We start from the raw sequence: 54936 nt of genomic DNA, 5'->3' as shown, positions 1-54936 counted from the left end.
CTTGCGCCTAGCGCAAGGAAGGGGGCCTTCATGTACTTGCCGTGAGGTCAGGCGTGAGGTCAGGCGTTCAGTTCGTTCAGCTCTTCCAGCGACGTGGGCACGTGGAACGGCGGCGTGCTGGTGCCCATGATGCGGTAGCGGTCCCACGGGTCCGGATCGGAGAGTTCGCCCTTCGCGCTGTACTCACCCGCGCGGATCTCGACGGCCTTCTTCTTGCCGTCGGCGGCCGTGGACACCTGCTCGTTGGTGGCGACGCGGCCGTACCAGCGGTAGTAGCCGTCGATCGGCTGGAAGTAGCCTCGAAGTTCGACGGTAGCGGCGATCTCCGCCCCGTCGATCACGAGGACCGCTTCGCCGGAGTAGCCGTCTTCGTCGTGCTCGCTCATTGTGCCTCCTGCTCTTGCCGCATCTGGACGACCTTGTTCTCTTCGAGCGGCAGGTTCGGGTCGATGACGATGCCCTGCTGTCGCGAGAGGCCGTCTATCGCGGCCCAGATGATCTGCGTCAGGTATTCGACGACGCTGTCGCGGCCCATCGAGCGCCGGTCCAGCCACCATTCGCCGGTGCTCTGCACCATCCCGACGATCCCGTGCGCCCACGGTTCAGCGGCGCCGGAGTCCATGTTGAACATCCGCATGTAGTCGCCGAGCAGCGCGGTCAGCGCGGTCGCGATGAGTTCCTTGTCCTCGGCTACGACGTCGGATTTGACGAGCACCTTCTCCTGCAGGCCGCCGCGCGCGAGCAAGCGGTAGAGGTTGGGGTGCTCCTCGATGACGCTGAAGAACGCGTCGAGCGCCATCCGGATCCGGGGGACCGGGGCGAGCTCGGAGTTGATGGCCGGGATCAGCCGCTGGAAGAGGATCTCCGTGCCGCGCTGCCCGAGGGCGACGTACAGGTCGGCCTTGTCGTCGAAGTGCCTGTACAGCACGGGTTTCGTGACGCCAGCTTCGGCGGCGACGTCCTCCATGCCGAGGTCCGGGCCGTGGGCGTCGAGCGCTCGGAGGGCGGCTTCGACGAACTCCGCGCGGCGGGCGATCCGGTGCTTGCGCCAGCGGTCGCGGCGGGCATCACCCGTGTCGGCCTCACCCGCCGTGGGGTGCCTGCTCGACTGCTTGCTGTTGCGCTTGACACGTTCGGTCACGGGGCCATGCTACCAGAAGTAACTGTTACTAGCGGTAACAGGTAGTTGCAACGTTTTGATCACCTTGGTTAACGCTTCTCCGGTTGTCTCCGACGTGGGTTAGGGCGTCTCCGGGTGTTGTCGATCATCCACGTCGGGGCGAGTATGGAACGACGGGACCGGAGGGGCTCCATGGACAAGCGAGTGCGTGCCTGGTTGGAAAAGCAGCGTGACGAGCTGATCAATATGTCGCGCACGAACCGCCTCCTCTACTTCAAGCATACGAAAACCGCGTCGCTCGAGGTGACGGCTCCTGGTCCTGAAGCTTTGCTCGAGAAGCTCAATCGCGGCAATTCCGGGCACTGGGACTTCTGCATGCCTGCCGAGGGAGAGACGGAGCCTCGGCCAAAGTCGAATGAGCTGATGATCGCGGACAAGCAGCGCCCGCAGATCCTTCGTGCTCTGCAACTGCTTGAGCGCAAGACGAAGCAAGAGTCTGACGACAAGGGCGTTTGGGTACTCCATCTGGGCTTGGGAATGCTGAACTGGACGGAGTCCGACGACGATGACGCCGTGGCGGAAGGCCCTCTCATCCTGGTCCCCGTCACGATAACCCGGGAAAATCTCCGTGAGACTTTCAAGCTGCGTCGCACAGCTGACGACCCGGTCATCAATCCGGCGCTCGCTGTCAAACTTCAAACCGACTTCGGAATCTTGCTACCCACGGTGGAGGACTTCGAAGAGGCCGGATTCACCGGGATCATGCGCGATGTCGAGCGGCTCGTCCAAGGGCGCCGCGGTTGGTCGGTAGCCGCTCGTGCGGTGCTCACGACCTTCACCTTTCACAAAGAAGCGATGTACCGCGACCTGCAGGTGAACGAGGATCTGCTGGTGGGTAACCCGATGATCCAGGTGCTCGCGCTGGGCCCGGACGCACCGAGCGCCGGGGACTTCGATTTCCCATCTATTCCCGAAGACCGCCTGGATCAGCACGTCGAACCGGAAACCCTCGTCAGTGTACTGGACGCGGACGCGAGTCAGCGGCGTTGCGTGATCGCGGCCCGCGACGGGCACAGTTTCGTCATGGACGGCCCGCCGGGCAGCGGGAAGAGCCAGACCATCACCAATATCATCACGGAATTGATCAATGCCGGAAAGACGGTGCTGTTCGTCAGTGAGAAGGCGGCGGCGCTGGACGTGGTGCACGACCGGTTGCGCAAGGCGAACCTTGCCGATTTCGCGCTGAAGCTGCACAGTCACGACGCGAACCGCAAGGCGGTGGCAGCGGAGTTGGGGCGCGCCATGGCCTTCCGGCCATCCGCCACCGGGTCGTTCTCCCCGTCCGATCGCGCGGATCTGCAGAGGCGACGGATGGAGCTGTCGTCTTACGCCCAGGCGATGAACGAAGTCCGGAAACCTCTCGGACGCTCATTGCATCAGATGCTCGGTGCCATCCTGCGCTTGTCCACCGCGCCTCAGGCACCCGTTCCCGCCGGATTTGACGCGTCGCTCTCGCCAGGTGAGTTCGCCCGATTGCTCGAAACCGCATCAACGCTCGGCCGGTCCTGGGGGCCGGTGATTCGCGGGGACGGATTTCTCTGGCGGGACTTGGCGGACACGAAGATGTCTGCTTCGCGGCAAAGTGAGATCGTCCGCATGCTTGGCGATGCGCAGCGGTCGCTCGGAGATCTCGAGAATCTGGTCGCCGCGGTCAATGACAGTCTCGGCCTCGGCTGGACGGCGGGTCCTCGTGACGGACAGCGCCTGGCAGGGCTGCTGGCCTTGATCGACGATCGTCCGGCCATCCCGGCCGGCTGGCTGAGCAGAACTGATCTCAAAGCGGTCAAGGTCCGGGTGGACGAGCTGGTACGGCTTACCGCCGACTACTCCGCTGCCAAGTCCTCACTGGCCACGCTTGTCGGCCAGGGTGCGGACCGGCTCGATCCGGATCAGTCGGCCGAACTCGACGGCGCGATCTCCGCGTTGGCCGAGTCCAAACCGCCTTGGGAGCTGGCGGATCATGCCGATGTCGAGCAGCTTCGCGGCGTAGTGCGGTTTCTTCGCGCCAGTTCCACGGAACTCGACGCCATCGGGACCGACGCCAGGAAGGTCGCGGAGGTTTTGGGGCTGCCGAAGGACGCGTTGACTCTTGACCGTGCCGCCGAACTCGCCGAACTCGGGTCCCTCGCGGACTCCCCGAACCGGCCGGAGGCCAGCTGGCTCAACCCCGCTGTTCAAGCCGCATTGACTCAGGCCGCGGACACGCTGAGCGAGCTGCACGGCGAATTCCACCGGCGCAGGGAGGACTTGCGGGGAGTCTTTCGTGACGAGGCCCTCGCGCTGGACCTGGTCGCGCTGGACGCCCGGTTCGCCAAGGTCCACCGAGGATTGCGCAAGCTGCGGCGCGCTTACCGTGAGGACAAGCAGGCTCTCGCGGAATGCACCGTTCTCGGCAAGGTCGATGCCGAGGTCAGGGCCCGGCTTGCCGACGCTGTCGGCTGGAAAGAGGCGGAGGGGCGCCTTGAGACGGCCGAGGCCAGGCACGCGTCGACCTTGGGCACGCACTATTATCAGCGCGCGGACGCGGACTTCACCCGGATCGCGAACGCGATCGAAGTCGCCCGGCAGGCTGTGGTGCTGGCCGGGGAGAAGCTCGGCGGGCAGCGGATGGTCAGTCAGTTGGCCAGGGACGGTGCGCCAGATCCGGGCCTCACCATCGCCGCTGGGCGATTGGCCGCGGCGACGAAGGGATGGCTGGACGAAGCGAGAGAGCTGACTGGGCCCAAGACCAAACAGCTGCGGCGAACTCCTGTCGATCACCTGCTGGACTGGGTGAGGGCGGTCGCGGACCAGCTCGACATCGTGACAAGGATCGTCGATGAGGTCGGCGATGCGGCCGGGCGCCCGGTTTCGGTGCCGTTCGCGGTCCGGGCGCTACGTCAGGTGGTCAAGGTTCACTCGCTACGCGAACAGATCGAGGCGCGGACGGCGGAAGACCGGAAGCTGCTGGGCGCTGGTTTCCAAGGCGTGGAGACGGATTGGGAGTCGATGCGTCAGGCGCTTTCCTGGACGGAGAGAGTCCGGGCGCAGCTCGGCGGTTCGGTGCGGCACAGCCTGGCTGAAGCAATTCTGGGCACATCGTTTACTTCGGCTGAGCTTCGCGTCAGACAGGAGAAGTGGTCCAAATGCGCCGACCGGATCGCCGGGGAGTTCATTGGTGAACAGGCCGCCATCGTCACTGAATCGTTGAACGACGACGAATTCGAATATATCGATGAATTTTTGGACGACCTGACAAATACGTCCCGTGACGTGGATGAATGGGCGGCTTACACGGTCGCGAAGACACGGTTGGTGAACGCCGGGCTGGAGCCGGTGGTGTCCTTCTGTATCGACCAGCGAGTCAACGCGGAACAGGTCAGGCCCATTGTCGAGCGCGCACTGTCCGAAGCATGGGCCGATGACGTGCTGAAAGCGGACTCCGCACGGCTTGGTGCGCTGCGAGCGGCAGATCGGGACGCTTTGGTCGAAGAGTTCGGGGCGCTCGATCGTGCTCAGATCGCGCACGCGTCGGCGACCGTGGTCAACGCGTGCGCTCGGCGGCGCCCGAATTCGAATCTCGGAGTCGCCGCCGTAATTCTGCGTGAGGCGCAGAAGCAGCGGCGGCATATGCCGATACGCGACCTGCTTGGCAAGGCCGGAACCGTGGCGCAGTTGCTGAAGCCGTGCTTCATGATGAGCCCGCTGGCGGTTTCCCAGTATCTGCCGTCCAGCTTACGGTTCGATGCCGTGGTCTTCGACGAGGCGTCGCAGGTGAGGCCGTCGGATGCGATCAACTGCGTCTACCGGGGTGAGCAGCTGGTCGTTGCAGGCGACCAGAAGCAGCTTCCGCCGTCGAGTTTCTTCGCCACCGCCGATCTGGCGGATGACGACTCCTATGACGAGGAGAAGGCCGACGAATTCGAGTCGTTACTTGATCTTTGCAAGGCGGCCGGTGGGCTCAAGTCACTTCCCTTGAGCTGGCATTATCGCAGCCAGCATGAGTCGTTGATCACCTATTCCAACTATCGATTCTATGATGGGAAGCTTCTGACTTTCCCCGGTGCGACGCAGGAAGCAGCCGATGTCGGAGTCGAACTTTTCAAGGTGGACGGTGTTTATCGGCGGGGCGGTGCGCGAGATAACCCTGTGGAGGCCAAGAAGGTCATCGAACGTATTCTCCATCATCGTCGGCATCATCCGGATCGAACCCTTGGCGTGGTCACGTTCTCGGGAACCCAGCAGGACGCGATTGAGCGTGAGCTCGAAGCTCAGGCGGACCGGTATCCAGAGTTAGCCCAGCTGCCCGGAGACGACCGGTTGCACGGGTTCTTCGTCAAGAGCTTGGAAAACGTTCAGGGCGATGAGCGTGACATCATCATTTTCAGTATCGGCTATGGTCCGGACGAGAATGGGAAGTTCACTCTCAATATGGGCCCGTTGAACAAAAAAGACGGTTGGCGAAGGCTGAACGTCGCCATTACGCGGGCTCAGCGGCGAGTCGAGATCGTCAGCTCGGTGCTGCCAGGGCAGTTCGTCGGCAATTCGTCGTCGGAGGGGGTGCGGCATTTGCGCGGCTACCTCGACTTTGCCCGGCGAGGCGTGGCCGCGCTGGCTTTGTCGCTCGATGACTCGGAAGGGGACGTGGAGAGTCCTTTCGAGGAGGAGGTGCTCGGCGTCATCCGAGGTTGGGGATATGGCGTGGTTCCTCAGGTCGGGGTAGCCGGTTACCGGATCGACCTGGGCGTCCGGGACAGCGGAACTGACGGTACCTATGTCCTGGGCGTGGAATGCGACGGAGCCATGTACCACTCGGCCAAGGTCGCTCGTGACCGGGACCGGTTGCGGCAGCACGTGCTCGAAGGACTCGGGTGGCGGATACATCGGATCTGGGGCACTGCCTGGTACCGGGATCGCCAAGGGCAGGAGGCACGGCTGCGGAATGCGATCGAGGGAGCACGATCTGGGGAGATGGACAGCGGCATGCCGGTCACGCCGGGGCCATCCGCGCTCGAAATCGAACACCGGGAAGTCGACTTCGATGCCCCGCCATCGTGGACGGAGCCGTATCGAGTCGTTGCCCTTGGCTCGGTTTCGTCGTACCGGGAGATGCACGAACCCGAAGCGCGCGGCCACCTTCGTGATCTGATCAGGGCAGTCGTTCGAGGAGAGGGGCCGGTGCATCAGGATCGCGTGCTCCGGACCATCCGGCGGGCGTGGGGTGTCGGACGATCGGGCTCGCGGATCAAGGAAGCCTTCGGGCTCGCGGTGAACGAAGTCGTCCGGGACGGTTTCAAGCTGGATCGGCACGGCTTCTTGAGCGTGCGGTCAAACCAATTGGTGAGCGTGCGGGTCCCGGGTGCGGATCCGGAAACCCATCGCGAGGTCAAGTACCTGCCACGTGAAGAGCTGCGCCTGGCCGTATCCAGCCTGATCGACGAGGTGTACCACGTATCCGATGACGAGCTGGTGACGAGCGTCGCCCGCTTGTTCGGCTGGCAACGCCTCGGTCTGGAAATCCGCGCGGCGCTTGAATCGGTCGTGGAGGAACTCGTTCGCGACGGCGTGGTGAACAGGAGTCATGACCACCTGGAGACCTTCCGGAACGCTTGACACGTTCGATCACCCCGGTCATGCTACCAGAGGTAACTGTTACCGCGAGTTACAGATAGGGGTGTGTCGGCAATGACGCGGGCGCTGAAGGAAACAGACCGGGAGAAGACAGCCGAGCGGCTGCTCAAGTCCTCCGCCAACAAGTTCTACGATCCCGACGTCGACGTCGACTGGAACGCTCCGCTGGTGGACGGGAAGCGCTACATTCCCGCCCATCGGTCCTCGCTGTATGGCACCAAGCTGTGGGACTCGCTGTCTGAAGAGCAGCGCATCGAACTCGGCAAGCACGAGGTCGCGAGCGTCGCCACCACCGGGCTGTGGTTCGAAATCCTCCTGATGCAGATGCTGCTCAAGGAGGTCTACGACGAAGACCCGACCAGCTCGCACGCGCAGTACGCGCTGACCGAAATCGCGGACGAATGCCGTCACTCGACGATGTTCGCGCGGATGGCGTCGCGGATCGGCTGCCCGGCGTACGGCCCGGTGCCGTGGCTGCGGCGCCTCGCGAAGCTGATGCCGTCGATCAGCTACGGTCCCGCCCGCTACGGCGCGATCCTCGTTGCCGAAGAGGTCCTCGACCGGCTTCAGCGCGAGCAGATGAACGACCCGGACATCCAGCCGCTGGTGCGCATGGTCAACCGGATCCACGTGCTCGAAGAAGCCCGTCACGTCACCTTCGCCCGCGAAGAGGTCACTCGCGGGATGGCGAAGCTGTCGAAGAAGGAAATCGTCTACCAGCAGTTCATCATCGCGCTCATTTCGTACTTCGTGACGCGGGCCTTCATCAACCCGCACGTCTACAAGGCCGTCGGAATCCGGCCGCGTGACGGCGTCGAAGCCGCGATGAACAATCCGAATTGGCAGGAGAGCGTGCGCTGGGCCGGCGAGAAGATCATGCCGTTCCTGCAGGAATCCGGTCTGGTCGGCAAGCCGGGGATGTACTTCTGGCGCAAGTCCTTCCTGCTGCCGGGGAAGCGATGAAGAGCGTCAAGCAGCGCGGCTTCGTCTCCTGGGATCCGTCGCTGGAACACCGGTTCGTCACCGGTGACGGCACCGCCCTGCACGTCGAGACGGGCGGCCCGGCCGACTCCGAACTCACGCTGGTGCTGGTACACGGCTGGACGCAGGACCATCGGACCTGGGACGGCGTGGTCGAGCGCCTCGGCGACTCCGTCCGTACCTTGCGCTACGACCTGCGTGGTCACGGCGGCTCCGCGCCGGCGAAACCGGGAACGGCCACGATCCCGACGCTCGCCGACGACCTCGCCGAGCTGATCGAAGACCGCGTCCCGAACGGCCCGATCGTGCTCGCGGGGCATTCCATGGGCGGGATGACGATCATGGAGCTGTCCCGCCGCCATCCCGAACTCGTGGCCCGGCGCGTCGCCGGTGTCGCGTTCGTCGCCACGTCGTCCGGTGAGATGGACCGGATCACCCTCGGCTTGCCGGGGATCGCGGGCAGCGGCGCGGCGAGGTTCGAACGACGGCTCGCGAAGCTGCTCGCGAAAAACCGCCGGGACGCCTTGCCGTTGCCGCTGTCGGTGGTGCGCCCGGGTGCGCGATTGCTCGTCTTCGGGCAGCGGCCGCGGCGGGCCGACGTGGACTCGGTCGCGGAGCAGTTGCTGTGCGCGCATCCGGCGAGCGTCGCCGGGTTCCAGGACGCGATCTCGCGGCACGACTGCCGGGTCACGCTGGCCGCGCTTCAGGGGAAACCGGTGGCCGTGCTGTCGGGGGAGCGGGACCGGCTCTGCCCGCCGCCGCACGCCAAGGTCATCGCCGACGCGCTGCCGGACGCCGAATTCGTGCGCTACCCGGGGGCCGGGCACATGCTCCCGCAGGAACGGGCCCAAGAGGTTTCGGACCGCATCGCGGCACTCGTCCGCCGCGCCGCGAGGGTCTGAAAAAGGAGCAAGGGACCTTTGCTGCTACTTTCCAAAAGAAAGTAGCAGCAAAGGTCCCTTGCTCTCTTTCTGCTGGTCAGGCGCCTTCCGCTGAAGCCAGATAGGCGAGCGCCATCTCGGTCGTCTCGGCCGCCCAGGTGCTCCAGGACAGGCCGTCGGACCAGAAGCGGCCGGTGGCGGCACGGTGCACGCATGAGCCGATGATGGTTCGAGCGGTCATCCGGACCGCCGCCGCTCCGTCCGGCCGGTGGATCTCCCCGGCGCAGGGGTGAGCGGCTTCGACGAAGGCATGCTGGATCGCCGCCAGTGCTTCCAGGCCACGTTCGCGCCCGTCGGCGCGTTGGCCGTCGAGCAGCTCCGGGAAGATCCGGTCGTGGCTCGCGAAGGTGCGTGCAAGCGCTTCGGTGAAGGCGCCGACGATCTCGCGAAGTCCGGGCGCTGACGTGCGGAGTGCTTCGGCGACGCTGGTCTCCAGTTGCCCGAGCAGCTGGTCTTTGACGGCGTACAACAGCTGTTCCTTGCCGTCGAACCGGCGATAGATCGCACCCACCGACATACCCGCCTGTCCGGCGACGGCCGCGAGGGTGAACTCCTCGAAGCCCCCATCGGCCAGCACGTGTTCGGCGGCGGCCAGCACTTTCCGGAGGGATGCCCGGCTGCGGGCTTGTTGCGGCGGGCGGAAGCCCTTCTCGGCGGACTGCTGACTCACCGGCCGCACGCTACCTCCCCTCGGTGAGGGTGCACGGGGCACACTCAGATGCGAATGATAACTTCCGTTCGCATTTGTGCGAAGGGGGGAACCATGGTGAGCATCGAGGTGCGGGGCGCCTACGTCGATTTCCCGATCTTCGACGCCAAGACGCGGTCGCTCAAGAAGCAGGTGCTCGGCAAAGTCGGCGGAAAGATCGGCACCGAAGCGAAAGTCCCGATCATCGAAGCACTGCAGGACATCACCCTGTCGCTGCGCGAGGGGGACCGTGTCGGCCTGGTCGGGCACAACGGTGCCGGCAAATCCACCCTCCTGCGCCTGCTGTCCGGCATCTACGAGCCGACGCGGGGCACTACCCGGGTCGCCGGGCGGATCGCGCCGGTTTTCGACCTCGGGGTGGGCCTTGATCCGGAAGTCTCCGGCCGCGAGAACATCCTGATCCGGGGACTGTTCCTCGGGATGAGCCGCAAACAGATGGAGAAGCGGGTCGACGACATCGCCGAGTTCACCGAACTCGGCGACTACCTGCACTTGCCCCTGCGCACTTACTCCGCAGGCATGCGGGTGAGGCTGGCGCTCGGCGTGGTGACCACCATCGACCCCGAGATCCTCATCCTCGACGAAGGTCTCGGCGCGATCGACTCGGCGTTCCTCGCCAAGGCACGCGAACGGCTCGTGGACCTCGCCCAGCGCTCCGGCGTACTGGTGTTCGCCTCGCACGCCGATGATCTGCTGAGGGAACTGTGCACCACCGCCCTCTGGATGGACGAGGGCCGGATACGCATGCGCGGCTCGTTGAACGAGGTCCTCGAGACCTACAAAGGCCGACCGGGGGTCAGAAGCGGGCGTAGCCGGTTTCCATGAGCCGGACGCCCATCGCCTGGTAGGCCTCGTCGTCGTCCGGTGCGATCGTGGCCAGCCCGTCGACGTAGCGGTTGAACATGCAGAATGCCGCCGCGATCAGCACCGTGTCGTGGATCTCGACGTCCGACGCGCCCTCAGTGTGGGCAGCGTCGACCAGGTCCTCGCCGACCGACTTCCCGCTTTCGCGGACGGCCAGCGCGACGTGCAGGAGCGCCTTCACCTTCGCTGAAACGGGCGCGCCGTCGACGTCCTTCCATGCCGCTTCGACGACCGGCATGCCGTCTTCGAGCGCTTCGGCGGCGACGGCGGCGTGACTGCGTGAACAGAACGTGCAGTCGTTGCCGCGCGAGACCACCGCGGCGATCAGTTCGCGTTCGCCCACGCTGAGGCTGCTCGGCCCACGCAGCAGGACTTCGGCGAGTTGCCCGAGCGGCGCCGCCGTTTCCGGCCGAAAGGCGAACAGCGCGGTGATACCGGGCAGGTTCTCGTCGAGCGCGATGTGGGGCATGGGGCGACTCCTCGCGGATCGGCAAAGCGGTCGTGGGATTCCTACCCGAATGCCCGCCGGCGGCGGTGCCGCTGGACGGTCCAAAAGTGATAGCAAAGGTCCCTTGCTATCACGAGGGGGCGCGATGATCGTCAGAGTCCGAGGTCGAGCGCTTCCCGATGGTGAGTACGTCGATCTCTACGCCGACGGTGACCGCTGGACGACTGATCCGGTCCCCGGCGCGGAGCTGGTCGCCGAGGGCTGGCTGCTGCCGGGACTGGTCGACAGCCATACGCATCCCGGCGCCGAAGCGCCCGGTGACCCGATGGACGAGGAGATCCTGCGCGCCGACCTGCACCGGCACGTCGACGCGGGGGTCACGATGATCCGGTCGCCCGGGCTTCCCGGCGAGCCGCCGGAGTGGTTCGGCGCCGATCCCGAGCTGCCCCGCGCGGTGCACGCCGGACCGTGGATCGCCCAGCACGGCCAGTTCTTCGACGGCTGGGGCCGCCGCGCCACCCACGCCGAGCTGCCCGTTCTCGCCGCGGCGCAGGCGCTGCGCACCGGCTGGGCCAAGATCATCGCGGACTGGTCGGTCGGGGACGAGGCCGTACCGCCGGACGTCATGACCGCGGTCGTCGAGGCGGTGCACGCGGTCGGCGGACGCGTCGCGGTGCATTCCCAGCACGCCGCCGGCGGGGACGCGGCGGTGGCCGCGGGCGTCGATTCCGTCGAGCACGGGATGTGGCTCGACGCCGGTCACCTGCCGGATATGGCCGCCCGCGGAACCGCGCTCACGCCGACGCTTTCGGTGTTCCAGTCCTCGTTGGCGGCAGCGCGCGAACGCGAGAACAGCCCGCGGAAACGATGGTTCGTCGGCGGCGCGGAGGCGCATCCCGCACTGGTCGTCGCGGCCGCCGAGGCCGGGGTGACGATCCTCGCCGGTACGGATTCCCGGCCGCATGGCGGAATCAGTGCCGAGATCCGCGCTTTGGCGGGGACGGGGCTGCGGCCTCACGACGCACTCGCCGCAGGCTCGTGGGCCGCGCGCGAGTACTTGGGGCTGCCGGGACTCGTGCCGGGCGCGCCCGCCGACGCCGTCGTCTACGCGGAGGACCCGCGTACGGACCTGACACAGCTGGAGCACCCGGTCGCGGTGATTCTGCGGGGCGCCCGCGTCAGATAAAAGTGATAGCAAAGGTCCCTTGCTCCCCCCGCTGCCCGTCCGTAGCCGAATGCGCGTGAAGGCCCCCTTCCCTCGGATCAGTCGAGGGAAGGGGGCCTTCACGCGCGAATCGCCGCGAATCGCCGCGAATCGCCGGGGTCAGTGCTGCAGCGGGAAGCCACCACCGATGCCCCGCCAGGCGAGGTTGGCGGTGAGGGCGACGGCCTCTTCCTTGCTCATCGACTTGTGGTGCGCCAGCCAGAACCGCGCGCTGACCTGCGAGAGACCCACGAGGCCGACGGCGAGCAGCCGTGCCTTGTCCTCGTCGAGGCCCGCGTCGGCGGTGATGGTGTCGGTGATCGCGTCGACGCTGGCCGACGTCGCCCGGTCCACTGCCTCCTGCACCGCGGGCTCGCCGCGAAGGTCGGACTCGAAGACCATGCGGAACGCGCCGGCGTCGTTGTTGACGAAGTCGAAGAACGCGCCGACCGTCGCCGGGACACGCTGCTTGTTGTCCGTCGTGGAGTCGAGCGCTTCCTTGACCCGCCGCACCAGTTCGTCGACGTGGCTTTCCAGCAGCGCGATGTAGAGGTCGAGCTTGCCGGGGAAGTGCTGGTAGAGGACCGGCTTGCTGACGCCGGCCTCTTCGGCGATCTCGTCCATCGCGGCGGCGTGGTAGCCGTTCGCGGCGAACACCCGCTGCGCGGCGGCCAGCAGCTGGGCGCGGCGTTCCGTCCTTGGCAGGCGGACGCCTCGCGCCTGCAGTCGCGCCATTTCGGTCATGCTTCCTCCAGTTCGAGGCACTCGTCTCCGCCGAGAACGCGTCAGCGCATTCGAACGGGCTCCGCGGGCGGGGTCACCGCCGCGTGAAGTGAACTCGAGATTACTCGCCGGTACGGCCGGACCGCCAAGGGTCGGGCATCCTTGATGCTGTGTCTACTCCAGTTTCCCGCGCCGCCGGGACCCGCCCGCCACTGACCCATGTGCCGCTCTCGCGCAGGTCACTGCCGTCGCTGGACCCGGCCCCGGCGCCATGGCCCGGGGAAACAATAGGTGTCGGCGGGGTGAAATTGCACATCCGCCGGACTCCGGGCGGGTCAGAAACGGCGATCTACGTCCACGGACTCGGCGGTTCGTCCACGAACTGGACCGACCTAGCCGCGCTTCTGGCGCCCCAGGCGAGCGGGACTTCGGTCGATTTGCCCGGTTTCGGCAACTCCGAGCCGCCCGCGGCATTCAGTTTCAGCCTCGACGCGCACGCCGAAGTCGTCGTGAACCACATCGAGAGCCTCGACGCGGGGCCGGTGCACCTGCTCGGCAACTCGATGGGCGGGGCGGTCGCGCTGCTCGTCGCGGCCCGGCGTCCGGAGCTGGTGAAGACGCTGACGCTGATCTCGCCCGCGATGCCGGACCTCCGTCTCAGTATGAAGCGGCTGTCCGACCCGCGGATGGCGTTCGCGTACCTGCCGCTCGTCGGCCCTCGGGTACGTCGTCAGCTGGCCGCGCTCGGCCCGCGCGAGCGCGCGATGCAGGTCATCAAGCTCTGCTTCGCCGACCCGAGCCGCTTCGCCGAGAGCAGGCTGGACGAGCTGGAGGAGGAGCACAGCGCCCGCGCGGGCTTCGCCTGGGCCGCGCCCGCCCTCGCCCGCAGCACGTTCGGCATCTTCCGGACGTGGTCCGCACGCGGACCCGCGTCGTTGTGGGCCGTCGCGCCGACGGTCACCACGCCGACACTCGTGGTCTGGGGGCAGCACGACCGAGTGATATCCGTCCGGCGCGCCGAACGTACCGCTCGGCTGCTTCCGCACGCGCGGTTGCTCGTTCTCCCCCGTACCGGCCACGTGGCGCAGATGGAACGCCCGATTGTCGTAGCGAAGGCCGTCTTGGGGATGTGGGAATCGGTCGAATCGGGCACCTGGTAGCTCATCCGGGTGGGGGAGACACGCCGCGCGATGCGCCGGTCACTCACAACATCACAGTTCGGTTATGGCACCCTGGTGCCCGTGGATCGGGTGAAGCAAGGCGCGCAGGGCGAAGGACGGCGGTCTCAGTACTCCGCTTCCGCCCGTCGTTCGGCGCGTCCGCAGCCCCGGACCACCGACGCACCGCGCACCGGCCAGTACCGGCCGAGCCCGCCGCCGTCGCAGCGGCTCGACGAGGATCGCTACCGTCCCGGCTCCCGCCGGACCAGCGCCCAGCCGCTCAGCGCGTCCTGGAAGCCGCACGAGCCCGGCGGCACCCGGCCCAAATCCGCCAAAAGCAAGGGCGGCAGCGGTGTCGGCCGGTTCGCGAAGGCCTACGGCTGGCGGGTGTACGCGTTGCCGATCCTGGTGGTGATCACCGCCCTGGTCGTGTTCAACACCGCCACCGGCCCGGCCGAGCCGATCGCCTCCGACGGGCAGTCCCTTGCCTCGTCCGACAGTTCCGGTGGTGACGGCGGGGAGACCGGCGGCGGCGTCGACGGCAGCGGCGAGACCCTCCCGGAGAATCCGGCCAAACCGGTCGATCTCAAGATCCCGACCGCCGACCTGCCCAAGGGCGGTGCCTTCACCGAGTCCGGTAAGGGCACCTATCACGTCGTACCGGGTACGAGCCCGAAGGTGGGCACAGGCCAGCTGTACACCTACACGGTCGAGGTCGAGGACGGCATCGATTCGGCCAGCTACGCGGGGGACGACGGCTTCGCCAACACGGTGATGGAAACCCTGGCCAGTCCCCAGGGCTGGACGTGGGACGGGAAGAAGGCGCTGCAGCGCGTCGACGCGAGCTTCCCGAATCCCAGTTTCCGCGTGAGCCTCACCACACCGAACACGACGCACCGCGCGGATGTCTGCATGTTCCAGATCACTTACGAAACCTCGTGCTACCGCTCGAGCTTCGACAAGCGCGTGGTGATCAATCTCGCCCGCTGGGTGCGCGGGGCGATGGCGTTCCAGGCCGACATGGCCGGATATCGCCAGTACGCGATCAACCACGAAGTCGGCCACGCGCTGGGCGGGAAGCACGTCGGCTGCCCGACCGACGGCGGGATCGCGCCGGTCATGATGCAGCAGACCTTCGGCGTCTCCAACAACTTCGTCGCGCAACTGAACGACCTGCCGGGCGGTGACCGCGGCAAGGTGCCTGCCGACGGCAAGGTCTGCAAACCGGGTTCCTGGCCGAATCCCACCCCCTAGCAGCTCCTCGTCCCACCTGGTGGACGGTCCCAAAATATGGACGTAGGGAAGACCCTTCGGCCTGGGGGCGTTGTGGATACTGGGATGCGACCCGCGATCCACGCGAGATGGAGGACCCGATGTCAGGCACTCTGCCGCCGCTCGTAGAGCCGGCCGCCGAGCTCACCAAGGAAGAGGTGGCCCGGTACAGCCGTCACCTGATCATCCCGGACGTCGGGATGACCGGGCAGAAGCGGCTGAAGAACGCCAAGGTGCTGGTCATCGGTGCCGGCGGCCTCGGCAGCCCGGCGCTGCTGTACCTGGCCGCGGCCGGTGTCGGCACGCTCGGCATCGTCGACTTCGACGAGGTCGACGAATCGAATCTGCACCGCCAGGTCATTCACGGCCAGTCCGATATCGGCAAGCTCAAGGCCGCGTCGGCGCAGGAGTCGATCGCCGAGATCAACCCGTTCGTCAAGGTGCACCTGCACACCGATCGGCTGGAGTCGTCGAACGCGCTCGAGCTGTTCGAGCAGTACGACCTGATCCTCGACGGCACCGACAACTTCGCCACGCGCTACCTGGTCAACGACGCCGCCGTGCTCACCGGCAAGCCCTACGTGTGGGGCTCGATCTACCGGTTCGAGGGCCAGGCGAGTGTGTTCTGGGAGAACGCGCCGAACGGCAAGGGCCTCAACTACCGCGACCTCTACCCCGAGCCGCCGCCGCCCGGCATGGTCCCGTCGTGCGCCGAGGGCGGCGTGCTGGGTGTGCTGTGCGCGTCGATCGGCTCGATCATGGTCAACGAGGCGATCAAGCTGATCACCGGCATCGGTGAGCCGCTGCTCGGCAGGCTCGTCACCTACGACGCGCTCGAGATGAAGTACCGCGAGGTCAAGATCCGGAAGGACCCGGAGACCCCGCAGATCACCGAGCTCATCGACTACGAAGCGTTCTGCGGTGTCGTGTCCGACGAAGCGGCTTCGGCCGCGACAGGGCACACGATCACTCCGGCGGAGCTCAAGGCCAAGTTCGACAACGGCGACAACTTCGCCCTCATCGACGTCCGCGAGCCGCACGAGTACGAGATCGTGAACATCAAGGGCGCGACGCTGATCCCGAAGGACAAGATCCTCTCGGGCGAGGCGCTGTCGGAACTGCCGCAGGACAAGCCGATCGTGCTGCACTGCAAGTCGGGTGCCCGCTCGGCCGAGGCTCTCGCCGCCCTCCACAAGGCAGGCTTCAAGGACGCGACCCACCTCGGTGGCGGTGTCCTGGCGTGGGCGCGGCAGGTCGACCAGAGTCTGCCGACCTACTGATGGTTTCTCCGCGCTGACCTGCGGAAAGTAGCAAGGGACCTTTGCTATCGCCCCCGCCGGGCGATAGCAAAGGTCCCTTGCTGTCACCAGCGCGTCTTCTCGTTCGTGACGGCGAAGACGGGGTAACGTCCCGACCCGTGCGTGCCACCCTGGAAAGCCCTCCGGAACACGTCTCCGCGGCGTTCGGCGGACGGACCGGTGACGTGGAGCCGTTGCCCGGCACCACCGCCTGGCGTTACGGCGATCTCGTGCTGAAGCCGGTCGTGGACAAGTCGCGGACCCTGTGGACGGCCAGGGCGCTGGAGGCCGTCGACGAGCCCGGTCTGCGGGTCGCGAAGCCGATCCGGTCCAGTGACGGCCGGTGGGTGGTCGGCGGCTGGTCGGCGAACCGGTTCGTGTCCGGTACGCCCGAGCATCGTTACGACGACGTCGTGCACGCGGCGGTCAAACTGCACCGCGCGACGGCGGGTCTGCCGCGGCCGGATTTTCTGGGGCGCCGCACGGACATCGAGGCACTGGCCGACAAACTCGCCTGGGGCGAAGCGGACATGTCCCTCGACGAGAACAAGGGCGGCCGCTGGTTCGAGGTACTGGCGGGCTCACGAAGACCGGTCAAACTGCCGGATCAGGTCGTCCACGGTGAGCTTCTCGCCGGTGTGCTGTTCGACGGCGACGAGGCACCCGGCATCGTCGATTTCGTGCCGTACTACCGGCCAGGTGAATGGGGCGCCGCGATCGTCGCGGTCGACGCGCTGGCCTGGGGCGGCGCCACCATCGATCTCCTCGAACGCTGGGCGCATCTCCCGCAGTGGCCTCAGCTTCTCCTGCGGGCTGTTCTCTTCCGCCTGGCAGCCAACGCCCTCGACCCGAGGTCGACGCGAGCGGCCCACGACGGACTCCGCGCCGCCGCCCGCGACGTCAGCGCCGTCTTGTAAGTACCTGAAGGTGTGCTCAGGGACGGAACTCGCGTGCTTGAAGGCGCGACTCGCGTGCTTGAAGGCGCGACTCGCGTGCTTGGAGGCGCGACTCGCGTGCTTGAAGGCGGAACTCGCGTGCTTGAAGGGGGATCTCGCGTGCTTGAAGGGGGAACTCGCGTGCTCAGACCTCGCACACGTGAGTGCGGGGTCTGAGCACGCGAGATCCGCGGCTCACTCGGTGCGCAGGTTCTCCGCTCGCGCGGCCGAGCGTACGGTCGGCAGCGTGGACGCGGTCACCAGCAGCACCACCACGGCCGAGGAGACGGCGAGCACGCCCACCGCCGCCCAGTCGATGACCAGCGAGATGGACAGCAGGCGGGTCGCCATCGCGGCGATGCCGATCCCGGTCACGATCGCGGTCCCGACGCCGAGCAGCAGCGGGATCCCGTTCTGCCAGATCAGGGACCGCATCACGACCCGCACGGGAACGCCCGCCGCGGACAGCGCGCCGATGGCCCGTCGCCGTTCGCGCACCTGTTCCTGTGCGAGCACCAGGAGACTCACCCCCGCCAGCAGCAGGATGAACAGCGCGCCGGTGAAGAGGATGTCCCGGACGTCGCTGAACATCCGGGCCTCGTCCGTCAGCTTCTTCCCGTCGACGGTGTTCACCTGGGTGCGCCAGCCGAACGGCGCGACCGCGTTGCGCACCCGTTCCACGAAGTCCGGATCCGTCGCCGACGGCCGCACGGTCCCGGCGGCACTGGCTTCGGAGAGATCGATGCCTGCCAACGCGCCGGGGGTCGCCAGCACTTGCGCACCGGCGTAGTAGGCGACTTCCCCGCGCGTGAATTCGACGGGACGCGGATCCACGGGGTAAGTCCAGCGCTGCTCCCGCTTCCCGTCGTCGAGCAGGGTCACCGTCTGTCCTTTATGGAGCGACAGGGCTCGTTCTTCCTTGAAGGAGAAGACATCCCCGTCGGCGCACGACGTCGCCGCGGTGACGGCCGTGATCGTGGCGCAGTCGGCGATGCCCAGGTAAACACCCGAGTCGCTGACGAGCAGGGTGCGGATGGAGCGGACGTCTTCGGCGCCGGGAACGGCTCGCACGGCGGGCACCGCGCCCTCGGCGGCCTTGCCGCCCACGGCGGTGAATTGGATCAGATCGGACGAAAACTGCTGGCGCGACGTCGGGAGCCAGGAGTAGAAAGCGGCCTGCCCGGCCAGCAGGGACTGCAGGGCGATCGCTCCCGCGATGACGACGCAGAGACCCGCGACGACACGTGAAGGCGTTCCGCTGTCGCTCTGCAGCCGCCGGATGGCGAGCTGGAAGGCCGGTGGGCCACCACGGATCCGGGCGACCACGCGTTCCAGTAGCCAGGGGAGCATCGCCGGAATGCCGATCAGCAGGAGCAAGGCCCCCGCCATCAGCATTTTCCTGGCGAGATCGCTGCCGGACGGGTAGCCCGGCATCAGCAGGGCGATGCCCGCGACGACTAGCAGCAGCCGCCACCACAGCCGCCGCCGGACCGGGGAGGCCTCGCGGACCACGCCGAGCGGTTCGATGATCGTGTGGCGTTGCGCGACCAGCGTGGTCACCACGGTCAGCGCCGGGACGACGAGCGCGATCAGCACCACCAGCGGCCATGACGGGGTCAGGTCGCTCGGGAACAGGCCGAAGCGGAACACTTGCAGGTTCGCGACCTGGCTGCGGAACAGCAGGAACAGCCCGGCGCCGGCGAGCAGCCCGGTCGCCGCGCTCACCAGGGTCTCGCCCGCGGCCACCCGGCGGACCTGCCAGGACGACGCCCCCGCCAGCCGGAGCGCGGCGAGCCGCCGGTCGCGGTTGGCGCCGCCGATCCGCGAGGTCGTGCCGATGAAGATGAACACCGGCGTGAGCAGGGCGACGATCCCGATCAGCAGTACCAGGAGCACGGTCGGAGCGAGCGGACGGTCCGGTCCCGGGTGGCCGAAACCGTAGATCGGGTAGCCGGCCAACGACGCGTCGACACCGATGTAGGCGCTCAAATCCCGGGGGTTCTGCAGTGCCTCGGTTTTGACGATCCCGACCCGCGTACCGGCGAGGCGGGGCCGCAGGAGTTCGCCGGCGTCCGAGGCGAGGAGTTCGTTCAGGCGAGGCGAGACGACGACTTCGCCCGGTGACGGCACGCGGTCCAGCCCCGGCGGCACCGGCGAGTTCGGCCCGATCGCGTGCACGTATTCGAGCCGGATCGGTTCGCCGCGGAACTCGGCCGTCCGCTCCGTGTACAGCAACGGGTCGCCACCGCGCGCGGCGTCGAAGTTCACCAGGGAGGCGTTCTCCCGCTGCTGCCTGCTTTCGTTGGCGTTGCCCGCCGACGCGCCGAGCAGCAGGACCGCGACCGCCAGCCCGATCCCGATGGTGGCCAGCACCAGCCGGACCGCGGTACCCCGGCCGCCCCCGACGGCCAGCCGGAATCCCAGCGTCAGATCTTCCCAGCTGCTCATCGGGTCACCGCCGGTTCACGCGTCCGGCCGTCGCGCACGACGACCTCGCGGTCGGAGTACGCGGCCACGCGGGGTTCGTGCGTGACCAGGACGACGGCGGCGTTGGTCTGCTTCGCGGTCTCCGAAAGGAGCCGCATCATCCCCTCGCCGCTGAGCGAGTCCAGCGCGCCGGTCGGTTCGTCCGCGAAGATCACCGACGGTTCGGTGATCAGCGCCCTGGCCATGGCGACCCGCTGGCTCTGCCCGCCGGAGACGCGGCCGGGTGTGCTGCCCGCGACGTCGGCGACCTGCAGCCTGTCGAGCCAGGTCGCGGCGAGCCGTTCCGCCGGACGGCGTTTCATCCCGCCGAGCCGCAACGGCAGCGCGACGTTCTCCAGGCAGGTCAGCTCGGGGACGAGCTGCCCGAACTGGAAGACAAAGCCGAATTCGGTACGCCGCAAGGCACTGCGTTCGCTGTCGGACATCGACGGCAGGGCGCGCCCGCGGAACAGCACCTGACCCTTCTCGGGGCGGACGATGCCCGACAGGCAGTGCAGAAGCGTCGACTTCCCGGACCCCGACGGGCCCATGACCGCGACGATCTCGCCGGCGCCGATCTCAAGCCCGGCACCGGCCAGCGCCTGGTTCGGGCCGAAGGCCTTGTGCAGGCCGAGCCCTTGTAACAACGGTGTTTCCACTTTGTGGTCCCCAGGTTCAGCGAGTCAGTTGGCGCGCGAGTTCGTCGAGGCGGGCGGCCGTGAGCTCCAGCCAGCGCAGATCTGCTTCGAGGTGGAACAACGCGTGATCGCAGATGAGCTGGTCGGCGAGGTCGCCGGTGGTCTTGCGGGCGGTCAGCTCGCGCATGGCACGCAGGTGAGAACCGCGCTGGGCGTCGAGGAGATCCTGTGCGCCGCGGCCGGAAAGCAGGGCGAGGACGACCTTGGTGTACAGCGTGTTCTGCAGGTACACCGAGGGGTTTTCCGGGCTTTTCAGCCATTCCTCGACGTTGGTGACGCCGCTGTCGGTGATCGCGTACCGCTTCCGGTCCGGTCCGCCACCCGCTTCGACGCCGTTCTCCTCGACGAGACCGTTCTTCAGTAGCCGGTTCAGCGTCGAATAGACCTGCCCGTAGTGCAGTGGCCGGTCTTGGCGGAACTGCCTGTCGTAGAGCTGTTTGAGGTCGTAACCGTGCTTGGGGCCGCCTTCGAGCAGGCCGAGCAGGGTGTTCCCGATGGACATGGCGGCGACTATACACAGTGTGTATACGCATCGTCTATACACACGGTTCATAGCTCCCGTGACCTCACGGTGTGACCCGCGTCGAAGGCAGGCAATGTCAAACGCCTGAAACATTCAGGAGTTCTCAGGTAACACGGCCTACCTACCTTCAAGCGCAATCGACGCCTGGAGGTGCTCCCGTGCCGCTCGCCGCCCCCGCCCGAACCGCGGTGGACACGCACTGCCCATACTGCGCCCTGCAGTGCGGGATGAGCCTCGACGGCACCCGCGTCACCCCGCGCGACTTCCCGGTCAACGCCGGTGGCCTGTGTCAGAAGGGGTGGACGTCGGGAGAACTCCTCACCTCGCCGTCCCGGCTGACGACGCCGCTCATCCGTGTCGACGGCGAACTCCGTCCCGCGACCTGGGAACAGGCACTCGATCTTGTCGCGCGGCGGCTCACCGAAATCCGGGTGGCCAGTGGAGCCGACTCGGTCGCCGTCTTCGGCGGCGGTGGGCTGACCAACGAAAAGGCTTATCTGCTGGGAAAGTTCGCGCGGGTCGCGCTGGGTACCGCACAGATCGACTACAACGGCCGCTTTTGTATGTCCTCGGCGGCAGCCGCCGGGATCAAGGCCTTCGGCGCCGACCGCGGGATGCCGTTCCCCGTGACGGATCTCGCCGACGCAGACGCAGTCCTCCTGATCGGCGCGAACCCGGCCGAGACGATGCCGCCGTTCATACAGCATTTGCGGGGTGCGGACCTGATCGTCGTCGATCCGCGCCGGACGCCGACCGCCGAACTCGCCGGGCTGCATCTCGCACCCGCGCCGGGGACCGATCTCGCTCTCGCGCTGGGGATCCTGCACGCCGTCGTCGCCGACGGCCTGCTCGATGAGTCCTATGTGGACAAGCGCACGAACGGCTTCGGCGAGCTGTGGCGCACGGTCGCGGCCTGGTGGCCGGAGCGCGCCGAGCAGGTCACCGGGGTTTCGGCGGCCGACCAGCGCCGGGCCGCCGCGAAGCTCGCCGCTGCCCGCAACGCCTACATCCTGACCGCGCGTGGCACCGAGCAGCACGCCAACGGCACCGCGATGGTGAACTCCTGGATCAATCTCGCACTCGCGCTCGGTCTTCCCGGACGCGAGGGCTCCGGGTTCGGTTGCCTGACCGGACAGGGAAACGGCCAAGGCGGACGCGAACACGGACAGAAGGCAGACCAGCTTCCCGGCTATCGCAAGATCGACGACTCCGCCGCCCGCGAGTACGTCGCCGGAGTCTGGGGTGTGCCACCGGAATCCCTGCCGGGGCCCGGCCGTTCGGCCGTCGAACTGTTGCAGGCACTCGGCACGGACGACGGGCCGAGTGCGCTCATGGTGTTCGGCAGCAACCCCGTCGTCTCCGCGCCGGGTGCCGGGAACATTCAGCGCAAAGTGTCCTCTTTGGACTTCCTGGTCGTCTCGGATCTCGTCCTTTCGGAGACCGCGGCGCTGGCCGACGTCGTTCTGCCGGTCACGCAGTGGGCGGAGGAAGACGGCACGATGACCAACCTGGAAGGCCGGATCCTCCTGCGCCGCAAGGCGATCGACCCGCCGTCCGGGGCGAAGACCGATCTGTACGTGCTCTCGGAACTGGCCCGGCGGCTCGGCCAGCCCGACGGCCGGTTCCCGGATGACGCCGAGACCGTCTTCACCGAACTGCGCCAGGCGTCCAAAGGCGGCGTCGCCGACTACTCCGGCATCACTTACGACAGGCTGCGCGCCGGTGAGGCCCTGTACTGGCCGGTCCCGGCGGAGACGCATCCCGGTACGCCTCGGATGTTTCTCGACGCCTTCGCGCATCCGGACGGCCGCGCGCGGTTCGTGCCGGTGGACCACGTCGGCCCGGCCGAACTCCCCGACGCCGAATTCCCCTTGCAGGCCACCACGGGCCGGGTCCTGCAGCACTACCAGTCCGGTGCGCAGACCCGGCTGGTCAAGGAGCTGAACGACGTCGTGGGGGAGGCTTTCGTGGAAGTTCATCCGGACACCGCCGCGCACGCGGGCCTGGCCGAGGGTGACCTCGCTGTCGTGCGGTCGCGGCGCGGGAAGACCCTCGCGCGGGTCCGGTACGTGCCGTCGCTGCGCCCGGATCTGGTGTTCCTGCCCTTCCACTTTCCCGGCGAGGGCCGCGCGAACCTGCTGACCAACCCGGCACTCGACCCGACCAGCCGGATGCCCGAGTTCAAGGTGTGCGCGGTCGCGCTCACCCCGGCCGAGGTCGTCGCATGAGCCCCCGGTCGGTGGTCATCGCCGGTTACGGGATGGCGGGCGCGCGGCTCGCGGACGAGATCCAGCGGCGTGACCCGGGCGGCGAGCGCGTCCGGCTCACCGTCGTCGGCGCCGAGGAGCACACCGCCTACAACCGGGTGCTGCTCTCGTCGGTGGTCGCCGGGACCATGCGGCCCGAAGCCGTCCGGCTCCACGACGACGACTGGCCGTCCCGCACCAGCGCGGACCTGCGCCGAGGGGTCGCCGCGACGTCGATCGACCGCGCCACGCGACGGATCCACCTCGACGACGGGTCCACTGTGGACTACGACGTACTTGTGCTCGCCACCGGCGCCAACCCGTGGATGCCACCCGTCGAAGGCCTCGAAACCGGCCCGGACGTCGTCGCGTTCCGCACTCTCGACGACTGCGCCCGCATCCTCGACGCCGCCAGACTGGGCGCGCCGGTCGCCGTCCTCGGCGGTGGCCTGCTCGGCCTCGAAGCCGCGCGAGGCCTTGCCGGACGGGGAAATCTCGTCACCGTCGTACATCCGATGCCGTACATCATGGAACGACAGCTGGACGCGGAAGCCGCGCGGGTGCTGACCAGGAAGCTCGAAGAACTCGGCGTCGGCTTCCGGCTCGGCGTCGGCGCCGCCCGCTATGTCAGCGGTGACGGGCTCAAACTCGACGACGGCACGCATATCCCCGCCGACCTTATCGTCGTCTCGACCGGCGTGCGGCCCGAGACGAAACTGGCCGTGGACGCCGGGCTGACCGTCGAGGGCGGCATCGTCGTCGACGATCTGCTGCGCACCAGCGACGGCCGCATTCACGCGATCGGTGACTGCGCCAGGCATCCCGGTGCGTTCGGCGGACTGGTGCAGCCCGCGTGGGAGCAAGCCGCGGTCGTCGCCGACCTCGTCACCGGGACCAAGGCGTCGTCCCGGTATCGCGGTACGCGACCGGTGACCCGGCTCAAAGCCCGCGGCATCGACCTCACCGCACTCGGTGAGACGATGACCGGTGCCGGCGACCCGGACGCCGAGGTGCTCACCTTCAGCGACCCGGCGGGCTGCCGCTACGGCAAGCTCGTCCTCCGCGAAAACCTGGTGACAGGCGCGATCCTGCTCGGCCTGCCTGACGCCGCCGCGACGATCACCCAGCTTTACGACCGGCGCACACCGGTGCCAGAAGACCGGCTCGCCGTCCTGCTCGGCCGCGCACTGCCTGCCGGGGCGCCGTCGGCGTCGAGCCCGGCCGACCTGCCGGCGTCGGCGGTCATCTGCCGCTGCAACGCGGTGACCAAGGGGCGGCTGGTCGACGCCTGGCGCGGCGGCGCCACCGACGTCCCCGCCCTCGCCGGGGCGACCCGGGCGACGACCGGCTGCGGCGGCTGCGAGGACGCCGTCGGCGGGGTCGCGAAGTGGCTGGCCGCGCAATGAACCCGAACGCATCCACCGAGGAGGACCTCATGTCGCCCAGGCCCAGTCAAAGCGGCAAGCGCTGGATCGAGCACTGGGATCCGGAGAACGAGCGGTTCTGGGAGGAGACCGGGAAGAAAATCGCCCGCCGCAACCTCTGGTTTTCCGTCCTGGCCGAGCACATCGGCTTCTCCGTCTGGACACTGTGGTCGGTGATGGTCCTGTTCATGGGGCCGCAGTATGGATTCTCACCCGCCGACAAGTTCCTGCTGGTCTCCACACCGACGTTGATCGGCGCGCTCATGCGGCCGTTGTACACCTTCGCCGTAGCGAGGTTCGGCGGCCGGAACTGGACGATCGTCAGCGCTTTGCTGCTGCTGGTGCCGACCGTCCTGGCGGCGATCGCGATGCAGCCGGGTACTCCGCTCGGCACGTTCCTGCTGATCGCCGCACTCGGCGGGGTCGGAGGCGGGAACTTCGCGTCGTCGATGACCAACATCAACGCCTTCTACCCGGAGAAGCACAAGGGCTGGGCGCTCGGGCTCAACGCGGGTGGCGGAAACCTCGGCGTGGCGGCGATCCAGCTGATCGGGCTGCTGGTCATCGGCACCGTCGGCGCGGCCGCGCCCCGGCTGGTGCTGGCGATCTACCTCCCGCTGATTGTGCTGGCCGCGACCTGCGCGTACTTCTTCATGGACAACCTCGCCTCGATGAAGGGCGACACCAAGGCGATGCGTGAGGTCGTCAAGGATCCACACACGTGGGTGATGTCGTTCCTCTACGTCGGCACGTTCGGCTCGTTCATCGGGTACAGCTTCGCCTTCGGGCTGGTGCTGCAGAACCAGTTCGGCCGCACCCCGCTGCAGGCGGCCGCCGTGACGTTCCTCGGGCCGCTGCTCGGTTCGTTCTCCCGTCCGGCGGGTGGCTGGCTGTCCGACCGGATCGGCGGCGGCAAGGTCACCTTCGCGACGTTCGTCGGGATGGCCGCGGCCACGGTGGTGCTGATCCTCGCTTCGACGTCGAACTCGCTGGCGTTGTTCACCGTCGCGTTCATCGTGTTGTTCGTCCTGACCGGGGTCGGCAACGGTTCGACGTACAAGATGATCCCCGCGATCTTTCGCGCCAAGGCGAAGGTCGCGATCAGCGAAGGTGCCGACGAGACACTGGAAATGTTGAAGGCACGCAAGCTTTCCGGCGCGCTGATCGGGCTGGCCGGGGCGATCGGCGCACTCGGCGGGCTGTTCATCAACCTCGCCTTCCGGCAGTCGTTCGCGGACACCAAGAGCGGGGTGCCGGCGTTCGTCGCCTTCCTGGTCTTCTACGGGTTGTGCTTCACCGTCACGTGGGCGGTGTACCTGCGCAAACAGCAGACGGAGGTGGCGAGCACCCGAGGTCTGGCGCTCGCCGGGGTGGAGGTCTGATGCGGAAACTCGTCGTCGCGGGACACGGGATGGTCGCGCACCGGCTCGTCGAAGCGGTGCGTGCGGAGGACAAGTCCGGCGAATGGCAGGTGGTGGTCCTCGCCGAGGAGACTCGGCCGGCCTACGACCGTGTCGCGCTGACGTCCTATGTAGACACCTGGGATCCGGAATCGCTTTCTTTGGACGGCGCGGACTACGCCGGGGACTCGCAGGTCGAACTGCGGCTCGGTGACGCGGTGGCTTCGGTGGACCGCTCGCGGAAGATCGTCGTCACCGAGTCCGGCCACGAGCAGCCGTACGACGCGCTCGTCCTCGCGACTGGTTCGCGGCCGTTCGTCCCGCCGGTGCCCGGTCACGATCTCCCGGGCTGCTTCGTCTACCGGACGATCGAGGATCTCGATGCCATCCGGGAAGCCGCTCAGCGACCCGGGCGCGGTCGGCGTTCGGCGGTCGTCATCGGCGGCGGACTTCTCGGCCTCGAAGCCGCGAAAGCGTTGCGGGATATGGGACTCTCACCGCATGTCGTCGAAATGGCGCCGCGTCTGATGCCACTGCAGGTCGACGAGGGTGGCGGTGGGCTGCTGCGGCGGCTGATCACCGAACTCGACGTGACCGTCCACACGGGAACGTCGACCGACGCCATCGAGCCGGACGGCGAGCGTTACCTCGCCCGGCTCGGAAACGGTACCGAACTCGACGTCGACCTGGTCGTGTTCTCCGCCGGGATCCGGCCGCGTGACGACCTCGCCCGCTCGTCCGGGCTGGAAGTCGGCGCACGGGGCGGCATCCTGGTCGACAAATCCTGCCGGACGTCCGATCCGGCGGTGTACGCGATCGGCGAATGCGCTGCCGTCGCGGGAAAGGTGTACGGCATCGTCGCGCCGGGGTATGCGATGGCGGAGGTCGTCGCGGCGCGGTTGACCGGTGGCGAGGGCACGTTCCCCGAACCCGACATGTCGACAAAGCTGAAGCTCATGGGGGTCGACGTCGCCAGTTTCGGCGACGCGCACGCGGCGACCGAGGGCGCGCTGGAGGTCGCGTTCAACGACGCCGTCGCCGGGACCTACAAGAAACTCGTGATCTCGGACGACTCGAAGACGTTACTCGGCGGCGTGCTGGTCGGCGACGCGAGTGAGTTCAACACGTTGCGTGCGATGGTCGGGCGGCCGTTGCCTGCCGAGCCCGGTGCGATCCTCGCTCCGGCGGGCGGTGGGGCGGCGGTCGGTGTCGACGCACTTCCCGACGCCGCGCAGATTTGTTCGTGCAACGCGGTTTCCAAGGGAGCCATCACGCACGCGATCACCGAAGAGGGCTGTGATTCGGTCGCGAAGATCAAGGGCCGCACCCGCGCCGGGACCGCGTGCGGATCATGCGTTCCGCTGCTGGGCAAGCTGCTGACGGCTTGCGGGGTGGAGCAGTCCAAGGCGCTGTGCGAGCACTTCCCGCAGTCGCGCGCGGAGTTGTTCCAGATCCTGCAAGCCACGCGGATCAGCACGTTCAGTGAGATGATCGACCGGTATGGCACCGGAACCGGTTGCGCCCTCTGCAAACCCGCGATCGCCTCGATCCTCGCGACGCTCGGCAACGGACATATCCTGGCAGGTGAGCAGGCGACCCTGCAGGACACCAACGACAAGTTCCTCGCGAACCTTCAGCGCAACGGGACCTACTCGGTGGTGCCGCGGATCCCCGGCGGCGAGATCACGCCGGAGAAGCTGATGGTGATCGCACAGGTGGCGATGGATTTCGGGCTGTACACCAAGATCACCGGCGGACAGCGGATCGACTTGTTCGGCGCCACCGTGGATCAGCTCCCGCTGATCTGGCGGCGCCTCGTCGACGCCGGGTTCGAATCGGGCCACGCGTACGGGAAGTCTTTGCGCACGGTGAAATCGTGTGTCGGCTCGACGTGGTGCCGGTACGGCGTGCAGGACAGTGTCGGGCTCGCCATCGAACTCGAACTGCGTTACCGGGGCCTGCGCTCACCGCATAAACTGAAGTCCGCGGTTTCGGGCTGTGCGCGGGAATGTGCCGAGGCACGCAGCAAGGACTTCGGCATCATCGCCACGGACAAGGGCTGGAACCTTTACGTCGGCGGCAACGGCGGTGCGACGCCGCGGCACGCGGACCTGCTGGTGTCCGAAGTGGACACCGAGACGCTGATCCGCACGATCGACCGGTTCCTGATGTTCTACGTCCGCACGGCCGACCGGTTGCAGCGTACCGCGCCGTGGGTCGAGGAGATGGACGGCGGGCTCGGCCACCTGCGCGCGGTGATCGTCGATGACAAACTCGGGATCTGCGAGGACCTCGACGCGGCGATGGCCAAGCACGTCGGGGATTACGCGGACGAGTGGCGTGGTGTGCTGGAGGATCCGGAGAAGCTGGCGAAGTTCACATCGTTTGTCAACGCGCCGGGCACGCCGGACCCGACGATCTCGTTCCGGACCGAACGCGAGCAGAAGGTGCCCGTACTGCTGGGCATTCCGGAGGTGAAGCGATGACGACGTCGATCGAGCGCACCTGGACCGCGATCTGCGTGGCGGGTGCGGTCCCCGAGTGGTCCGGCGTCGCCGCCCTGCTTGACGACGGCGGGCAGGTGGCGATCTTCCGGCTCCCCGGCGGCCGGTGGTACGCACTGTCCAATCTGGACCCGGTCAGCGGGGCGGCGGTGCTGTCGCGCGGGATCGTCGGCGACGCCGGTGGGGTGCCCGTGGTGGCCTCACCGGTGTACAAGGAACGGTTCGACCTGCGGACCGGCGAATGTCTCGACGCCGAGGGCGTCTCGGTCGAGGCGTACCGGGTGCGGGTCACCGGTGGCGTGGTGGAGGTGGAAGCTTCCCCGTGACAGAAGTGCCTCCCTTAGCGGGATTCGTCATCGGAATCACGGCGGCGCGACGAGCGGACGAGCTCGGCGCGCTGTTCGTGCGCAAGGGGGCGACCGTGCGTTACGGCCCGGCGATCCGGATCGTGCCACTCGCCGACGACACCGAACTCCGGGCGGCGACCACGCGGCTGCTGGAAGAGCGCGTGGACGCCGTCGTCGCGACGACCGGAATCGGCTTCCGCGGCTGGATCGAGGCCGCGGAAGGCTGGGGGCTGGGGGAGGAGCTGCTCGACAGGCTGGGAAAGTCGTCGCTGCACACGCGTGGCCCGAAGGCCAAAGGCGCCATCCGCGCTGTCGGGCTCTCGGAGGACTACTCGCCCGCGTCGGAGAGCAACGCCGAGGTGCTGCGGCATCTGCTGGAGTCCGGTGTGGACGGTCAGCGGATCGCGGTCCAGCTGCATGGCGAACCACTTCCGTACTTTGTGGACAGTCTGCGCGCCGCCGGTGCCGAGGTGATCGAGGTCCCGGTTTACCGCTGGGTCCGACCCGCCGATCCGGGACCGCTGGACAGGCTGCTGGACGCCGTACTCGACGGCGCGGTGGACGCGCTGCCGTTCACCAGCGCGCCGGCCGTCGCGTCGATGCTGGCGATGGCCAAGCGGACCGGGCGGCTGCCGGGAATCGTTCAGGCGCTGGAAAAGCGGGTCGTGGTGGCGTGCGTCGGGCCGATCACGGCCGGGCCGCTCGCGGCGCTCGGCGTCCCGACCGTGCAGCCCGCGCGGTCGCGGATCGGGGCGCTGGCGCGGACGGTGTCGGACGCGCTCGAAGCCCGCTCGCCCCGGCTGACCGCGGGTGGGCGGAGTATCGAACTCCGTGGTCAGGCCGCGTTGGTCGACGGGCAGTGGTGCGACGTCGCACCCGCGCCGATGGCCATGCTGAAGGCGCTCGCGGAGTCGCCGGGCCGGGTGGTCTCCCGGCGGGAGCTGATCTCGGCGCTGCCCGGCGGCGGCGAAGCACACGCCGTCGAGACGGCCATCGGGCGCCTCCGCAGCTCCCTGGGCGCCCCGAAACTCGTCCAGACGGTGGTGAAACGCGGGTACCGCCTGGCCGTGGACCCGTGACCCCCGCGTTGCGTCCTCCCCCCGCAATTAGTCCTCTAGTTGCGGTCCTTGCACGTGCAACTAGATGGCGGACCTCGCGTGCCTGAACCCGTCACACGCGTGCTTGAAGACGGAACTCGCGTGCTTGAAGGCGTAACTCGCGTGTGACGGGTTCAAGCACGTGTGCGGATGACGTAGGCAGGCGGGGCCACACCGCAACCAGAGGACTAATTGCGGATCGTGCCGCCGTCAGTTCCAGGAAACGCGGTGATCGGGGAACTCCCGTGCCGCGGCGACGCGGGCGGACTCCTCCTCGGCCGCCTTCCGCACGGCCGGGCGGACGGCGTCGAAGGAGGCGACGGTGAAGTCCAGCCGCTTCTTCCCGCTCGCCTTGGCCCGCCAGACCCCGGCGATCTCGCCGTCGGCCAGCAGGACACCGGGATTGCCGAGGATCTTCCACACTTCCTTCTGCCGTGCCTTGTCCGGCACCAGCACGGACCGGTCCCGTGCCTGGACGAACGGATCCAGCGGCGGCAGCAACCGGACCACGTCCGGCTCCGGTGGGTTCTCCAGCAACGACATCCGATCCTCCGGCAGGAACGCCTTCTTGCCGTCGACACGGACTTCCACGAGGTTCCCCGGCCACATCGCGTCGACGCCGGTGCGCGTCGTCCCGACGTAGGTGGCCGCGTCGCCGGGCGCGGCCGGACCGTTGATCCGCAGATAGCCCTCGATCACGCGGGTGGCGGCCTTGACGTCCGGCGAGGATTTCACGGCACCCCGCTTCTCCAAGGGCGCCAACGTCGCCGGCTTCGCGCCCGGCTCCAGCCGGACACCGGCGTGGATCGACGCGACCCGCATCAACTGTTCGTAGATGTGCACGACACCGCAGCCGCGACAGGCGTACGAGAGGCCGTCGGGGATCAGTTTCGTGACCGCGCCGCTCGCCGTGCCCTTGGTCTGCACGCCCGTGACGACCTTGCGGATCGCGTTCGCGGCGGTGAACAGGGCGTCCATGGCGGACATTCCGGCGTCCTCGACCTGCTTGCGCTGCCAGAGGATCCGGGCCATCGCGTCCTTCTCGTCGAGTGGTACGAGAGCGGCCCTGATCGCGTCCAGTTCCACGCGGCGGTGGAAGTGCGGTGCGCCGCGGTGCGTCCAGGCGAGCACGAAGCGCGGGTCGTCCCAGACGGCGGGCCGGATCTCGCCGTCGACACGGGCGGCGAGCCCCAGCAGCGCGGTGTCGCGAACGGAATCCTGCAGGCCGAGGTCGAATACGGCCGCCGCGGTCGCGTCCGTCTCCTCGCGGTGCAGTCCGTGGGCCGCGATCCGGTACGCCAGCACCTGCTCGCGATCGACCTCAAGCACCCGTCCTCCTAGAGGGCGTATTCGAGCGTGTAGGACATCGTCGGCTCGCCGAGGGCGCCCGTGGTGGTGCCGGACCCGGTGATCCCGGCGAGTTCACCCGTTCCGGAGCCTTCGACGACAGTGAACGCCGACGAGATGCCTTTCGCGTCGAACCCGGTGTCGTGCTTGATCACGAAGCTTCCCTTGCGTCCGTCCACACTGCCCTCGATGCGTTCGAGCCCCGGGGCCGTCGTGCCGTTGCCGTCGTAGCCCTCACCCGCGTAGTACAGCAGATAGTCCACGATCGACTCGCCGTCGATCAGCCCGCTGTAGGCGAGCGTGGCATGGGCGTAGGCGACGCGTGGGCCGCCGTCGGTGCCGCTGACGATGCTTTCGTCCCAGTTCTTCATGGCGAAGGTGTTCATGGAAGTCACCCTGTCAGTGAAACCTGTCAGATCATGTCAGGTTTTTCGGCGATACTGGATTCATGCGTGCGAGCAGACTCCTGTCGGTCCTCCTCCTGTTGCAGAACCGCGGCCGGATGACAGCCGACGAACTGGCGACCGAACTGGAGGTGTCGGTCCGGACCGTCTACCGCGATGTCGAGGCGCTGTCGGCGGCCGGCGTCCCGGTGTACGCCGATCGCGGTCGCACGGGTGGATATCAGCTGGTCGACGGCTATCGGACGCGGCTGACCGGGCTCACCGAGGAGGAGGCGCAATCACTTTCGCTGGCCGGGTTGCCGGGTGCCGCGGCCGAACTCGGGCTGGGCACCGTCCTCGCCGCCGCGCAGCTCAAACTGCACGCGGCGATGCCTGCCGAACTGCGGGACGGGGCGAGCAAGGTCTCCGACCGGTTCTATCTGGACGTCCCGGGGTGGCATCGCGGGATCGAGAGCCTGCCGCGCTTGTCCGAACTGGCCGACGCGGTGTGGCACGCGCGGCGGATCAAGGTCCGGTACGAACGCTGGGGACAGAAGAAGGTGGAGCGCGTGCTCGACCCGCTGGGCCTGATCCTCAAGGCGGGGAACTGGTATCTCGCGGCGCGATGCGACGGGAACGACCGGACGTACCGCGTCTCCCGGATCGAGGAGCTCGATGATCTCGGCGAGACCTTCGAGCGGCCGTCCGACTTCGACCTCGCGCGCTACTGGCAGGAGTGGTCGGAACAGTTCGAGAAGCGGATGTATCCGCGGGTGGCGCGGGTCCGCCTGAACGAGTTCGCCCGCATACTCCTACCGTTCTATCTGGGCGCTGTCGGCGTACGGGCGTTGCGGGAAGCGGTCGAAGACGGCGCCGAGCCCGGCGAGGACGACTGGCTGGAGATGGAACTGCCGGTCGAACCGGGAGAACCGGCCGTCGGTGAACTGCTGCGGTTCGGCGGGAACCTCGAAGTGCTCGAACCGGCGGACCTGCGTGAGCGGCTGGCGGAGGAGATCAGGAAGATGGGCGCGCGTTATGGCTGACCTCAGCGGTATCACGATCGGGATCACCGCGGAGCGGCGGGCGGACGACTTCATCGCCGCCCTCGAACGGCACGGCGCGACCGTGCTGCACGCGCCCACCATTCGCATCGTCCCGCTGCCCGACGACACCGAGCTACGCATGGCGACGGACGCCGTCCTGGCCGAACCGGTCGGGTTCACCGCTGTCACCACCGGCGCAGGGCTCCGTGGCTGGCTCTCGGCGGCGGAGGGCTGGGGACTGCACGAGCCGCTGCTGGCGCGGCTGAAGGAGTCACGGATCTTCGTGCGTGGGCCGAAAGCGGCAGGCGCGGTGCGTGGCGCCGGTTTGCGTGAGGAGTTCTCCGCGCCGGAAGAGAGCAACGCCGAACTGTTCGAAGGTTTGCGTGACGCCGGTGTCCGCGGGGAGCGGGTCGCCGTCCAATTGCACGGCACTCTGCTGCCCGAACTTACCGGACTGCTGCGGGAGTCCGGCGCGGAAGTCGTCCAGGCACAGCCGTATCGCTGGCTTTCGCCTTCGGACGTCGCACCTGTGCACGATCTCGTCGAAAGTGTGCTCGCCGGGCGGGTGGCCGCGCTCGCGTGCACTTCCGCTCCGGCCGCGGCGAATCTTCTCGTGCTGGCGGGGTCGCGTCGCGAGGAATTCCTTGCGGCTTTACGAGGTCCGGTGCTGTGCGCGTGCGTTGGACCGGTGACAGCGGCGCCGCTGGAAGCCGCCGGGGTGCCGACCGTCCAGCCTGAACGGCAGCGCCTGGGCGCACTGGTGAAACTGCTCGTCTCAGAACTCGGTTGATGCGCATTCGGCCGTCTTGACGGGGCAAGTCCCCTTTGCCAGGCTCGACACACCGGACGCACGGAAGGGCGGCGGATGTCCGAGTCGCAATCGGTCACCTTCGTGCGCGCTATGTTGCGAAAGGGATCCTCGGTGCTGGGCGCGAGCCCGCCCGACGAAGCACCCGACCCCGATTCCGTTCCCGACTGGCGTTATCGGGAAGACTCCGCGGATTCCTTGTTGATGCGGGCGATCCGCTACTCCGCGCTCGGCCCGATCTTCTACCGCGTGGCCGCGTTCCCCAAGGTGTACATCGGTTTCCTCGTCGCGAACGGGTCGGCCGGGATCGTGCCGGTGCTGAGCACGACGATACTGGCGGTGCTGCTGAACGTCTTCGCGGTCTGGTGGGTGGTGCGGGGCCGCGGGATCCGGGCGAAGACGTCCGGACGGCTGATGTACGCCGATCTCGCGGTGGGCATGGTGTTCACGACGTTCGTCGCCATGACCGCGCCGACCGCGATCCAGCCGTTCGCCATCGACGTCGCGTGGACGTGGCTGGTGGGGACGATCGCGTTGTGGACGCTGTCGTTCGGGCTGCCCGCCGCGTTCGTGTTGCTGGCCGCGGCCTTCCCGTTCCGGGCGTTCCTGACCTTCGCCGGCGGCCTGCCGATCGACGAACCGCTCGCGGTGAGCCGTTCGGTTGGCTGCATGATCGCGCTGGTCGTGGCGATGGTGACCACGGCGGGGATCCTGATTCTGCTCGGCGTCGGCACCCGGTTCGCGCTCGGGATCGGGATGCGGCGCGGGCAACGGACCGAGCGTCTGCGCACTCAACGGGTCATGCACGACTCCGTGCTGCAAACACTGGAAGCGATGGGCCTCGAAGCGCCGGACGACGATTCCGCCGCCGCGCAACGGCTCGCCGAGATGCGCGCGACCGCGCGGGCGCAAGCCGCCGAACTGCGGCGCGAACTGATCGGCCCGGACTCACCGTCGGCCCGCGGGCTCGCCGCGGACCTCGCCGAGGTCGCCACCGAAATGGCGCGCGACGGCCTCCGCACCCAACTCGTCGCGGCCGAGACCGAAGAGGACTACCGGCTCTCCCACGCCCGCCGGACCGCCATCCGCGACGCCGTCCGCGAAGCGCTCCGAAACACCGTGAAGCACGCCGGGACGAAACAGGTCGTGCTTCGCGTCGAAGAGCGCGAAGGCGGCATCGCGGTCATCGCGCGGGACCAGGGGACCGGCTTCAGCATGCTGGACCGGCCGCCGGGCTTCGGGATCAGCCAGTCGATCATGGCGCGGCTGGCCGAGGTCGGCGGGCGGGGGACCATCGACTCGCATCCGGGGCGGGGGACCCGGGTGACGCTTTGGGTGCCGCACTGAGGCCCCGTTTGTGGCGTGGCTCTGTGGTCCTTGTGGGTTCTGTGGTCCTGTTGGGTCCTGTCGGGACCGTAGGCCTGAGTGAGAGGTCGGAGGGAGCAGTCCTGAGGGGGCAGGCCCGAAAGTGATAGCAAAGGTCCCTTGCTCTCTTTTCGCAGATCAGGGGGCGGCGGGTCGGCCAGGTACGTCAGGAGGGGACCCCTTAGGACGAAAAGTGTCTTAAGGGGTCCCCTCCTGACATGCCTGACCCTGCCCCGTACGTGACGTCCCGCCCCTGCCGCGCCCCGAACCGGCCGCGCCCGCCCCCGCCGCGCCCCCAATCGGCCCCGCCCGCCCCTGCCGCGCCCCGAACCGGCCGCGCCCGCGCCCGCCCCCCGCCGCGCCCCCCAACTACATGAAGGCCCCCTTCCGTGCGCCTAGCGCAAGCAAGGGGGCCTTCATGTACCACCAGAAGACACCAGAAGACCTCAGTCCTCCTCGGCCGGAGCCTCGCCGCTCTCCGCCTGCCGCAGGGCTTCCCGCCCGGCGGCCTCTTCGCTCAGCCCCTGCCGCCAGTATCCGGTGAAACAAATGGCCCGCTTGTCGACCCCGCGCTCCCGCACGAGATGCCGCCGCGCCAGTTTCACCATGTTCGCCTCACCCGAGATCCACGCGTAAGGCGTCCCGCCCGGCAGGTCCGCTTTCCGGACGGCGTCCAGTACCGCCTCGCCGACGGGCAAGGAGCCCCGCACGACCCAGCGCAGCTCGACCGTCCCTTGCGTTTCGAACACCTGCCGGTCTTCGCGATCACTGATCTCGATGTAGATCGCTGCTCGCGTCCCGGTGGGCAGGGCCTCGACGATCGCGCCGATCGCGGGGATCGCGGTCTCGTCGCCGATCAGCAGTTGCCAGGTCGTTCCCTCGGGGACGTGGTAGAGCCCGTGCGGCCCGAGGAAAGCGACCTTGTCGCCCTCCGAAGCGCGCGAAGCCCATGAAGAGGCGGGGCCTTCGTCGCCGTGCAGTACGAAGTCGATGTCGACTTCCCGCGCAGACGGCCGCAGCGCGCGCACGGTGTAGGTCCGCATCGGCGGGCGGACGTCGTCCGGCATCGCGAGGTAGGTCTTGTACCAGGAGTACACCTCGCCGCCGGCCAGCGGCGCGGGCAGCACTGGCTCCGTCTGGCCGGGCTGCGGGAAGAATACCTTCAGGTACTGGTCAGGCGCCTGGTCTTCCAGTGTCGCCCCCGAGAAAGTCACCCTGCTCATATGTGGGGTGAGTCGCTGGACGCCGGCCACCTTCGCCTCGATGTAACTCATTAGGCGAGGCTAACCTAAAAGAGGCCGCCCGAGCCCGCGTCGTCACCGGGATCACGCTGCCACCGGTATTTCCGCAGGTCGACGCGCTGCCCGTCGCCCAAGACGCCCTCCGCGCGCAGGAGTTCCAGCTGTTCGTGGACCAGATGCGGCGCCGGGGTCCCGTCGGCGCGCAGAATACGGTGCCAAGGCAGGTCCTGGCCGTCCTCGCTGAGGATCCGGCCGATCAGCCGCGGCGACGGCGCCCCCGAAACCGACGCTATATCCCCATAAGTCGCGACCGACCCGGCGGGAACGCTCGCGATGACCTCGCGCACCCGCTCATGCAGTTCGTCATCCATGGGACCACTTTGCCGTGCCGCTGCGAGGTTGTGTCGGCGGGGCGTGGTTCCATCGTGGGCGTGAACGGGCGGCGAACAGCGGCAGGAACCGACGCGCGGCTGGTCCGCACGCCGGTCACCGGCACGCCGTCATTCCAATGGGACTCGGGTGCCCGCCGCCTCCTGGCCGCCCCGGACGGCTTCCGCCGGGTCCTCGGCGGCCCGGGGACGGGCAAGACGGCGCTGCTGGCGTCGGCGGCGTCGCGGCGCATCGCCGAGGGCGCGGATCCGGAGAGCGTGCTCATCCTGACCACCTCGCGCAAGGCGGCCGACGCCCTGCGTGCCGACATCACCCACCGGCTCACCACCGATCCGGAAGAGGATCCGCTGCCGCGCACCATCCGCGAGCCACTCGTGCGCACAGTGCATTCCTACGCGTACGCGCTGTTGCGGATGGAGGCACAGGCCGACGAACTCCCGCCGCCGCGGTTGCTGGCGGGGGCGGAGCAGGACGTCGTCGTCCGCGAGCTGCTCGCCGGCGACCTCGAAGAGGGCGCGCTCGACTGGCCGGAGCAGCTGCGGCCCGCGCTGAACGTCCCCGGTTTCGCCGAGGAGCTGCGCGACCTCCTGCTGCGCGCCGCCGAACGCGGGCTCGGCCCGGAGGACCTGGCCGAACTCGGCAGGCGGCGCGGCCGCGACGAGTGGATCGCGGCCGGGCATTTCTGGAGCCAGTACGAAGAGGTGACGTTGTTGCAGGGCGCGGGTGGCAACGCGCTCGGTGTCGCGAGCGCGCCCGCGCTGGACGCCGCCGAGCTGGTCACTTCCGCGCTGCTGGCCCTGGAAGACGACCCGGAGCTGCGTGAACGTGAGCAGCGTCGCGTCCGGCACCTGTTCGTCGACGACGCCCAGCACCTCGATCCGTTGCAGACCCAGCTCATCCGCCTCATCGGGTACGCGGCCGACGAGTTCGTCGTCGCGGGTGATCCCGATCAGTCCGTGTTCTCCTTCCGTGGCGCGGATCCCCGGCTGTTCGCCGACGCGGACCCCGACGGTGAGCGCACCGTGCTGCTGACCACCGCGCACCGGCTCGCCCCGGTGATCCGCACGGCCGTCACGAAACTCGGGTCCGTGCTTTCCGGTTCGTCGGCGCACCGCAAGCTCGTCGACGCGCCGGACGCCGAGGGTGGGGCCGTCCGCGTCCGCCTGATGCCGACCCCGGCGTCCGAGGCGAGCTGGATCGCCGATCAGCTCCGCCGCGCGCACCTCGTCGATGGCGTGCCGTGGTCAGAGATGGCGGTGCTCGTCCGGTCGCCCGCACGCACTTTCCTTGTCCTGCAACGTGCTTTGCGCGCTGCCGGAGTACCGATCGGTTCGGCCACCGAGGAACTGCCGCTCGCGAAACAGCCTGCCGTCCGGCCGTTGCTGGCGATGCTGCGGCTCGCCGCCGATCCGGAACTCCTCGACGTCGACCTCGCCGAGATGCTGCTGTCTTCGGCCTTGGGTGGCGCGGATCCGCTCGCCCTGCGGCGGCTCCGGCGTGGTCTGCGACGACTGGAACTCGCGGGTGGCGGTCAGCGCTCCAGCGACGAGTTGCTGGTGGAAGCCTTGCGCGCCAACGACGTGCTCGCCGGTCTGGCGGACGCCGAGTCGCTGCCGATGCGCCGCGTCGGCGGCCTGCTGCACGCCGCGCACCAGGCCGTGGTGCGTGGTGACGGCGTCGAGCAGGTGTTGTGGGAGCTGTGGCAGGCCAGCGGTCTCGAACAACGGATGACCCGGCTGGTCGATCGCGGCGGTTCCCTTGGCTCGCAAGCGGATCGGGACCTCGACGCGATCGTCGCGCTCTTCCACGCGGCCGGTCGCTATGTCGACAGATTGCCGCGGGCGAGTGTCGCGTCCTTCGCGGATTACCTGTCCTCGCAGAACATCGCGGGGGACACGCTGGCACCCGCGGCCATGAAGAGCGAGGGTGTTTCACTGCTGACGGCGCACGCGGCCGCCGGTCGCGAGTGGACGGTCGTGTCGATCGCGGGCGTCCAGGAGGGCAGCTGGCCCGACCTGCGGCTGCGGGGTTCCGTACTCGGCGTCGAGCGCCTGGTCGACCTCATGTCCGGCGTCGACGACGAAAAGGTGTCCGCCACCGCACCGATCCTCGCCGAAGAACGGCGCCTGTTCTACCTTGCCGCGAGCCGTGCGCGGAAGACATTGCTGGTCAGCGCGGTCGCGGGGGAGGACGAGCAGCCCTCGCGGTTCATCGACGACCTGGAGGAGAACGGCGCGGACGACGGCGGCCTCGATTCGCGGATGAAGCCGGCTGGACGGTCGCTGGTGCTCGCCGAACTCGTCGGCGAACTGCGCGAGGTCGTCTGCGACGAGGAGTGCGAACCGGAAAGGCGGCAGCGGGCGTCGCGTCAGCTCGCCAAACTGGCGGCCGCCGGCGTGCCGGGCGCGCATCCGAGCACCTGGTACGGCCTCCTCGAACCCTCCACCGACGAGCCCGTGCACCGGCCTGGCGACCTCATCAAGATTTCACCGTCCACTGTGGAGGTTCTGGTCAAATGCCCGCTGCGGTGGCTGATCGAACGCCACGGCGGCAGTGATCCGGCGCAGCTGGCCGCCGTCACCGGGACCCTTGTCCACGGGCTCGCGCAGGCCGTCGCGGGTGGCAGCAGCGACGAGCAGATCCGGGCGGCGCTCGACGACGCGTGGGTGCGGGTCGACGCGGGTGCGCCGTGGTTCTCGCGCCGCGAGCGTTCGCGGGTCGAGCAGATGCTGCGGAATTTCGTCACCTGGCTGGAATCCAGTCGCAAGGAACTGATCGAAGCCGGGGTCGAGCAGGACATCGAAGTCGAGTTGCCGATGGGCGATGACGACGTCCGTGTGCTGCTGCGTGGCCGCGTCGACCGGGTCGAGATGGACAAGGACGGCCGTCCGGTCGTCATCGACATCAAAACCGGCAAGGTCCCGATCTCCGCCTCCGACGCCGAACAGCATCCGCAGCTGGCCGCGTACCAGCTGGCCGTGCTGCTCGGCGCGATCGAGGGCGGCTCGAAACCCGGTGGCGCGCGGCTGGTCTATGTCGCGAAGTCCAACAACAAGACCGGCTCCACCCAGCGTGAGCAGGCGCCGCTGGATTCCGACGGCGGCAAGCAGTGGCTCGAACTGGTGCGCTCGGCCGCCGGTTCGGCCACCGGGCCGGAGTACCAGGTCACCGAGAACCCGGACTGCGATCGGTGCCCGGCAAGGGGTTGCTGCCCACTGCGGCCCGAGGGCAGGCAGGTGACCGGCCCGTGATCTCCGAGCTCCAGCGGCGCCAGGTCGAACCGGCCGAGATCGCCCGCGCGCTCGGCCTGCACAGCCCGACCGACGAGCAGGCCGAGGTCATCGCCGCACCCGTCGAACCGTCGCTCGTGGTCGCGGGCGCCGGCGCCGGCAAGACCGAGACGATGGCCGCACGCGTGGTGTGGCTGGTGGCCAACAGCATCGTGCCGCCGGAGCGGATCCTCGGCCTCACCTTCACCCGCAAGGCGGCCCGTCAGCTCGGTGAGCGCGTCCGGACACGCCTGCGCCGCCTCGTCGGATCGGGGCTGCTGGACAAGATAGACCCGACCGGCGACCTGCGCATGACCGTGACCGCCGGGGAACCGACGGTGCTGACGTATCACGCGTACGCCGGGCGGCTGCTGTCCGAACACGGCCTGCGGCTCCCCGTCCAGCCCGGCGTCCGGCTGCTTTCGGAGACGTCGTCGTGGCAGCTCTCGCATCGCGTGGTGTCCACTTGGGACAATGATCTCGACACCGATCGCGTGCCATCCACGGTGACAGCGCAGTTGCTGGCGCTGGCCGGGGAACTCGGCGAGCATCTGGTCGAAACCGAACGGCTGGCGCAGTACACGTCCTGGCTGTGCGACGTCATCGAGAACGCCCCGAAAGCGAAGGGGCAGCGTGCTTCGTTGCCGCAGAAGCTGGCCGAAGTCATGGCGGCGCAACGGTTCCGGCTCGCCTTGCTGCCGTTGGTCGAGTCATATCACGCGCGGAAGCGGGCCGAGGGCGCACTCGACTTCGCCGATCAGATGTCGCTGGCCGCGCAGCTCGCCGCCAGTTATCCGGCGGTGGTCGACGGCGAGCGCGAACGGTACGGCGCGGTGCTGCTCGACGAGTACCAGGACACCGGCCATGCCCAGCGGATCCTGCTGCGGTCGCTGTTCGGCGGCGTCGAGCAGCCGCCGATGCCGGTGACCGCGGTGGGCGACCCGGCACAGGCCATCTACGGCTGGCGTGGGGCGAGTGCGGCGAACCTGCCGCGTTTCACCACGGACTTTCCACGCGACAACGGGGAACGGCTCGTCCCGGCGCTCGATTTCGGGCTGCTGACCAGTTTCCGGAACCCACCCGAGGTGCTGGAACTGGCCAACGCCATCTCACAGCCGTTGCGGGATCGCGGGCTCGGCGTCGCGCGCCTGCGGGCGCTGGAAGGCGCGGGGAGGGCCGACATCGCCTCCGCGTTGCTGCCCGACATTCGCGCCGAACGCGAGTGGGTGGCCGACGCGGTGGCGAAGCGCTGGTTCGAAACCTTGGAGGAGACGGGAAAGCCGCCCACGGCGGCGGTACTGGTGCGGCGACGGGCCGACATGGCGCCGATCGCGGCGGAAATGCGGGCCCGCGGGCTCCCGGTCGAGGTCGTCGGCCTCGGTGGGCTTCTCGACGAACCCGAGGTCGCGGACCTGGTCAGCACCTTGCGGGTGCTCGCCGATCCGCTCGCGGGCAGTGCCGCCGCGCGGCTGCTGACCGGCGCGCGCTGGCGGATCGCGGCGGCCGACCTCGCGGCACTTTGGCGGCGCGCGGGCGAACTTTCGTCACCGGTGCCGCCTTCGGGGAAGTCCGATGTGGACGAACCGGTACTGGTGACCGAACGGGTCGAGCAGGCGGGACTCGCCGACGCGATCGACGATCCCGGGACGTCGGAACGGTATTCGCCCGAGGGCTACCGGCGGATCCGGCGCGTCGGCAATGAGCTTTCGGCCTTGCGCCGGCGTCTCGACCAGTCGTTGCCCGAACTGGTCGCCGACGTGGAACGCACGATGCTGCTCGACGTCGAGTCGCTGGCGCGCCCCGGGCCTGCCGGGCGCGCGCATCTGGACGCTTTCGCCGACGTCGTCACGGACTTCGCCGAGACTTCGCCGACGGCCACCCTTTTGTCCTTTGTGGACTACTTGAATACGGCCGCGCACGCGGAAGACGGGCTCACCCCCGGCGAGGTGGAAGTCGTCCCGGACCGCGTGCAGGTGCTGACCGTGCATTCGGCCAAGGGACTGGAATGGCGCATCGTCGCGGTTCCGCATCTGGTCAAGGAGGTCTTCCCCGGCAGGCGGCGTTCGTCGTCCTGGCTGCGGACGTCGACTTCGCTCCCGGCGGCACTGCGTGGCGACTCGGAGGATCTGCCGGAACTCCGTGTCGCCGAAGGCTATGACCGCAAGGAAGTGCAGGAAGCGTTGGAGCTGCACGAAGAAGGCTTCGTCGCGCGGGAGGCGGACGAGGAGCGGCGGCTCTGCTACGTCGCGCTGACCCGTTCCGAGCATACGCTGCTGGTTTCCGGGCACTGGTGGAACGAGAGCAGTGCGCGGCCGAAGGGGCCGTCGGAGTTCCTGCTCGAAATCGGCGAGGTGATGCGGGAGGACTCGGTCGGCCGGATCGAGCACTGGGCCGACGAGCCGGAAGCCGACGGTGAGAACCCGCTGGTCGCCGATTCACGTAAGTCGCGGTGGCCGGTCGATCCACTGTGGCCGCGGCGCGAGGGGGTCACCAACGGCGTCGACATGGTGCTCGGTGCGATGGAAGAGAGCGAGGAAGGCTCCGAAGAGGACGCCGAGGAGGAAGACCCGGACGGCTGGATCTCCGACACCAAGGTGCTGCTGGAAGAGCGCGCGCGGGCGCGGAACCGCGTCCAGCAGGTCGTGCTGCCGCCACATCTTTCGGTGAGCCAGCTGGTGGAACTGTCGGCCGATCCTGCCGCACTGGCCAACCGGCTGCGGCGGCCGCTTCCGGTGCGCCCCAACACTTACGCGCGGCGGGGGACGGCGTTCCACGGTTGGCTGGAGCAGCGGTTCGGCGGCGAGCAGCTGCTGGAGATCGACGATCTGCCGGGTGCCGCGGACGTCGACGAGGCGCCGGACAGCGAGCTCGAAGCGCTGCAGACGGCGTTCGAGAAGAGCGAATGGGCGAACCGGGTGCCGCACGCGGTCGAGGTGCCGTTCTCGGCCGACATCGTGGGTGTGACGCTGCGAGGACGGATGGACGCGGTGTTCGCCGATCCCGACGGCGGCTGGACCGTTGTCGACTGGAAGACCGGCGCCGTCCCGGAGGCCGATCGGCTCGCGCCGCTGGCCGTGCAGCTGGCGGCGTACCGGCTGGCGTGGGCGGCGTTGCGGAAGGTGCCGGTAGAGAAGGTGCGGGCGGCGTTCCACTACGTGAAACACGACAAGACCGTCCGACCGGCGGACCTGCTGGACGCCGAAGGCCTGCGAGACCTGCTTCGGAGCGTCCCGACGATCTAGCGATTAGTCCTCTGGTTGCGGTACTTGCACGCGCAACTACCGCAACTAGAGGACTAAACGCGGCGGGGAGTCAGGCGCGGTCGCGGACCTTGAGGGCCCAGGTCACCAGCGGGATTTGAAGCGGCACGCGGGCCCAGAAAGCCGCGCGTACGGCCTTCGGGGCCTTCCTGCGGTCGGCGTCGGCGGCCATCTTGACGTTCCCCGGCAGGACCACGACGAACAGCAACGCGGCCGCGAGCCCGCCGAGCCGCCGCGTCTTCGGAGCGGCGACAGCGGCGGCGACGCCCAGTTCGGCGACACCCGAGCCATAGGTCCAGGCTCGCGGGGAGCCGGGGAGCTGCTTCGGGATGATGGCGTCGAAGGGTTTCGGCTGGACGAAGTGCAGGACACCGGCCGCGCCGAGCAGGCAGGCGAGGAAGTACGCGGGCCGCTGAGACCGCTGGGAATCCGAAGACATGCTTCTGAGCTTCGCATACCGCGCTGAACGTAAGGTTCTTCGGCTATCCTCCCGACCGTGAGTGACGCGGACCAGGCCGGAGCCTGTGCATGAGGGTTCTCAAGCGTTTCCCAGTCCGGTTGAGCGACCGCCCGGATCATGAGCTCGTCGGCGTCATCCGGATGCCGGAACTGACGGTCAGCCCGCTGCGAGCCATCTCCAGGCGGATCATCGGCGCGATGCTCGCCCTGCTCGCGACCGTCCTGATCGTCTACTTCGATCGAGACGGCTACCGCGACGCCAACGGCGACGGGCTCAGCTTCCTCGACAGCCTCTACTACGCGACGGTTTCGCTGTCGACCACGGGCTACGGTGACATCGCGCCCGCGACGTCGTCCGCGCGGCTGGTCAACGTCCTGGTGATCACGCCGTTGCGGGTCCTCTTCCTCATCGTCCTGGTCGGTACCACACTCGAAGTGCTCACCGAGCGCTCTCGCCAGGCATTCAAGATCCAAAAGTGGAGGACGAAGGTGCGTGACCACACGGTCGTCGTCGGATTCGGCACGAAGGGCCGGTCGGCGGTCAACGCGCTGCTCGGGGACGAGAACGTGGTACCCGACCACATCGTCGTCGTCGACACCGACCAGCAGGCCCTCGAAGCGGCCACCTCGCTCGGACTGGTGACCGTGCACGGTTCGGCCACCCGCGCCGACGTGCTGCGGGTCGCCGGCGTGCAGCGGGCCAAGGCGGTCGTCGTCGCCCCGAACCGGGACGACACCGCGGTGCTGGTGACGCTGACCGCTCGCGAGCTGGCACCGAAGGCGCACATCGTGGCGTCGGTGCGGGAGGCGGAGAACGTCCACCTGCTCAAGCAGTCGGGCGCGAACCAGGTCGTGGTGTCGAGCGAGACCGCCGGACGCCTGCTCGGCATGGCGACGTCGACGCCGCTCGTGGTCGACATGGTCGAGGACCTCCTGACCCCCGAGTCCGGTCTCGCGATCGCCGAGCGGCCGGTGGAACCGTCCGAAGAGGGCGGTTCGCCGCGGCACCTGTCCGACATCGTGCTCGGCGTCGTCCGTGACGGCGTCCTGTATCGCGTGGACGCTCCGCAGGCCGACGCGATCGAGCCGGGCGACAAGCTCCTTTACATCCGCAAGGTGACGGCGGCGGAGACCATCGAGCGGTGACCGGCGGCGGTAGCAAGGGACCTTTGCTATCACTTTTCCGCTCGGGAGGGCTCGCTGTGTTTTGCCGCCGGGTTCTGGAAGCATGGCGTTCGTGCGCAAGCGATCGGACCCCGCCAGAGGGCTCACCCCGGGATGGAACTCCCTGGCGGTGGCGGCCGGGGTCGGCCTGCTGGTGATCTTCCTGGCGTGGCTGGCCGGGCCAGGGCTGTTCGGTATCTCGAAAGACGCACAGGGGACGACCGTGCGGGCCGAGGTCGTCCAGCCCGCACCGTGCGCGGGCGGGGCCACCGAGACCGTCAAGTTCGAGTACGGAGGCAAACCCGTCGAGGGCTCGCTGGACGGCTGTGGCCACGGGAAGGGCGAACGGCTCGACGTCGTCGTCCCCAGTGGTGCTTCCGGCGACGTCATCGCGGTGCACGCGGGCAACGCGGCGGCGGGCGCGAGCGACGCGCGACGTCCGCTCGGACTGGCCTTGCTGGTGTTCAGTTGCTTCGCCGGCGGAATGTACGTCTTTCTCGTCCTGCGTGGACCGCGGCGGCTCGCGACAGCGTGACCGGACCGCGCCGCGTCACAGCGCGTTCTTCTTGCCCAGGCGTGCTCAGAGGCGTAACTCGCGTGCCTGGAGGCGCAACTCGCGTGCTTGGAGGCGTAACTCGCGTGCCTGGACACCGCACACGCGCGTAAGGCACGTGAGGGAGCGTCAGGAGACAGCGCTAGCCGGGGCCGAGAAGGTGTTGCAGTCGGCGATCCGGTTGTTGCTGGCGCCCGCCCTCCACCAGGACGCGTAGTGCGCGTTCGTCCCGTGGTCCTGGCTGCGTGACGTGTTGTCGCCCCGGGTCTCCTGGTCGTTCCAGGCCTTGTTGTACATGTCCCGGCTGACCGTGCCGCCCTGGTCGACATGCGCGCCAAGGAACATCCCGGAGAAGCACTGCGCCTGCAGTTCCTTGCGCCGCGACATCTCCAGCCCGGCCGGGCTGTTCTGGCCGGAGTCGTAGATCTTCTGCCAGGCCGCGTCCATCAGCCCGGCGACCTCCTGCACGTGGTGCCCGTACTCGTGCGCGAAAAGAGCGAGGTAGACGCCGGGGTTGTTGCCGTACTGGTCGGTCTGCAGCCCACGGAACGGCACGTAGAGGTTGTTCTCGCAGTAGTACGCCGCCGTCGCGATACCCACCTGGATCGTGCCGCATTCGGTGTCGAAGCTGGCGCCGGTCGGGAAGTGCAGGGCGGGCGGGGTGAACGGCAGGCGGTAGGCCTGCAAGAACGGGCCCCACGCGTCGTCGAGGCATTTGCCTGCCGCGGTGAAGAACGCTTCGGCGGCCTGCTGGCTGCTCTGCCACTGCGGCAGCGCGCAGACGCGGTTCTGGAGACCGGCGTTGGGATCCTGGAGGATCGGGTGGTCCCCGAGCTTGAGAACCTTCTGTGGCCCGCTCGAAGACGACGGCGCCCTGGACGACGACGTCGGGAACGGGTCCGGCGAAGACGAGGGGGATGACGACCCGCTCGGCGGCAGTGCCGCCGGGGAAGTCGGGTTCGGCAGGGTCTGGTAGCCCGCGTTCGCTACGTGATCGTTGTCGCCACGATTGAGTGAAATGATCGCGACCAGGCCGAGGACCAGCACGGCGACCGCGCCGAGGCAGATGCCGACGATCGCGCCGACGGACCGGCGCGGCGGCGTCGGGAACTGATGCGGCGCACCGTGCCACCGCGCCGGGGGCTGGCCGTGCACCGGCGGTGGCTGGACGGCGCCGCGTGGCGGCCACTGGCCGTGGGGCGGTTGCGTCATCAAGTCGGTCCCGGTGGTTCTAGGGGTGAGCCGGGGGTGCCCGGCCCGTAGGTTCAGCATAACGAGCTAACGGCGCACCTTCCCACTGCTCGGCTGCAGAGGGTATCCAGCGTGAGGCGAGCGGTCACCCATCAGTGTCGTCACCCCAGCTCTGGCTGGGTGTCGGACCCTCTGGAAGAGTGTGCGTACGCAACGCGAAGGGGTAAGGGGCTGTCGCATGACGGAAACCGGTGGACAGTCCGGGCCGGAAGGCACCGAGACACCGAAGCCGCAGGCGGAAACGCCTGCGCCGCAGCAAGGACAAGTGCCGCCGCCACCAGCGCCGGAGCCGCAATGGCAGTCCCCGTCGGGGGCGACACCGCCGCCGCTGCCGTCCTACCAGCCGTCGCAGCATCAGCAGCAGTATCCGGACTGGAAGGTCGGACTCGGCAGGCCGGGTGTCATCCCGCTGCGCCCGCTGAACCTGACCGACATCCTCGACGGCGCGGTCACGGCCATGCGCAAGTACTGGCGGATGGTCTTCGGCGCCGCCGCGGTGACCGCCGTGCTCACCGCGGCCCTCAATATGGTCGGGTTGCTGCTGGTCGACACCACCGGTGATCTCGCGGAGATCCGTGACCTCGGCCCGGCGGCCACCGACCGGGAACTGACGAACCAGATGCTCGGCCTCCTCGGCGGGACGCTGACGACGTCGTTCATCACGCTGGCCGCCACCCTGCTCGGGACGACCATCCTCACCGGCTTCCTGACCGTTTTGATGGGCAGGGCCGTGCTGGGCAAGCCGGTCACCTTCAAGGAGGCCATGGCGGAGGCGACGCCGCGGCTGCTGCCGCTGCTCGGGCTCACCGTGCTCTACACGCTGGCGATCCTCATCGGCGCGATCTTCTGCGTGATCCCCGCGATCATCCCGTACACCTTCTGGGCGCTGGCCAGTCCGGCGTTCATCCTCGAACGCGGCACCGTGATGGAGGCGTTCCGCCGGTCGGTGAGGCTGGTTTCGGGGATGTTCTGGCGGGTCTTCGGGATCCTGCTGCTGGCCTACGTGATCTCGTCGTTCCTGGCGTCGATCATCACGCTGCCGTTCAGCTTCAGCGCGTTCCTGTCCATTTTCGGCAATATGGGCAAGATATACATCCCCTCGACCGGCGACCTGATCCTGCAGTCGGTGGGCACGGTGATCGCGCAAACGATCGTCGGGCCGTTCACCGCGCTGGTCACCGTGATCCTCTACATCGATCAGCGGATGCGCCGCGAGGGGATGGACATCGAGCTGGCCCGCGCGGCCGGGATCGCGACGCCGCCCCCGCCGCAGGCATGGTGACGCGCCTCCTCACCGACGTCCCGGTCGACATCGACCGGGACACCGCCCGGCTGCGTGCCGCCGGAGAACTCTCGGGTCCGGCCTACCAGTCGGCGAAACCGGGCTGGCTGTCCGAGGCGTTCACCTGGGTGGTCGAAAAGCTGCTGCGGTTCCTCGAAACGGTCGACGGCGCCGTACCCGGCGGGATCTTCGCCGTGGTGCTGCTGGTCGTCGTGGTGATCGTGCTGGTGGTGGTGATCCGGCTGCGGTCCGGCCCGCTGGCGACGGCGGCCAAGGCCGGTCGCGCCGTATTCGCCGGGCAGCGGAAGACGTCCGGCGAACACCGCAAATCAGCCGATGACGCCGCGGCGCGAGGTGACTTCGACGACGCCGTCCGCGAGCGGTTCCGTGCGGTGGTGCGGTCTCTGGAGGAACGCGCGCTGCTCGACGAGAAGTCCGGCCGGACGGCCGACGAGGCCGCCGTCGAAGCCGGACGGCTGCTTCCGGAAGTCGCCGACCTTCTCCGCGCCGGCGCCCGGCTGTTCGACGACGTCCACTATGGAGGGATCCCGGCGACCGAAGCCGGCTATCGCTCACTGTCCGAATTGGACGATCGTTGCCGTCGCGCCCGGCCCGTCGCTTTGGTGGCCGGATGACCTCGGTTTCGCCCGACGCCCGCCGGATCTGGCGCGGGGTGCGGCTTCCGCTCGCGGTCGTCCTCCTGATCGTGCTGACCGGCACGCTGCTCGTCCTCTTCCGCGGCGAGCAGACCACCGGCGCGCTCGAACCCGGTTCGTACGAACCCGGTGGCAGCCGCGCGCTCGCGACCTTGCTGGAACGCGAAGGGGTCAAGATCACCACGGTGCGCACGGCCGCCGAGGCCAGGAACGTCGCGGGGGACGCGACCGTCCTGATCACCCAGCCCGGCTACGTGCCCAAGAGCACGTTCACCGAACTACGGCGCGACGCCCCGCACCTCGTGCTGGTGCGACCGACCGCGAGCACGGTCGACGAGGTACTCCCCGGCGTGCGGGTGAACGGCCAGCTCGAAACCGAGACGCGTGGCCCCGATTGCCAGGCGGTGGACCCCGTCGCGGCCGGGAGCGCGACCTTGGGCGGCCTGAAGTACACGGCCACCCAGCCGAGGGCGCAGGAATGCTACGGCGGCTCGTATCTCGAAGTGCCCGGTCCACAAGGGACGGTCACCGTACTCGGCGCTCCCGAACCGCTGTCCAACGAGTGGCTGGCCGAAGAGGGCAACGCGGCGCTGGCGATGCGGCTGCTCGGGAAGCACGATCGGCTGGTCTGGTATCTGCCGACGGCCGCCGATCCGTCGCTGGAGAACGAGAAGAAGCCGCTGTCCGAACTGATCCCGGCCGGCTGGTCCTACGCGGCACTGCAGGCCGGGTTCGCGGTGGTGCTGCTGGCGCTGTGGCGCTCCAGGAGACTCGGCCAGGTGGTGACCGAGCCGATCCCGGTCGTGGTGCGCGCCGCCGAGGCCACCGAGGGACGGGCCCGGTTGTATCGCAAGGCGAAGGCCGCCGCGCACGCCGGGGAGACCCTGCGTGAGGCGGCCCGCGCGCGGCTTCGGCCGTTGCTGGGGCTGACCCGCGACGCCGAACCCGCGGCATTGGTGGAATCCGTCGCCGTGCGGACCGGCCGGTCCCCGGCCGAGGCCGGCGCGCTGCTGTACGGGGACCCGCCCGCCGATGACGCCGCGCTGGTGCGGCTGGCGGACGGACTCGACGTCGTGGAACGAGAGGTGGAGCGGTCTTGAGTACCGAACAGGCCGGACAGGCCGGCGTGTCCAGTGTGGACAGTGCGGCCGAGGCGCGGGCGGCGTTGATCGCCCTGCGTACCGAGGTCGGGAAGGCCGTCGTCGGCAATGACGCGGCGATCACCGGGCTCATCATCGCGTTGCTGTGCCGGGGACACGTGCTGCTCGAAGGCGTTCCCGGGGTGGCGAAGACGTTGCTGGTGCGGGCGCTGGCCGCCGCGCTGGACCTGAAGATGACCCGGGTGCAGTTCACGCCGGACCTGATGCCCGGCGACGTCACCGGCTCGATCGTCTACGACGCGCACAGCGGCGAGTTCTCCTTCCGTGAGGGGCCGGTGTTCACGAACCTGTTGCTGGCCGACGAGATCAACCGCACGCCGCCGAAGACGCAGTCGTCGCTGCTGGAGGCGATGGAGGAGCGGCAGGTCTCCAGCGACGGCAAGACCCGGCCGCTGCCCGACCCGTTCATCGTCATCGCGACGCAGAACCCGGTCGAATACGAAGGCACGTACCCGCTGCCCGAGGCGCAACTGGACCGGTTCCTGCTGAAGCTGACCATGCCGACCCCGTCCCGCGAGGACGAATTCGGCATTCTTTCCCGGCACGCGCAGGGTTTCGACCCGCGGAACCTGGCCGCGGCCGGGATCAAACCGGTCGCCGGTGCCGCCGAACTCGACGCGGCGCGGCGGGCGGTCGCGGGGGTCACCGTGCGTCCGGAGGTGCTCGCCTACATCGTCGACGTCTGCCGGGCGACGCGGGCGCTGCCGTCCGTGCGCATCGGCGTTTCCCCGCGTGGTGCGACCGCGCTGCTCGCCGCGACACGCGCGTGGGCGTGGCTCGCGGGTCGTGACTACGCCACCCCGGACGACGTCAAAGCGTTGGCGCGGCCGTCTTTGCGGCACCGGCTCGACCTGCGTCCCGAGGCCGAACTCGAAGGCGCGACGGCCGACGGCGTGCTGGACCGGGTCCTCGCTTCCGTGCCCGTTCCACGCTGATGGCCGTCACCGGTCGGCTCGGGCTGCTGGCGCTTCTCGCGGCGCCGGTGGTCGGTCTCCTGCTGCCGTCGTGGGCCGGGATCGGGCTGGCCGCCGCGGTGCTGCTTTCGTTGGTGTTGCTGGATCTTCTGCTCGCAGGGAGCGTGCGGCGGCTGCGGTTCGCGCGGTCCGGTGCGACGTCCGTGCGGTTGGGGGAGGGCTGCGAGGTCACGCTGACCGTCGCCAACCCCGGTGGCCGCCCGGTGCGCGCGTGGCTGCGGGACGCCTGGCCGCCCAGCGCCGGTGCCGACGACAGGCACCGGTTGTCTTTGCCCGCGGGGGAACGCCGCATCGTGACGACCCGGCTCCTGCCGACCCGGCGCGGCGATCGGCGGGCGGCCAGAGTCACCGTCCGCTCGGCCGGACCGCTCGGATTGGCGGCACGGCAAGGTTCGCACGACGTGCCGTGGACCGTGCGGGTGCTGCCGCCGTTCCACAGCCGCAAGCATCTGCCTTCCCGGCTCGCGCGGCTGCAGCAGCTCGACGGCCGCAACGCGGTGCTGATCCGAGGCCAGGGCACGGAATTCGACTCGTTGCGCGAGTATGTGATCGGCGACGACGTCCGGTCGATCGACTGGCGTGCTTCGGCCCGCGCGTCCGACGTCATGGTGCGCACGTGGCGGCCCGAACGCGACCGGCAGGTGGTGCTGGTGCTCGACACCGGCCGGGTGTCCGCGGGCAGGGTGGGTGACGCGCCGCGCCTCGACGCGGCGATGGACGCGGCGCTTCTGCTGGCCGTGCTCGCTTCGCGTGCCGGTGACCATGTCGACCTCCTCGCTTACGACAGGCAAGTGCACGCCGCTGTCCAGGGTTCGGCGGATTTGCTGCCCGCCCTGGTGAACGCGATGGCGCCGCTCGAACCGTCACTGATCGAGACCGACGCGCGCGGGATGGTGGCGGAGGTGCTGCGGCGGACCCGGCGCCGGTCGCTGGTCGTCCTGCTGACCGGCCTCGACGCGGCGCCACTGGAAGAAGGACTGTTCCCGGTACTGTCCAAACTGACCGCGCGGCATCAGCTGGTGATCGCCTCGGTGGCGGATCCGCGGGTGGCCGAGATGGCGGCCGGTCGTGGCGACGCGGAGGCCGTCTACGACGCGGCCGCGGCCGAGCGGGTGCTGGCCGAACGACGTCAGGTCACCGCGCGGCTGGCGCGGTACGGGGTCGAGGTCGTCGACGCCGTCCCCGAAGACCTGCCGCCGCGGCTGGCCGACCGGTATCTCGCGTTGAAGGCGGCCGGACGGCTGTGATGCCTCTGATGCCTCTGATGTCGAAACTCCGCTAGCGGCACCGACCTCCTGCTGACTCGATCACAGGAGGACCGATGGATTTCGACCGGCAGTGCGCGGAGATCGTCACCCAGGCCGAACTGCTCGCGACCGATTTGGCGGACGCGGACCTGGCCACGCCCGTGCCGTCCTGCCCGGACTGGACGCTGGGCGCGCTGGTGCGGCATCTCGGCGGCGGGCACCGATGGGCGGAGGAGATCGTCCGTACCCGGGCGACGGCGCCGGTGCCCGACGACCAGGTGCGTCAGGTGGACGGTGACGATTCCGGTCCGCTGCCCGGGTCTTGGCTGGTCGACGGTGCTTCCCGGTTGGCGTCGGCGTTGCGGGACGCGGGTCCGGACGCCGAGGTCTGGGTGCCGCTCCACTTCCGGACCGCGGCCTTCTACGCGCGCCGGTTCACGCACGAGACGCTGGTCCACCGCGCCGATGCGACGTGCGCGGCGGGACGCGAGTTCCGCGCCGCGCCCGAGGTCGTGCTCGACGCGATCGACGAATGGATGGAACTCGAAGCACTGCCGCAGCACTTCGAATTCCGGCCGGAGAAGCGGGAGATCCTCGGTGCCGGGCGGTCGGTCGGTTTCGAAACGGCCGAGCACGCATGGTTTGTCGATCTCAGCGGTTCGGTGGTCACGTGGGAGCGGGACCGGCGTGGGGCGGCGGTGAGCGTGCGCGGGTCGCTGACGGAAGGTTGAACCCGATGACTTTCGGCTGGTCTCGGGCTTGTCTATGAAGGATTTGGGACACTCGACGTCCCAAATCCTTCATAGACAAGCCCGAGATCCCGGACTTCCCGGCTCAGGAGGACCTCGGCAGGTCAGCCCGCTTCGGGGCGGGAATCTCCGGCGTACCGCCAGTCGACGTCGCCCACTTCGCCGGCCTTCGCGGCCTTACGCCCGACGACGAACACGTAGAGCAAGAAGGCGACTTCGGCGACTACGCCGATCCCGATCCGCGCCCAGGTAGGCAGGCCCGACGGCGTCACGAAACCTTCGATCACGCCCGAGATCAGCAGCACGACGGTCAGCCCCAGCGCCATCACCACCACCGACCGGCCCTGTTCACCGAGCGCCGCCGTCCGGGAACGGCGCCCCGGGTCAACGACCGTCCAGCCGAGCTTCAGCCCTGTTCCGGCCGCGACGAACACGGCGGTCAGTTCCAGCAGGCCGTGCGGCAGGATCAGGCCGAAGAACACGTCCAGCCGTCCGGCCGACGACATCAGCGCCGCGCCGATCGCGAGGTTCAGCGAGTTCATCCAAAGCGCGTAGATCACCGGGACACCCAGCACGACGCCGAGGAACAGACAGGTCGCGGCCACCCACGCGTTGTTCGTCCATACCCGCGCGGCGAACGAGCCCGCCGGGTCCGACGAGTAGTACGTCTCGTATTTGCCGCCCGGCGCGGTCAGATCCTTGAACTCCTCCGGCGACGCCAGCGACGCGAGCACCTGCGGGTCGCCGGCGATCCACACCGCGGCGATCGCCATCACCGCGATCGACGCCGCGGCCGACGCCAGCCACCAGCGACGGCTCAGGTACAGCGCGGCGGGGAACCGCTGGGTGAAGAACAGGCCGACCTCGCGCCAGGCGGGGCTGTGCGAACCCGTGACCGCCGACCGGGCCTTCGCGACCAGGCCGGACAGGTGCGCGACGAGCGTGGGGTCGGGTGCGACCGACCGGATGATCGAAAGGTGCGTCGCGACGCGCTGGTACAGCGTCACCAGCTCATCGGCGTCGGGGCCGCTGAGCTTCCCGGCGCGGCCGACGAGGTCGCGTAGCCGATTCCATTCGGCCTGGTGCGCGGCGACGAACACGTCCACGTCCAACTCGGAGCCCTCCCGGCAATCGTCCTTGGTCGCCCAGCCTATTCGTCACTACGCTTGCCGGGTGGAACAAGAGTCCGAACTCGTCACCGGCGAGGCCGTCGTCCTGGATGTCCGCGCGGCGAAACTGGCCAGCCGCGGGCTCGCCATGATGCTCGACGTCGCCCTCCAACTGCTCGTGCTGTTCATGGCCATGCTTGTACTGAGCCAGGTCGCCGCGTTCGGCGACGAGGCGCTCGCGCTGACCTTGTTCCTGGTGACGCTCGTGCTGATCATGGTCGGCTACCCGGTGATCTTCGAGACGCTGAGCCGAGGGCGCACGCTCGGGAAAATTGCGCTGGGCCTGCGCGTGGTCCGCACCGACGGTGGACCGGTCCGGTTCCGGCACGCGCTGGTCCGCGGCCTCGCCGGGTTCTTCATCGACTTCTGGGCGCTGGGCCTGCTCGGCGTCGTGGCGGTGGTCACGTCGCTGCTGTCGCCCAACGGCCGCCGCGTCGGCGACTACCTCGCGGGCACCCTGGTCATTCGCGATCGCATGCCCGCCTCCCGGACGCCGTACGTCGGGATGCCGCCCCAGCTCGCGTACTGGGCTTCGCAGCTGGACCTGACCCGGTTGCCGAACGACCTCGCGCTGACCGTCCGCCAGTATCTGAGCCGCACGAGCGAGCTTCGCCCCGAAGCGGCCGAGTCGCTCGGGTACGGGCTCGCGCAGCAAGTCGCGGCGGCCATCGGGGCGCCGGTGCCGCCGGGAGTGCCGTCGTGGGCGTACCTGTCGGCGGTGCTGGCCGAGCGACGGCGGCGGGATCAGGCGAAGCTGCAGCCGCCGGTCCAGTACCCGGCGCAGCCTGAGTACGCGGCGCAGCCTGAGTACGCGGCGCCGGTGCCGTACGCGCAGCCGACGCAGGTTCAGTACGCGCAGCCGCAAGCGACGCAGGTGCCGCAGCCACAGCCGACGCAAGTGCAGTACGCGCAGCCGCAGCCGCAGCCGGGGGCGGCCGCGCCGATGACCGCGCCGGTTCCGGTGACGCAGCCGCCGCCGGAGACCTCGGCAGAACCGGCGCCGGAGAACCCCTTCGCGCCGCCAGGCTGACCAAGAAACACTCCCGTCAAGCGCGTGAAGGCCCCCTTCCCTCGGCTCAGCCGAGGGAAGGGGGCCAACACGCCCCCCGGCCGCTCGCCCCCCCCCCCCGACGCGC

Annotated in this window: 44 protein-coding genes; 29 read left to right on the top strand and 15 right to left on the bottom strand. The window is 68.7% G+C overall.

Annotation, left to right across the window (positions count from 1 at the left end; all coding sequences use genetic code 11):
- Window positions 1-59: 59 nt before the first annotated feature.
- Together AB0M65_RS17015 and AB0M65_RS17010 are read right to left on the bottom strand one after the other, a co-directional pair.
- Complete coding sequence (locus AB0M65_RS17015; RefSeq protein WP_364028153.1) at window positions 60-386, bottom strand: DUF4873 domain-containing protein; 327 nt, start codon at window positions 384-386, stop codon at window positions 60-62.
- Window positions 383-1141: a TetR/AcrR family transcriptional regulator gene (locus tag AB0M65_RS17010; RefSeq protein WP_364028151.1), complete on the bottom strand. Its 759-nt coding sequence runs from the start codon at window positions 1139-1141 to the stop codon at window positions 383-385. Before AB0M65_RS17010 ends, AB0M65_RS17015 begins: the two co-directional genes overlap by 4 nt.
- Before the next feature lie 171 nt (window positions 1142-1312).
- On the opposite strand from AB0M65_RS17010, the gene AB0M65_RS17005 reads away from it, so the two are divergent.
- From AB0M65_RS17005 to AB0M65_RS16995, 3 genes are all read left to right on the top strand, one after another.
- Complete coding sequence (locus AB0M65_RS17005; RefSeq protein WP_364028149.1) at window positions 1313-6772, top strand: DUF3320 domain-containing protein; 5460 nt, start codon at window positions 1313-1315, stop codon at window positions 6770-6772.
- Window positions 6773-6844: 72 nt separating this feature from the next.
- Window positions 6845-7753: a diiron oxygenase gene (locus tag AB0M65_RS17000; protein WP_364028147.1), complete on the top strand. Its 909-nt coding sequence runs from the start codon at window positions 6845-6847 to the stop codon at window positions 7751-7753.
- A complete protein-coding gene (locus AB0M65_RS16995) occupies window positions 7750-8673 on the top strand; it encodes an alpha/beta hydrolase (protein ID WP_364028145.1) in 924 nt (307 codons plus the stop codon). Before AB0M65_RS17000 ends, AB0M65_RS16995 begins: the two co-directional genes overlap by 4 nt.
- A 76-nt stretch (window positions 8674-8749) precedes the next feature.
- On the opposite strand, the gene AB0M65_RS16990 is transcribed toward AB0M65_RS16995, so the two are convergent.
- Complete coding sequence (locus tag AB0M65_RS16990) at window positions 8750-9382, bottom strand: TetR/AcrR family transcriptional regulator (protein ID WP_364028143.1); 633 nt, start codon at window positions 9380-9382, stop codon at window positions 8750-8752.
- A gap of 93 nt (window positions 9383-9475) precedes the next feature.
- Between AB0M65_RS16990 and AB0M65_RS16985 the strand changes: the two genes are divergently transcribed.
- Window positions 9476-10246, top strand: coding sequence for an ABC transporter ATP-binding protein (locus AB0M65_RS16985; protein WP_364028141.1), 771 nt, complete (start codon window positions 9476-9478; stop codon window positions 10244-10246).
- Here the strand turns inward: AB0M65_RS16985 and AB0M65_RS16980 are convergent.
- Window positions 10218-10754: a carboxymuconolactone decarboxylase family protein gene (locus tag AB0M65_RS16980; RefSeq protein ID WP_364028139.1), complete on the bottom strand. Its 537-nt coding sequence runs from the start codon at window positions 10752-10754 to the stop codon at window positions 10218-10220. The genes AB0M65_RS16985 and AB0M65_RS16980 overlap by 29 nt on opposite strands.
- A 124-nt stretch (window positions 10755-10878) precedes the next feature.
- Between AB0M65_RS16980 and AB0M65_RS16975 the strand changes: the two genes are divergently transcribed.
- Entirely contained in the window at window positions 10879-11919 is a 1041-nt protein-coding gene (locus AB0M65_RS16975; protein WP_364028137.1) for an amidohydrolase family protein, read from the top strand.
- 138 nt (window positions 11920-12057) lie between these two features.
- On the opposite strand, the gene AB0M65_RS16970 is transcribed toward AB0M65_RS16975, so the two are convergent.
- A complete protein-coding gene (locus AB0M65_RS16970) occupies window positions 12058-12681 on the bottom strand; it encodes a TetR/AcrR family transcriptional regulator (protein ID WP_364028135.1) in 624 nt (207 codons plus the stop codon).
- Window positions 12682-12962: 281 nt separating this feature from the next.
- On the opposite strand from AB0M65_RS16970, the gene AB0M65_RS16965 reads away from it, so the two are divergent.
- The 4 genes from AB0M65_RS16965 (at window position 12963) to AB0M65_RS16950 (ending at window position 17307) form a co-directional block, all read left to right on the top strand.
- A complete protein-coding gene (locus tag AB0M65_RS16965; protein ID WP_364028133.1) occupies window positions 12963-13820 on the top strand; it encodes an alpha/beta fold hydrolase in 858 nt (285 codons plus the stop codon).
- Between the two features lie 81 nt (window positions 13821-13901).
- Window positions 13902-15074 carry a DUF3152 domain-containing protein gene (locus AB0M65_RS16960; protein ID WP_364028131.1) on the top strand — a complete coding sequence of 391 codons (1173 nt, stop codon included), beginning with the start codon at window positions 13902-13904 and terminating at the stop codon, window positions 15072-15074.
- Window positions 15075-15193: 119 nt separating this feature from the next.
- Complete coding sequence (gene moeZ / locus AB0M65_RS16955; protein WP_364028129.1) at window positions 15194-16372, top strand: adenylyltransferase/sulfurtransferase MoeZ; 1179 nt, start codon at window positions 15194-15196, stop codon at window positions 16370-16372.
- A 137-nt stretch (window positions 16373-16509) separates the two neighbouring features.
- Complete coding sequence (locus AB0M65_RS16950; RefSeq protein ID WP_364028127.1) at window positions 16510-17307, top strand: TIGR02569 family protein; 798 nt, start codon at window positions 16510-16512, stop codon at window positions 17305-17307.
- 213 nt (window positions 17308-17520) lie between these two features.
- Here AB0M65_RS16950 and AB0M65_RS16945 read toward each other — a convergent pair whose 3' ends face one another.
- The 3 genes from AB0M65_RS16945 to AB0M65_RS16935 are packed head-to-tail and all read right to left on the bottom strand — an operon-like array spanning window position 17521 to window position 20991.
- On the bottom strand, window positions 17521-19773 hold the full coding sequence (locus tag AB0M65_RS16945; protein WP_364028125.1) for an FtsX-like permease family protein: 2253 nt from the start codon (window positions 19771-19773) through the stop codon (window positions 17521-17523).
- Entirely contained in the window at window positions 19770-20450 is a 681-nt protein-coding gene (locus AB0M65_RS16940) for an ABC transporter ATP-binding protein (protein ID WP_364028123.1), read from the bottom strand. Before AB0M65_RS16940 ends, AB0M65_RS16945 begins: the two co-directional genes overlap by 4 nt.
- A 16-nt stretch (window positions 20451-20466) precedes the next feature.
- Window positions 20467-20991 carry a PadR family transcriptional regulator gene (locus AB0M65_RS16935; protein ID WP_364028121.1) on the bottom strand — a complete coding sequence of 175 codons (525 nt, stop codon included), beginning with the start codon at window positions 20989-20991 and terminating at the stop codon, window positions 20467-20469.
- 179 nt (window positions 20992-21170) lie between these two features.
- Between AB0M65_RS16935 and AB0M65_RS16930 the strand changes: the two genes are divergently transcribed.
- Genes AB0M65_RS16930 through AB0M65_RS16905 form a run of 6 tightly spaced genes read left to right on the top strand, consistent with a single transcriptional unit; the run spans window position 21171 to window position 30012 of the window.
- On the top strand, window positions 21171-23240 hold the full coding sequence (locus tag AB0M65_RS16930; protein ID WP_364028120.1) for a molybdopterin oxidoreductase family protein: 2070 nt from the start codon (window positions 21171-21173) through the stop codon (window positions 23238-23240).
- Complete coding sequence (locus AB0M65_RS16925) at window positions 23237-24664, top strand: FAD-dependent oxidoreductase (protein ID WP_364028118.1); 1428 nt, start codon at window positions 23237-23239, stop codon at window positions 24662-24664. Before AB0M65_RS16930 ends, AB0M65_RS16925 begins: the two co-directional genes overlap by 4 nt.
- 29 nt (window positions 24665-24693) lie before the next feature.
- Window positions 24694-26064: a nitrate/nitrite transporter gene (locus AB0M65_RS16920; protein WP_364028116.1), complete on the top strand. Its 1371-nt coding sequence runs from the start codon at window positions 24694-24696 to the stop codon at window positions 26062-26064.
- Window positions 26064-28568 (top strand): nitrite reductase large subunit NirB, encoded by a 2505-nt coding sequence (nirB, locus tag AB0M65_RS16915; protein WP_364028114.1) that lies wholly within the window; start codon window positions 26064-26066, stop codon window positions 28566-28568. Before AB0M65_RS16920 ends, nirB begins: the two co-directional genes overlap by 1 nt.
- Window positions 28565-28912 carry a nitrite reductase small subunit NirD gene (gene nirD / locus AB0M65_RS16910; protein ID WP_364028112.1) on the top strand — a complete coding sequence of 116 codons (348 nt, stop codon included), beginning with the start codon at window positions 28565-28567 and terminating at the stop codon, window positions 28910-28912. Before nirB ends, nirD begins: the two co-directional genes overlap by 4 nt.
- Complete coding sequence (locus AB0M65_RS16905; RefSeq protein ID WP_364028110.1) at window positions 28909-30012, top strand: uroporphyrinogen-III synthase; 1104 nt, start codon at window positions 28909-28911, stop codon at window positions 30010-30012. The genes nirD and AB0M65_RS16905 overlap by 4 nt, the downstream gene beginning before the upstream one ends.
- A 228-nt stretch (window positions 30013-30240) precedes the next feature.
- On the opposite strand, the gene AB0M65_RS16900 is transcribed toward AB0M65_RS16905, so the two are convergent.
- Window positions 30241-31359, bottom strand: coding sequence for a crosslink repair DNA glycosylase YcaQ family protein (locus tag AB0M65_RS16900; RefSeq protein WP_364028108.1), 1119 nt, complete (start codon window positions 31357-31359; stop codon window positions 30241-30243).
- A gap of 8 nt (window positions 31360-31367) precedes the next feature.
- The gene (locus AB0M65_RS16895; protein ID WP_364028106.1) at window positions 31368-31763 is read right to left on the bottom strand and encodes a DUF3224 domain-containing protein; all 396 of its coding nucleotides are present in this window, start codon (window positions 31761-31763) and stop codon (window positions 31368-31370) included.
- A 62-nt stretch (window positions 31764-31825) separates the two neighbouring features.
- Here AB0M65_RS16895 and AB0M65_RS16890 point away from each other — a divergent pair, with 62 nt between their 5' ends.
- The 3 genes from AB0M65_RS16890 to AB0M65_RS16880 all read left to right on the top strand — a co-directional run bounded on the left by AB0M65_RS16890 (window position 31826) and on the right by AB0M65_RS16880 (window position 34958).
- Window positions 31826-32803 (top strand): YafY family protein, encoded by a 978-nt coding sequence (locus tag AB0M65_RS16890; protein WP_364028104.1) that lies wholly within the window; start codon window positions 31826-31828, stop codon window positions 32801-32803.
- Window positions 32796-33593 carry a uroporphyrinogen-III synthase gene (locus tag AB0M65_RS16885; protein ID WP_364028102.1) on the top strand — a complete coding sequence of 266 codons (798 nt, stop codon included), beginning with the start codon at window positions 32796-32798 and terminating at the stop codon, window positions 33591-33593. Before AB0M65_RS16890 ends, AB0M65_RS16885 begins: the two co-directional genes overlap by 8 nt.
- Before the next feature lie 75 nt (window positions 33594-33668).
- A complete protein-coding gene (locus AB0M65_RS16880) occupies window positions 33669-34958 on the top strand; it encodes an ATP-binding protein (protein ID WP_364028100.1) in 1290 nt (429 codons plus the stop codon).
- 464 nt (window positions 34959-35422) lie between these two features.
- On the opposite strand, the gene AB0M65_RS16875 is transcribed toward AB0M65_RS16880, so the two are convergent.
- Together AB0M65_RS16875 and AB0M65_RS16870 are read right to left on the bottom strand one after the other, a co-directional pair.
- Complete coding sequence (locus AB0M65_RS16875; RefSeq protein WP_364028098.1) at window positions 35423-36250, bottom strand: siderophore-interacting protein; 828 nt, start codon at window positions 36248-36250, stop codon at window positions 35423-35425.
- Between the two features lie 14 nt (window positions 36251-36264).
- The gene (locus tag AB0M65_RS16870; protein ID WP_364028096.1) at window positions 36265-36588 is read right to left on the bottom strand and encodes an MGMT family protein; all 324 of its coding nucleotides are present in this window, start codon (window positions 36586-36588) and stop codon (window positions 36265-36267) included.
- Between the two features lie 30 nt (window positions 36589-36618).
- Here AB0M65_RS16870 and AB0M65_RS16865 point away from each other — a divergent pair, with 30 nt between their 5' ends.
- Together AB0M65_RS16865 and AB0M65_RS16860 are read left to right on the top strand one after the other, a co-directional pair.
- Window positions 36619-39858: an ATP-dependent DNA helicase gene (locus tag AB0M65_RS16865; RefSeq protein WP_364028094.1), complete on the top strand. Its 3240-nt coding sequence runs from the start codon at window positions 36619-36621 to the stop codon at window positions 39856-39858.
- Window positions 39855-43118: a UvrD-helicase domain-containing protein gene (locus tag AB0M65_RS16860; protein ID WP_364028092.1), complete on the top strand. Its 3264-nt coding sequence runs from the start codon at window positions 39855-39857 to the stop codon at window positions 43116-43118. Before AB0M65_RS16865 ends, AB0M65_RS16860 begins: the two co-directional genes overlap by 4 nt.
- A gap of 70 nt (window positions 43119-43188) precedes the next feature.
- On the opposite strand, the gene AB0M65_RS16855 is transcribed toward AB0M65_RS16860, so the two are convergent.
- On the bottom strand, window positions 43189-43575 hold the full coding sequence (locus tag AB0M65_RS16855; protein WP_364028090.1) for a hypothetical protein: 387 nt from the start codon (window positions 43573-43575) through the stop codon (window positions 43189-43191).
- A gap of 89 nt (window positions 43576-43664) precedes the next feature.
- On the opposite strand from AB0M65_RS16855, the gene AB0M65_RS16850 reads away from it, so the two are divergent.
- Both AB0M65_RS16850 and AB0M65_RS16845 read left to right on the top strand, forming a co-directional pair.
- Entirely contained in the window at window positions 43665-44741 is a 1077-nt protein-coding gene (locus AB0M65_RS16850; protein WP_364028088.1) for a potassium channel family protein, read from the top strand.
- A gap of 148 nt (window positions 44742-44889) precedes the next feature.
- On the top strand, window positions 44890-45294 hold the full coding sequence (locus tag AB0M65_RS16845) for a hypothetical protein (RefSeq protein ID WP_364028157.1): 405 nt from the start codon (window positions 44890-44892) through the stop codon (window positions 45292-45294).
- A gap of 147 nt (window positions 45295-45441) precedes the next feature.
- On the opposite strand, the gene AB0M65_RS16840 is transcribed toward AB0M65_RS16845, so the two are convergent.
- On the bottom strand, window positions 45442-46524 hold the full coding sequence (locus AB0M65_RS16840) for a neutral zinc metallopeptidase (RefSeq protein ID WP_364028086.1): 1083 nt from the start codon (window positions 46522-46524) through the stop codon (window positions 45442-45444).
- A 217-nt stretch (window positions 46525-46741) separates the two neighbouring features.
- On the opposite strand from AB0M65_RS16840, the gene AB0M65_RS16835 reads away from it, so the two are divergent.
- The 6 genes from AB0M65_RS16835 (at window position 46742) to AB0M65_RS16810 (ending at window position 52613) form a co-directional block, all read left to right on the top strand.
- On the top strand, window positions 46742-47845 hold the full coding sequence (locus AB0M65_RS16835; protein WP_364028084.1) for a hypothetical protein: 1104 nt from the start codon (window positions 46742-46744) through the stop codon (window positions 47843-47845).
- The gene (locus AB0M65_RS16830; RefSeq protein WP_364028082.1) at window positions 47839-48480 is read left to right on the top strand and encodes a DUF4129 domain-containing protein; all 642 of its coding nucleotides are present in this window, start codon (window positions 47839-47841) and stop codon (window positions 48478-48480) included. Before AB0M65_RS16835 ends, AB0M65_RS16830 begins: the two co-directional genes overlap by 7 nt.
- Complete coding sequence (locus AB0M65_RS16825; protein WP_364028080.1) at window positions 48477-49601, top strand: DUF4350 domain-containing protein; 1125 nt, start codon at window positions 48477-48479, stop codon at window positions 49599-49601. The genes AB0M65_RS16830 and AB0M65_RS16825 overlap by 4 nt, the downstream gene beginning before the upstream one ends.
- 35 nt (window positions 49602-49636) lie before the next feature.
- A complete protein-coding gene (locus tag AB0M65_RS16820; RefSeq protein ID WP_364028155.1) occupies window positions 49637-50596 on the top strand; it encodes a MoxR family ATPase in 960 nt (319 codons plus the stop codon).
- Window positions 50596-51882, top strand: coding sequence for a DUF58 domain-containing protein (locus AB0M65_RS16815; protein WP_364028078.1), 1287 nt, complete (start codon window positions 50596-50598; stop codon window positions 51880-51882). The genes AB0M65_RS16820 and AB0M65_RS16815 overlap by 1 nt, the downstream gene beginning before the upstream one ends.
- Window positions 51883-51956: 74 nt before the next feature.
- Window positions 51957-52613 (top strand): maleylpyruvate isomerase family mycothiol-dependent enzyme, encoded by a 657-nt coding sequence (locus AB0M65_RS16810; protein ID WP_364028076.1) that lies wholly within the window; start codon window positions 51957-51959, stop codon window positions 52611-52613.
- 122 nt (window positions 52614-52735) lie between these two features.
- Here AB0M65_RS16810 and AB0M65_RS16805 read toward each other — a convergent pair whose 3' ends face one another.
- Window positions 52736-53743: a stage II sporulation protein M gene (locus tag AB0M65_RS16805; protein WP_364028074.1), complete on the bottom strand. Its 1008-nt coding sequence runs from the start codon at window positions 53741-53743 to the stop codon at window positions 52736-52738.
- 61 nt (window positions 53744-53804) lie between these two features.
- Here AB0M65_RS16805 and AB0M65_RS16800 point away from each other — a divergent pair, with 61 nt between their 5' ends.
- Complete coding sequence (locus tag AB0M65_RS16800) at window positions 53805-54830, top strand: RDD family protein (RefSeq protein WP_364028072.1); 1026 nt, start codon at window positions 53805-53807, stop codon at window positions 54828-54830.
- Window positions 54831-54936 lie beyond the last annotated feature (106 nt).

It is taken from the genome of Amycolatopsis sp. NPDC051071 (assembly GCF_040682875.1).
Classification (GTDB): Bacteria; Actinomycetota; Actinomycetes; order Mycobacteriales; family Pseudonocardiaceae; genus Amycolatopsis.
This window is presented reverse-complemented; position numbering and strand designations above follow the sequence as displayed.

Coding starts and splice junctions, on each gene's coding strand:
- AB0M65_RS16830 (WP_364028082.1), top strand. CDS start 47,839: ATGGTGACGCGCCTCCTCACCGACGTCCCGGTCGACATCGACCGGGAC.
- AB0M65_RS16970 (WP_364028135.1), bottom strand. CDS start 12,681: ATGACCGAAATGGCGCGACTGCAGGCGCGAGGCGTCCGCCTGCCAAGG.
- AB0M65_RS16870 (WP_364028096.1), bottom strand. CDS start 36,588: ATGGATGACGAACTGCATGAGCGGGTGCGCGAGGTCATCGCGAGCGTT.
- AB0M65_RS16880 (WP_364028100.1), top strand. CDS start 33,669: ATGTCCGAGTCGCAATCGGTCACCTTCGTGCGCGCTATGTTGCGAAAG.
- AB0M65_RS16810 (WP_364028076.1), top strand. CDS start 51,957: ATGGATTTCGACCGGCAGTGCGCGGAGATCGTCACCCAGGCCGAACTG.
- AB0M65_RS16885 (WP_364028102.1), top strand. CDS start 32,796: ATGGCTGACCTCAGCGGTATCACGATCGGGATCACCGCGGAGCGGCGG.
- AB0M65_RS16995 (WP_364028145.1), top strand. CDS start 7,750: ATGAAGAGCGTCAAGCAGCGCGGCTTCGTCTCCTGGGATCCGTCGCTG.
- AB0M65_RS16855 (WP_364028090.1), bottom strand. CDS start 43,575: ATGTCTTCGGATTCCCAGCGGTCTCAGCGGCCCGCGTACTTCCTCGCC.
- AB0M65_RS16890 (WP_364028104.1), top strand. CDS start 31,826: ATGCGTGCGAGCAGACTCCTGTCGGTCCTCCTCCTGTTGCAGAACCGC.
- AB0M65_RS16920 (WP_364028116.1), top strand. CDS start 24,694: ATGTCGCCCAGGCCCAGTCAAAGCGGCAAGCGCTGGATCGAGCACTGG.
- AB0M65_RS16980 (WP_364028139.1), bottom strand. CDS start 10,754: ATGCCCCACATCGCGCTCGACGAGAACCTGCCCGGTATCACCGCGCTG.
- AB0M65_RS16815 (WP_364028078.1), top strand. CDS start 50,596: ATGGCCGTCACCGGTCGGCTCGGGCTGCTGGCGCTTCTCGCGGCGCCG.
- AB0M65_RS16875 (WP_364028098.1), bottom strand. CDS start 36,250: ATGAGTTACATCGAGGCGAAGGTGGCCGGCGTCCAGCGACTCACCCCA.
- AB0M65_RS16840 (WP_364028086.1), bottom strand. CDS start 46,524: ATGACGCAACCGCCCCACGGCCAGTGGCCGCCACGCGGCGCCGTCCAG.
- AB0M65_RS16985 (WP_364028141.1), top strand. CDS start 9,476: ATGGTGAGCATCGAGGTGCGGGGCGCCTACGTCGATTTCCCGATCTTC.
- AB0M65_RS16975 (WP_364028137.1), top strand. CDS start 10,879: ATGATCGTCAGAGTCCGAGGTCGAGCGCTTCCCGATGGTGAGTACGTC.
- AB0M65_RS16835 (WP_364028084.1), top strand. CDS start 46,742: ATGACGGAAACCGGTGGACAGTCCGGGCCGGAAGGCACCGAGACACCG.
- AB0M65_RS16850 (WP_364028088.1), top strand. CDS start 43,665: ATGAGGGTTCTCAAGCGTTTCCCAGTCCGGTTGAGCGACCGCCCGGAT.
- nirB (WP_364028114.1), top strand. CDS start 26,064: ATGCGGAAACTCGTCGTCGCGGGACACGGGATGGTCGCGCACCGGCTC.
- nirD (WP_364028112.1), top strand. CDS start 28,565: ATGACGACGTCGATCGAGCGCACCTGGACCGCGATCTGCGTGGCGGGT.
- AB0M65_RS16925 (WP_364028118.1), top strand. CDS start 23,237: ATGAGCCCCCGGTCGGTGGTCATCGCCGGTTACGGGATGGCGGGCGCG.
- AB0M65_RS16825 (WP_364028080.1), top strand. CDS start 48,477: ATGACCTCGGTTTCGCCCGACGCCCGCCGGATCTGGCGCGGGGTGCGG.
- AB0M65_RS17015 (WP_364028153.1), bottom strand. CDS start 386: ATGAGCGAGCACGACGAAGACGGCTACTCCGGCGAAGCGGTCCTCGTG.
- AB0M65_RS16935 (WP_364028121.1), bottom strand. CDS start 20,991: ATGTCCATCGGGAACACCCTGCTCGGCCTGCTCGAAGGCGGCCCCAAG.
- AB0M65_RS17005 (WP_364028149.1), top strand. CDS start 1,313: ATGGACAAGCGAGTGCGTGCCTGGTTGGAAAAGCAGCGTGACGAGCTG.
- AB0M65_RS16895 (WP_364028106.1), bottom strand. CDS start 31,763: ATGAACACCTTCGCCATGAAGAACTGGGACGAAAGCATCGTCAGCGGC.
- moeZ (WP_364028129.1), top strand. CDS start 15,194: ATGTCAGGCACTCTGCCGCCGCTCGTAGAGCCGGCCGCCGAGCTCACC.
- AB0M65_RS16945 (WP_364028125.1), bottom strand. CDS start 19,773: ATGAGCAGCTGGGAAGATCTGACGCTGGGATTCCGGCTGGCCGTCGGG.
- AB0M65_RS17000 (WP_364028147.1), top strand. CDS start 6,845: ATGACGCGGGCGCTGAAGGAAACAGACCGGGAGAAGACAGCCGAGCGG.